We start from the raw sequence: 57,671 nt of genomic DNA, 5'->3' as shown, positions 1-57,671 counted from the left end.
TCGACCAGCAAATGGAAGGATTTTCCTATTTCATGCCGGTATCGAGCGTTGCCGTATATGGCGGAAATGACGGAATATTGTTCGAACAACAGAAAAAGGGACTCACATTGGGAGCTGATGTTGTCATTGCTACTCCCGGACGCCTGATCGCCCATTTAAGCCTTGGATATGTAGATCTTTCCAAGGTTTCTTATTTTATTTTGGATGAAGCAGACCGAATGCTCGACATGGGATTCTACGAAGATATCATGCAAATAGCCAAATATCTGCCGAAGGAACGACAGACTATCATGTTTTCAGCAACAATGCCGGCAAAGATACAGCAATTGGCAAATACGATCTTAAACGATCCGTCAGAAATAAAGCTCGCTGTTTCCAAACCTGCGGAAAAGATTATTCAGGCGGCATACGTCTGCTATGAAAATCAAAAGTTAGGCATCATACGCAGTCTTTTTATGGATGAGGTTCCGGAACGTGTGATTGTCTTTGCTTCTTCCAAAATTAAGGTTAAAGAAGTTGCCAAGGCGTTGAAATCAATGAAGCTGAACGTAGGTGAAATGCATTCGGACTTGGAACAGGCTCAACGGGAAACGGTTATGCACGAGTTTAAAGCCGGACGAATCAATATATTGGTAGCTACGGACATCGTTGCACGTGGTATTGATATTGATGATATCCGCCTGGTTATCAACTTCGACGTGCCTCACGATAGCGAGGACTATGTGCACCGCATCGGCCGTACGGCACGTGCCAACAATGACGGGGTGGCACTTACGTTTATTAACGAAAAGGAACAGAGTAACTTCAAAAGCATTGAGAATTTTCTGGAGAAAGAGATTTATAAGATTCCTATCCCTGAAGGATTGGGAGAGGCTCCGGAATACAAACCGCGTTCGTTCAACAAAAACAGGAACGGGAATTTCTCTAAAAGAAAAGATTTCCGGGGAAAAAGAAACAACGGAGGGAAGAAAAGCAACTACCCTGCGCCCAGACAGAAATAAAATCTGTATTTCCTTGTTTGGATAGAATCTGTATTTCTTATTGGGGAAAACCTGATTTCTATTTGAATAGAATGTAGAGTCCTTATTTGGATGAAGTAATCTCCAAATCGCCTTTAAAGCTCACTTCCATATTTACAACGCTATATATGGAAGTTTCCGGAATGGCTAAAACAGCTTGATAATGAAAACCATTCCGGTTTACTTTCACAAACTTTGTATCTGACAGGATTGATTGCGCCAGGAAATCCGCAGGAACCACTTTGTCGAACATCTGTTTGGTTATATCGCTGGCAAACAGGCTCTTTTTACCTTCGTACACACAGATGTGCATCACATTATCATAGTACACATTATCCATACTAATCCCGTCTTCGGAATAAGTCGTCTTGATGACTCTCATTTTAGATGGGTTAATATATACGTATGCACGATAGCGAGTGCCGTTGTAGGTCACTACACTATCGCGTTTGGTTACTTCCGTATAAGTCGGAACCACAAGTTCCTGACGGACAAAATAGATAGAATCATTGAGGTCTTCAGATTTATGCAGTTTTATTACATTATCCGTAATGGAATGAAACCAAAATATATGTTCTCCCTGCTTATCAATCTTGTAATAAGTGGTATCATTTCCATAAGTGTAAAGAATGTCCCGCATTATTTTAAATGCAATGGGAGTACTTTGTGCGTCTGCATAGTAGATGGTATCTCCTTCCACACGCATCAACGGGCTCTCCGTTTCATCGTCCAGCCAAATTCCCTGCAGTAACTCTTTTGCGCTAAGATCCTCTTTCTCCTGTTGAAGAGAATGGGGACTCTTATTGCCGCTACATGCCGCGAAAAGGATTGCCATTAACGATACAGCCACATTTTTCATCATCTATCTTAGTTTTGTATAAAGATACTCCTATTTTTTTATTTACCAATACAATGGTAAACAAATCCGAGCTCTTCCATCTCTTTTTTATCATATATATTACGTCCGTCCAACACAATCTGCTGGGCCATCGTCTTCTTGATAACGGCCCATGAAGGCAGACGGAATTCTTTCCATTCGGTAACCAGCATCAATACATCAGCATCCAGCACTGCATCGTACATATCACAAGCATAATAGATTTTTTCTCCAATTCTACGCTTGCACTCTTGCACGGCAGCCGGATCGTATGCACGCACCCGACAACCAGCTTCCAGCAATTTATCGATCAGGACTAATGCCGGAGCCTCACGCATGTCATCCGTTTCCGGTTTAAATGCCAGCCCCCACAAAGCAACAGTCTTACCTTGCAAATCACCATTAAACTGTTTCTTTAGCTTCTCAAACAGGACGCTTTTCTGTTGTTCGTTCACTTCTTCCACAGCACTAAGCACCCGCATACTATAACCATTCTGTTCCGCAGTCTTAATCAATGCTTTCACGTCTTTAGGAAAACAGGAACCACCATATCCGATGCCCGGATACAGGAACTTACGTCCAATACGGGTGTCCGAACCTATTCCGCTACGTACCATATTCACATCCGCGCCAACGATTTCGCATAAGTTTGCGATATCATTCATAAAACTGATACGGGTTGCCAACATCGAGTTTGCCGCATATTTAGTCATTTCTGCAGATGGAATATCCATGAAAATCACACGGAAATTATTCAATAAGAATGGCTTGTATAGTTTGGACATCAATTTCTCCGCACGTGCCGACTCCACTCCCACTACCACACGGTCCGGACTCATAAAGTCACTGATCGCATTTCCTTCTTTCAGGAATTCCGGATTAGAAGCCACGTCAAAATCAACTTTCACGCCTCTCTTATCCAATTCTTCCTGAATAACCGCACGAACCTTACTGGCAGTACCCACCGGAACGGTACTTTTGGTAACTACCAGTTTATATTGTTTCATATTGCGACCAATGGTACGGGCCACCTCCAACACGTATTTCAAATCAGCGCTGCCGTCTTCATCCGGAGGGGTGCCAACCGCACTGAATATAACTTCCACGTCGTCCAGACAGCTTTCTAATGAGGTTGTAAACTTCAATCGCTTTGCTTTCATATTACGGAGCACCATCTCTTCCAATCCATTCTCATAAATCGGAATATTCCCCTTTTGCAAAGATTCGATTTTCTCTTTATTTGTGTCTACGCACGTTACATTCACGCCAATTTCGGCAAAGCATGTACCTGATACCAGACCCACATACCCTGTTCCCACGATTGCAATTTTCATACTTAATCTATTGTTTGTTTAGAAATTCATTCAAAATAAGCGGCATCTTTAAAGGCAGTTCCCTCTCTGTCTTTCGCCGATAATACCATTTGCGAATCTGCCAACGGCCAGTCTATCCCCAACGTTTCATCATTATACAAAATAGAAGCTTCCGCCTGCGGAGCATACTTGTTATCTACCTTATACGTAAAAACGGCTTCTTCGCTCAAGACTGCAAAGCCATGAGCAAAACCACGGGGAATGAAAAATTGTCTCTTGTTTTCCTCACTAAGCAACACGCAGACGTGCTTTCCAAACGTAGGCGATGATTTACGCAAATCAACGGCAACGTCCAGCACTTTTCCTTTAAGAACACGAACCAGTTTCGCCTGACTGTATTCTCCTTTCTGATAGTGCAATCCGCGTAACACGCCAAAAGATGATTTCGACTCGTTGTCCTGTATAAAATCTACGGGACCAATATTGGCATCAAACTCTTCTTTCTTATAGGCTTCCATAAAATAGCCCCGTTCATCGGAGAAAACTTTAGGCTCTATCAGCCATACTCCGTCTATTTCCGTCTGTATATAGTTCATTATTGATAGTGATAAATAAAACGATGCAAAAGTAGTGAATTTTTCGAAGTTTTCTGGGATATATTCAATTTATCTCGTAATTTTGCAGACATGATTGAATTGGCACAACATATAGAGACTTTACTACTGGAAAACGATTGCGTCATTGTTCCGGGGTTTGGCGGTTTTGTAGCGCATTACTCGCCTGCAACCCGCATTAAGGAAGAAAATATATTTTTACCTCCTACCCGCACAATCGGCTTTAATCCTCAATTAAAACTGAATGACGGCGTATTGGTGCAATCTTATATGTCAGCGTATGACACGAGTTTTGCTGACGCCAGCCGCATAGTAGAAAAGGAAGTAAACGAATTCATCGGTCTCCTTCATGAAGAAGGAAAAGCCCATTTGGATAATATAGGCGAGATTCACTATAACATTTATGGTAACTATGAGTTTGTTCCTTATGACTATAAGATAACGACTCCTTCATTATACGGTCTCGACTCCTTCGAAATGCATGAACTTTCCGTTCTGCAACAGAAAGAAAAAGTATGGATACCGGCTCATCCGGAGAAGGAAAAGAAGACTTTTGAAATTAGTATCAATCGTGCGTATCTTCGCAATGCTGCAGCAATGATTGCTGCCATCGTATTGTTCTTTGCCTTTTCAACTCCGGTAGAGAATACAGACGTTCAAAAAAACAATTATGCACAATTATTACCCAGTGAGCTTTTTGAGCAAATAGAAAAGCAATCGGTTGTAGTAACTCCTGTGTATGTTAAGAGTGATGCAATGCAACAAGCTAAAAAGCTTTCCGCTACTGCTTCAACTTCTTCTTCAACGAAGACTTCATCCACTAAAAAGAATACAGCGGATAAGACTTCCAAGCCAATCGCAGTTAGAGAAGTGAAAGTGGCCAAACAGGAAACGGCAGCTACTGCCCCTGCGGTTAAATCTCCAGAAAGTGCCAATCATCCTTTCCATATCATAGTGGCAGGAGGAATCAGCCTGAAAGATGCAGAAGCCATAGCAACTCAATTAAAATCAAAAGGGTTTGCTAATGCAAAAGCGCTGAACATGGATGGAAAAGTACGTGTCAGCATCAGTTCATTCGACAACCGTAATGAAGCGACCAAGCAATTACTTGAGCTAAGAAAAAACGAAACTTATAAGAATGCCTGGTTACTGGCTAAATAAAAATCCCTTTTTAAAAGCATGAAACGAGTTCTTTGTCCTAAATGTGAGAATTACCTTTTTTTTGATGAAACCAAGTATAGCGAAGGCCAATCACTGGTATTTGAATGTGAGCATTGCGGCAAGCAATTCAGCATCCGGCTTGGAAAGAGCAAAGTAAAGGCTCTTAGAAAGGAAGAAAATCTGGAAGAAGAAGCTGAATCCCATAAAGAAGAATTCGGATATATCACTGTTATCGAAAATGTATTCGGTTATAAACAGATATTGCCCTTACAAGAAGGTGACAATGTCATAGGCCGCCGTTGTGTGGGAACTTCTATCAATACGCCCATTGAAAGTGGCGATATGAGCATGGATCGACGCCATTGTATCATCAATATCAAACGCAATAAGCAAGGAAAACTTGTTTATACATTACGGGATGCTCCCAGCCTGACAGGTACTTTCCTCATGAATGAAATCCTAGGGGATAAAGATCGTGTACGCATTGAGGATGGCGCTATTGTGACTATCGGAGCTACTACATTTATCTTGCATGCGGCTGAACAAGAATAATCACCTGACAATATAAAAAAACGCCACTGTTCTCTGAACAAGTGGCGTTTTTTTATATCCGGTCTTCTAATTACAGAATACCTTTAACGGTTTCAAGCATTCCTTTTTCCTGGATAGAATCCAAGTTTGCTTTTACAGCTTCTGCCAATCCCGGGATCTTATTCAAATCTTCTCCCCAGATAAAGTCAGCAGCCAGAACACCTTCAGCTACTTTCTTTGTACAACCGGTTGCCCAAAGTTCTTTCAGCAGGTTCATGATTTCAGGAGCATCATTTGGTACAATTTCAGCGCCGTCAGCACGTACACCACCTTTATAATAAGTAATGATAGCGGCCAAACCAAGTACCAGGCCTTTAGGAAGTTCGCCCTTACGTTCGAGATAAGTCTTCAATCCCGGTAAATCACGAGTTTCATATTTTGGGAAAGAATTCAGCATAATGCTTGTCACTGCGTGATCTACGAATGGATTGTTGAAACGTTCCAATACGTCGTTGGCGAATTTCTCCAACTCATCTTTCGGTAAATTCAATGTTTCCATCAATTCATCGAACATTACCTTGTGGATATATTTACCAATAACCTCATGTTCACAAGCTTCACGCACAATATTCACACCAGAAAGATAAGCAACCGGAGAAAGAACTGTGTGCGGGCCATTCAACAGAGTTACCTTACGTTCGTGGTAAGGAGCTTCCGAAGGAACAAACAACACATTCAATCCTGCCTTATCAGCCGGGAACTCTTTAGCAATTTCCTGCGGAGCTTCAATCACCCACAGATGGAAGATTTCAGCCTGAACAACCAAGTTATCATCGTATTGCAGTTTTTCTTTGATAGCAGCAATATCTTTGCGCGGGAATCCCGGAACGATACGGTCTACCAATGTTGCATATACGCCACAAGCTTCTTCAAACCATGTTTTAAACTCATTACCCAGGTTCCACAATTCAATATATTGATAAATAGTTTCTTTCAACTTATGTCCATTCAGGAAAATAAGTTCGCAAGGGAAAATAATCAAACCTTTTGTCTTATCACCATTGAATGTTTTGAAACGATGATACAGCAATTGAGTCAGTTTACCTGGATAAGATGAAGCAGGAGCATCTTCAAGTTTGCAAGACGGATCAAAAGCAATACCAGCCTCTGTAGTGTTTGAAATAACAAAACGCATTTCAGGTTGCTCTGCCAACTTCATGAACTCGTCATTTTGAGAATATGGATTCAATGCACGACTGATTACATCGATCATTGTCAAGCTGTTAACAACTTCGCCTTTATCCAATCCTTGAAGATTAACATGATAAAGATCGTCTTGTGCATTCAGCATATCGACCATACCTTTATCAATGGGCTGAACCACTACTACACTGCTATTGAAGTCGGTTTTCTGGTTCATGTTGTAAATAATCCAATCAACAAATGCACGCAAGAAGTTACCTTCGCCAAATTGGATAATACGCTCCGGACGTTGTGTTTTAGGAGCAGTTTCTTTGTTTAATGCTTTCATGTTAGTTGTAATTTATAAAGTTGATATTATACAAATTCAAAATAAAAATCAATATTCTCCTTAATCAGGATGTCGATAGGCATATACTTTACAGGTTCAACAGACTTCTTAAACACAACATGGTCGCACAGAGCCTTCACCCCGCAATACCCTTGCAATCCCGGACGTTGCCCGATTAAATAATGCACATCACCTGATTTTAGCAACTCTACATTTGCTTTCAGAAGGTCATATCCTATCAGCCCTTTCATGCTACGTCCCGCATGACGGAGATACTCTCCCAACTGATACACCCTGGAATTAAATACAACTCCCAGCGCAGCCTTCGGATGTGCCCGGAAAAACTCATCTAATGTCTGTTGATTGCTTTCCTGATCAGATTTATTGAGTATAACCTCATGGATTACCAGGTTGTTATATTCTTCGGCTATGTAACTCATAAAACCGTCCAAACGACGTTGCATCTGTATTTCAGCCGGATTATCTTTATTATTACTTAAGAACAAGACTAACTCCTGACCTTCTCCCGCCGAATAGTTGCGCATCAATATTTTTGCTGCAATATATCCGCTCTTATAAGAATCCTGCCCAATATACGTCAAGGCTCTCGCTTCTTCCATATTGAAATCAACAAAAGCATAAGCTATCTTATTCTCCTGTAGATAAGCTGTCAGCGCCAGCGTCTCTTCCCGGAAATTCGGAGAAATCAACACTGCGTCTACATTCTTTTCTTTTATAGCAAGGCAGGCTTCCTGATAACTTTTCTCATCTCCATGATAGTAACACAGATAATCTATACCCACATTAAAAGGACGCAACTCTTGCCGGGCACGCTCAATCCCCCCGACTACCGAATGCCAATAGTCATGTTCTATATAATAAGGTATCAGGCAGAGGAAAGAATATTTCTTTTTAGCAGCCAAACCGATAGCAAACACATTGGGTTGATAATGAATCTCATCCAGTACCTTTTGTACTTTAGCTTTGCTTTTGGGAGACACGTCGCCACGATTGTGCAACACCCTATCCACCGTTCCGGCGGAAACACCGGCCATACGGGCTATGTCTTTAATGGTATAGTTCTGGTCCTCCATAGTGCTAAAACTTAAATATTATAAATAATCGCTGCAAATATACGAATTATTTTGTTACTCCAAGTAAATTTTCTATTTTTGTGTTCGATAACGGTTAATAAAACTAAAACGAGATTTACGCCTATTAGCTTTAAAATCAATACGATATAGGTATAAATACAGAAAGTAATAATTTTATATACTTAAAACACAGTAATAATGAAGAACTTCATGGACGAAAACTTCTTGCTGCAAACAGAAACCGCGCAAAAGTTGTATCACGAGCATGCGGCTAAAATGCCGATCATCGACTATCATTGTCATCTCATCCCCCAAATGGTAGCTGACGACTACAAGTTTAAATCACTGACTGAAATCTGGTTGGGCGGTGACCACTACAAATGGCGTGCAATGCGTACAAACGGCGTAGATGAACGTTTCTGCACAGGAAAAGATACCACAGACTGGGAAAAATTCGAAAAATGGGCGGAAACAGTTCCTTATACTTTCCGTAATCCACTGTACCACTGGACTCACCTCGAATTGAAAACTGCATTTGGTATCAATAAAATATTGAATCCGCAAACAGCACGCGAAATTTACGATGAATGTAACGAAAAGCTGTCTCAACCTGAATATTCAGCTCGTGGAATGATGCGTCGCTATCACGTAGAGGTAGTTTGTACTACGGATGATCCTATCGATTCACTGGAATATCACATCAAAACACGTGAAAGCGGATTTGAAATCAAGATGTTGCCAACTTGGCGTCCTGATAAGGCTATGGCTGTAGAAGTCCCTGCTGATTTCCGTAGTTATGTAGAAAAGCTGGCAGAAGTTAGCGATGTTACTATCTCCAATTTCGATGATATGATCGCTGCTTTGCGCAAACGTCACGACTTCTTCGCAGAACAAGGTTGCCGTCTGTCTGACCATGGTATTGAAGAATTCTATGCAGAAGATTATACCGATGCTGAAATCAAGGCTATATTTAATAAGGTATATGGCGGCACAGAATTGACCAAAGAAGAAATTCTGAAATTCAAATCAGCCATGCTTGTTATCTTCGGTGAAATGGACTGGGAAAAAGGATGGACTCAACAGTTCCACTACGGCGCTATCCGCAATAACAACACCAAGATGTTCAAATTACTGGGCGCTGACACCGGTTTCGACTCTATCGGTGAATTCACCACAGCCAAAGCAATGGCTAAATTCCTTGACCGCCTGAATACCAATGGCAAATTGACTAAAACAATCCTTTATAACCTGAACCCATGCGCAAATGAAGTGATTGCAACTATGTTGGGCAACTTCCAAGATGGTTCTATCCCGGGAAAAATTCAGTTTGGTTCGGGATGGTGGTTCCTCGACCAAAAGGATGGTATGGAAAAACAAATGAACGCCTTGTCTGTGCTTGGTCTCCTAAGCCGCTTTGTAGGTATGTTGACAGACTCTCGTTCTTTCCTATCCTACCCGCGTCATGAATATTTCCGCCGTACATTATGTAACTTGGTAGGACGCGACGTAGAGAACGGAGAAATCCCTGCATCTGAAATGGAACGCGTAAACCAAATGATTGAAGATATCAGCTACAACAATGCTAAGAACTTCTTCAAGTTCTAACAGATTAGTAGTTGCACTATAAAAAATACCGCTACTAAAGTCGAATATGCTTTGAGTAGCGGTATTTTTATATTCTGTTCATATTATTCCGGTTTTCGGACTGCCCCATTATTCCTTGATTTTCAGGCGGGCACTTGATATACAAAAAAAGAGGCAACCTTAGTTACCTCTTTTTAGTACACCCTCAGGGACTCGAACCCTGGACCCATTGATTAAGAGTCAATTGCTCTACCAGCTGAGCTAAGAGTGCAACATATTATTTTTATTGCAACCTTGAATTTGTACACCCTCAGGGATTCGAACCCTGGACCCACTGATTAAGAGTCAGTTGCTCTACCAACTGAGCTAAGAGTGCTTAATTCCTCGTTTGCGGTTGCAAAAGTAGGTCTTTTATTTTATTTGACCAAACAATCATGCAGCTTTTTTACTATCTTTTTTTCGTCTTTATTCGAACACATAAAGCTCGGAAGGCGTATTTCGCTTTAAAGCAAGTAGTTGCACATCTTTACCTACAAGAATACCTTTGTTCTTTAATTTCCATTCCACCGTTTTATAAGCTAGCTCCGGATGATTATTGTCTTTACTCAAATGACACAACCAGATATAGCGCAAATGTTCAGTGATATTTTCCGCTAAAAACTCCGCAGTATCAGAGTTACTCATGTGGCCGGTCTTACTTGCAATCCGCTCCTTCAAATATTGAGGATAAGGCCCCATTTTGAGCATTTCCTCATCATAGTTAGCTTCAAGTATCAGATAATGGGCCTTACTGATATAATGGGCAGCTGTAGGAGTAATTTCTCCAAGGTCCGTTAAGAAAGAAAAGACTTTGCCGTCGATTTCAATGCAGTACCCCACATTGTCCGTTCCATCATGCGGCACTTCAAAAGATTCGATATGGAAATCCTCCAAAGTCATCGGCTCTTGCTTTTCCAGGTAACGAACTGACGAACTCAATTTCTCCGTCATACAATAGCTACGATTAATTCCAGCATGAATACGTGCGGTTGTATAAACAGGAATATTCAATTTTTCTCCCAGATTACCCACAGCTTTGATATGGTCAGCATGATCGTGCGTTATAAATACCGCACGAATACTATCCATCAAGATATTATAATCTTTCAGTGTTTTTTTGATAGTACGTATGCCGATTCCGGCATCTATCAGTATTCCATAGGTTTCAGTACCCAGATAATAACAGTTCCCACTACTGCCACTCGCCAGGCTTATAAATTTTACTTTCATGTTTTATCCTCTTTATTAAAATGCAAAATGCCGTCAACTTTTACAGCAAAGTGACGGCAAATATACATAAAAAAGAATAGAATTACCGAGAAGATTCCTTCTTTTTGTCGATGGATTCGGTGATTTTCGCAAATAATAGTAGCGCTACAGCGGCAATCAGGCCAATAGCAGCAAAGTAATACCATATATAATGGGCATTTGCGCTAGCTGCCTCCCATGCCGCCCGTGTCTCGAACAAAGCAGGATCCGGACAGTATTTGGTAAGCAAAATTCCCGCCAGGCCAAAACCAAAGATGGAAGAAAGAAAGGAATGTAAATGACTGAATCCTAAATACATTCCTTCTTCGCCTTTAGGAGCCTGCAAAGAGAAATACTCCAGATAACGCGGCGAAATAAAACATTCGGCAAGTGCCTGTACCACTATACCTGCAATCATCATCAGGGTAATATTGCTCATGCCTGTAATAAGATCATTTCCCAGCAAATTTCCACATGCCATCAGCAACGCCGAAAAAGGAATCAAAAACATTCCCACATTCATCGAAGTAATCGCACTGCGTTTTGCCATCAAACGCGTGATAAAGCTAACGCAACAAACCACCACAAAAGGATTCACATTAGCAATCCAGCCCGGTTTCGCCGTCTCGCCGGCCAATCGGATCACATATTTAGGCATAGTGGCGTAAAGTTGCTGTTGCACCATCCAGAACCCTGTAACAATCAGAATAAGAATCAATAAACGCCAGTTGGTGATGATGCGCATAAATCCTTGCCCAATCTCACGGAGACTTTTTCCTTCACCAGCCGTGTGCGTTGATTTATAAAGGAGAATAACAGCAAGCAAAGCAATAATTGTCATCGCACCGGAGAAATAATTAATATAGATATACGCCTGCTCACCAATAACATTACGCAAAGGATCGATAATTGTTTTACCGGTAAAAGCACCTACATTTACCATCATATAAAAGATGGAATAACCACGCGCACGCGTTGCCTCCGTTGTTTCTTTGGCCACAGATGCAGAAATGATGGACTTAATAAAAGACCCTCCCACCATAAGTACAAACAAGACCGGCACAATAATCCACCGGGTATAGCTATCGGGCAAACCATTAAATTGAGTAGTGACGCCATAACTAACCAAGCCGGCAGCTTCCAGCAAAGTAGGCAATACTCCCAATCCTAAATATCCGACGGATAATAAGGAAAATGCTATAATCATTGACTTCCGGAAACCTATCTTATCAGCATAAGCACCGGAAAAAATAGGAAGCAGATATAACCCGCCGGAAAAAAGCCCGGAAATCATACTTGCTTCAAAATCATTAAAACCTAAAATGGAAGATAGATAAATAGTGAGAACGATGAAAACGGCATAGTATGCCATACGCTCAAACAGTTCGACTGTGTTGCTGACCCAAAATGCTCTCGTAAAGCCTTTAGCAGCACGCTGAGGGGAATTGTTCATGTATTTATTAATTTATTAAAATGTTAATTTGAGACAAAGATACGTTTTTTTGGCTTACTGTCCGTATCTTTGTTCAAAATTAGGTAATTAAAAACTATGATTATAGCTGTTGATTTTGACGGAACGATTGTAGAGCATCGTTATCCACGCATTGGTGAAGAAATTCCATTCGCTGTTGACACATTGAAGTTATTGCAACAAGAAAAGCATCGTTTAATACTATGGAGTGTGCGTGAAGGGGCACTTTTGGACGAAGCTGTCGAATGGTGCAAAGCCAGAGGTTTAGAATTTTATGCCGTTAATAAGGATTATCCTGAAGAGCAAAAAGGCCATCAGGGATTTTCACGAAAGTTGAAAGCTGATATGTTCATTGACGACCGAAACTTAGGCGGTTTGCCGGATTGGGGAGTCATTTATGCAATGATTAAAGAGAAAAAGACGTTTGCAGATGTCTATGGCCAAAACGGAGAAGAGGAAAAAACGCCATCAAAAAAGAAAAAAAGATGGTTGCCTTTCTAATAAATAGATAAATAGCAAGCCGACAGATATACAAAAAATAGATGATGCACTCTTATCCGACATGATTAAGAGTGCATTTCTATATGATGAAATAACTTATCTCCCAACATGGAGCGGCCATTTACTACGATTCTTTGTTTTCCCACTTTTCCCTGAACTCCCATAATTGCTCAATAGTAGGATAAAAAGTCGGATTTTCCCAGTTTCTGGAAATCATAGCAATCAACGATTCCAAATACGATTTACCATCAATAATTGTAGTACATTGATTGACCTGATATCTTTCAGTTGGATAATTCTTTGTTTCGATCATCTTTTTTGCCCAGTTCAATAACTCCTGAACAGCTTCATTGTCATAAGTATGTTGCGCCATATCTTTAGAATTTTCCACAAAGATACAAAGTTTATTTATTCATAAACAAGGAATAACCGAAGAACTGGCAGAGATTCTACAAGTTGTGCTATCAGCAAAGAACAATTTCAAGATTTTTTATGTTTATATAAATAGAGATAAACTTAAAAATAGAACGACTTATGATTTATGATTTCTTATTCCCCACAAAATCGAATACAACAAAAGTGTCTTTGTTGCTATTGGCTGTCCGGATCATCTTCGGCATATTATTAATGAACCATGGTATCCAAAAATGGAGTAGTTTCCAAGAGTTGTCAACTGTATTTCCTGATCCGCTTGGAATAGGAAGTCCCCTGTCTCTCGGATTAGCTATTTTTGGTGAACTTGTGTGTTCAATGGCATTTATTGTAGGCTTCTTGTATCGCTTAGCCATGATCCCGATGATTTTCACGATGATAGTAGCTTTCTTTGTAGTTCACGCAAATGACGTATTTGCTGTTAAAGAACTAGCTTTCATTTATTTAGTGGTATTCATATTGATGTATATTGCCGGTCCGGGTAAATTTTCAATAGACCATATCATAGGAAACGAATTGTCAAGACGAAAATCAAGAGCATACAAAAATTAGAAATAATCCCCCTGATTAATTAAAAAATATTATATTTGCATACTTGTACGAGAGAAATTATCAATATTTTTTATTAATCAAAAATGTTTTAACATGAAAAGAGGGAAACTGACTTTAGTCGCAGTAGTGCTTAGCGGTAGCTTATTATTCAGTTCTTGTGTAGGATCATTCAGTTTATTCAACCGCCTGTCTTCTTGGAATCAATCAGTTGGAAACAAGTTTGTAAACGAACTCGTATTCCTTGCTTTCAACATTGTTCCGGTTTATGGCGTAGCTTACCTGGCTGACGCTTTAGTTATCAATTCTATCGAATTCTGGAGTGGTTCCAACCCGATGGCTAATGTAGGTGACGTAAAGAAAGTAAAAGGAGAAAACGGCAACTACATGGTGAAAACTCTTGAGAATGGATATTCTATTACTAAAGAAGGCGAAACTGCTTCAATGGATTTGATCTACAACAAAGAAGCTAACACATGGAACGTCGTTGCAAACGGTGAAAGCGCTGAATTAGTAAAAATGAACAATGACGGCACTGCTGATTTGTTCTTACCGAATGGCGAAAAGATGAATGTAACGTTGGATGCTCAAGGCATGCTGGCAGCACGCCAAGCTACAATGAGCAATCTTATGTTTGCCGCCCGCTAAAAATTAAAAGAAATACGAAGGAGATGAAACTTCAATAAGTAGTTTCATCTCCTTTTTCAATCCCATCTTCCATCCAGCATCTTTTTATACTATGAATAAACTATATACACTTATCTATTCTGTCCTAATATTCACTTGTCTGTCCTGTCAACAACAAACTCCTCAAACTCAAATAGAACAAACAGCTATAGATTTCTGCGAAGCCTTCTATAATCTCAATTACCCGGCCGCCAAAGCATGGAGTGCACCTTCTTCCCTGTCCTATCTTAGCTTTTTAGCGTCCAATGTCCGACAGACTCACCTTGATCTACTCAAGACACGAGGTGCTGCGAAAGTTTCTGTTATATCCAGTAAGATAGATGCTAATTCAGAGGAAGCAACGGTTGTTTGCCAAATAAAAAATACATTCGTCATTAATCCTGTTGAAGGAAAAATAGAATATATGAGCTCTCTGCAAGATACCCTCCAATTTGTAAGAGAAAATAATAAATGGCTGGTTAGAAAGGATATCCCACAGCAAAATGGAAAGCAAAGTCACGACTAAATTTAGGATGAATAATCGGGAAATGTTCTTTCTTCGTTTCATAGGCGGGATTGACAGCTTTCATACCTCCATCAAAACGAAGGATAAAGAAATCTAAATCCAGGCGAAGCCCTAGTCCATAGGCCACGGCTATTTGCTTATAAAACTTGTCAAACTTGAAAACTCCTCCCGGTTGGTTGGCATAACTCCGGATGGTCCAGATATTACCTGCATCAATAAATGCCGCTCCCTGAAATTTCCAGAATAATTTGCTTCGGTATTCAATGCTGGCATCCAGCTTAATATCTCCCGATTGATCGAGCAAATTTCCATTTCCGGCAAAAGAACCCGGTCCCAAATCGCGAACAGCCCATCCGCGAACACTATTGGCTCCACCGGAGAAGTATTGTTTCTCAAACGGAATCGTTTTTGCATTTCCATAAGGTACAGCTATTCCTACACCGGCATGAAACGCAAAAGAGTTACGATGGTCGATTCTGATATTCTTGGCAAAATCAAACTCTCCTTTCAGATATTGAGCATAAGGAATTCCCAAAATAGCGTATTCACCATTACTATTCTTCCGAATATTGGTAGCCTTAGACAGGGCATACATTATATTTCCCGCCGACTCGAAATTAAAACGGATGGAATATGAATTAGATGCAATCGTATTATTGATAATAGACCCTCCCACGCTATTATAATTATAGCTATATCCCATATTTACAATCAATCGATTCTGATAATTATACTGGAAAATATGGTTCTGCCCTTTATTAATATAATCTTCTTTAAACCTGTCAGAAATACGAGGCAAATATAGAAAAGCAATATTAATCAAATCAATACGGTGTTGTATCTTCTGACGTTGCGTCCACTTGTAGCTCCAGTTGGCAGAAGCCATCGTACGTAGGAATTCCGGGCGCAACTGATAATTATATTGCAAACCAAACTCTGTTGTCGCCCTGATTTTCCGTTTAAAATCAGAGGAAATGAAAGGGAACAGGAAATTAGGGAAGTTGATACTCGTTTCCACCCCGTACTCTGTATAGTTATTATTCGAATAACCTGCCTGAAGTCCGGAAATGACTTCATACGCTCCACGGAATTTTATCATAAAAGTTTCCGATCCGCGAAAAAGATTCCTGTTCTGGAAAGAGACGGAAGCTGCCGCTCCCAAGTCACCGGCAGAATTAGTTCCCTCTACCTCGAAAGCTACTGATTTATGCTTGCTCTTAGTCAGCATCACATAGCAATCGAGCATCGTTGAATCTCCTATTTGAGTCTCAATAAAACGGATATTCGTATATTTCAATGCCGATAAACGTCCAAAACTGGAATAGGTCTGCTGCACATCGCGCTCATTATACAGGTCGCCGGAAGCAAACCGAAGGTTATCCGTAAGAACTTTAGGACGCAAATAGAGTTTATCCTTATAGTAAATCGGATATCCCTTATAATGCACCGAATCATTGATGTCCACACTGCTCATTGCCGAGGACTGCAAAACATCATAATCCGTAATAAAATTAATCTTATTGATCCAATATTGCCGATGTGCTCTTGCCGAATCATTCGCATGAGCTTTATACATCTGCAAATGTTGAGTCAGATCTACATTATAAGTATTACGAACGGTGTCGGCAGTATATCCGATATAATCCTTATTAAATTTATAGTAACCATTCCGAAGTAACTTATTCGTGATACGTTGCCTGTCCGCATCCAATACATTCACATCAAAATACATTCCTTCCTTCAGCAAACTTCTGGCAGAATCCTGTTTGAGAAGCGCAGCTATTTTAGGATCATAAATATCATATTTGATAGATTGAACAACGTATGGCTTGCCTGCCGTTACGTCATAATAGACTTTAATCTTTTTCTTTTTTACTTTGGTCGAACGTTTCACTGTTGCCGCCATATATCCCATATTATGCACAGCCTTAGTGATCTCTTCTTCAGAACGTTGTGCTTCGTCCTCGCTATATATTACGGGAGCATCCCCTATTCTTCTCAAGAACTTATTCCCCCATTTGGTCGAATCACGCCCCGACAGATTATATACATAAAGTTGGGTCTTTATCAGACTGAACCACTTGGCATTAGGATTTTGGCGAACATACATGCGCAAGGAAGAAGGCCGTATATTTTTTTGGTCCGTACGAATTTTGACTTCATCCAGCAAATAAGATCCATCCGGCACAAACTTAGTGGTAGTACACGAAGCAAGTGACAAGACAGCAGCAGAAGCAAGCAAACAAAGAAAATTTCTCCTCATACGGTTTTACATCGATAGCATGAAAAATGCGCCTACAAAGATAAATTATATTTTCCGACGGGGAAAATAATTTAAGAAAAAGACGAAGAAAGTAAGGGTAGATTGGAAATATCTTTATAGCTTTGCAAAAGAATATCAAATCTATGGCATCATTAAGTAAAAACAAAATAAAGTATATCCACTCGCTGGAACTGAAGAAAATACGTAAAGAAGAGCGGGTATTTCTGGCTGAAGGTCCTAAATTGGTAGGTGATTTACTCGGACATTTTCCCTGTCGTTTTTTAGCAGCCACTCCCTCCTGGTTTCAGGAGCATCCGGGTATTGACGCAAGTGAACTGGTAGAAGTTTCACAGGAAGATCTTTCACGGGCCAGTTTATTGAAAACCCCTCAACAGGTACTTGCCATTTTCGAACAACCACAATATGCATTGGATACGGAAACAGTTCGCCAATCGCTTTGCCTTGCATTGGATGATGTACAGGATCCCGGAAATCTGGGTACCATTATCCGTTTGGCCGACTGGTTTGGCATCGAGCATATTATCTGCTCGCAGAATACGGTAGATGTATATAACCCTAAGACTATACAAGCCACTATGGGTGGAATTGCCCGGGTGAAAGTGCATTATACTTCCCTCCCCGATTTTATCCGGTCGCTCGGAGATACTCCTGTGTTCGGTACGTTCCTGGATGGAAAAAACATGTATGAACAACCATTGTCGGCCAATGGCTTGATCGTAATGGGAAATGAAGGGAATGGCATAGGGAAAGAGGTAGCCACATTAATCAACCGAAAATTATATATCCCCAATTACCCGGCAGGCCAAGAGACATCCGAGTCTCTGAATGTAGCCATTGCTACCGCAGTAATCTGTGCCGAGTTCCGTCGACAGGCTGCATGGAAGTAAAATCAAAAGGATAAAATAAATAAGGGAATAAAGCTTCCCCCTTCTTTTCTGCTTCCTGCAGATACTCATTAAAACATTGGGAAGATTGATTCGAAACACTGGGAAGATTGATTTGAAACACTGGGATGTTTTTTAAAATCATCCCAGTGTTTTTTATTTCTTCCATCTGACTTTCAGAAAGTAGCACTATCACTCCCGGCATCCATTCAACCGATTCAATCTCTTCGGTCAATGGGAACACACCTCGGACAACTCCTTCGTCAGTGATCTCCACTACCTGCTGCTTCATATATCCGACGGCAGGTATCAGCAAATAATGAGAAGCAAAGCGTTTCATTACAATCAGTTGTTTGAACGTCTTTGTTGTTGCCTGCGTTGATTCATCTGGCGTTCTTTTCTTTGCTCTATCCGTTCCTTTTGGATATGCTGTTCCACCTGAATCTGCTCCGGCTTCTTCTCACGATGAGTTCCCGTACGACGACGGTTCATCTCTTCCGGTGTCAGACGCTGAATGTCATCTTTATTCTTGTCTATGACCTTATGTAAAGAGTCGGCATTTTCTTTAGTAGCTATCTTCTTCAAAGAATCCGCTTTCAATGCTTCTATCTTATTCAAAGAATCGCGTACAGCAAATGCGAGCGTATCCGTACAATGATAACGAGTCATCATGAAGCGGTCGGCCAATACTGCTCCGCCTTTTTCCTGGCTATCCATCGGATAATAAATGAAACCTTTTATTTCTTTCATCGAACCTAATGTGTCTGCAAACAAACGAATTTGTTGCACACCCGGTTCAGTCACCATTTTCCAATGATTGATCGTATCTTTTTCATAAATCACCTGCATAGCCATAGTGACACCTCTTAAAGAGTCGGCAAGCATCGGCTCCAGGAAACGATACCGCACTTCCCATACCAATGTATCCCGGTCTTTGTAGTTAGAGTCGGTCGGCAAAGTAAATACATATTGATTATCCATCATTTCACCGGTCAAACGTACCATACGCTGCCACGGCCAGACATCGATGCTATCACCCTGCTTAGTCATTTTCGGTTTCTTATCACGCTTGGCTATCAGGTCGCCAACAAGTTCCTGTTCGTCTTTCAAGCGTTTTTTCACCTTATCATAAATTTTCGATAAAATCTCTGTGTTACGGGTATACCAAACCATGGATGAGTCAAATGCAGCTTGTGTAGTCCCGTATTTCTTGAAAACGGCGTCGATATATAATGCTTTCTTATAGTTCTCACTATAAGGCAAATTATCTCCCATAGACTTTGCCACATGATAATCATACAGCAAATTCTCCATCTTCGATTCCGAGATTACATCACTGGGTCTTTTCACTTTACACCCGGCTACCGCAAAAACGAACATGCAGATGAGAAACAGATGAAACCGAAATTTATTTTTCATGATCCGTAGCTTCCTTTTTATCTTTATCCAGCGAATGATAAGACTCATTCAAATATTTACTATAAAAGAGTAACAAGGCAATGATACCGCAACTGATAGCGGCATCCGCAAAATTAAAGATCGGACTAAAGAATATAAAATGCTCTCCACCCACAAACGGCATCCATGTAGGCCAGTTTGTATCTATAATCGGAAAGTAAAACATATCCACCACTTTTCCGTAAAACCAGGTAGAATATCCACCACCTTCGGGCATGAAACTGGCAATCTGCGAATGAGTGCTTTCATTGAAAATAACTCCATAGAACACGCTATCTATGATGTTCCCCAAAGCACCGGTCAGAATAAGAGCCACACAGACGATATAACCTGTTTTGAACCCTTTCTTTATGATTTTATAGAGATACCACCCTATCAATGCTACCGCAACAATGCGGAATGTTGTCAGGAATAACTTGCCGAAGATTTCCATACCGAAAGCCATCCCGTTGTTTTCGGTGAAATAGATATAAAACCAATCGGTCACACGTATACTTTCGTGCCAGTACATGTGAGTTTTAATCCAGACCTTGATGATCTGGTCAATAATCAATACGGAAAAGATAACGAGAAGGGCAATTCTCCCCTTCGTGAATAGTTTCTTCATGTGTTTATTATAAGTTAAACATAACGAGCTACAAGTGCCGTGCGTAAACTTTGCGCAGCTACTTGTAGCTCGTTACCTGTAGCCTACTTGCTATCTGTTATTTTTTACCACTGTTCTTTGCTTCAATGCTTAATGTAGCATGAGGAACAGCACGCAGACGTTCTGCCGGAATCAACTTTCCGGTTTCACGGCAAATGCCGTACGTTTTATTCTCAATACGTACCAAAGCAGCTTGTAATCCTTGGATAAACTTCAGCTGACGTTGTGCCAGTCGGGTCGTTTCTTCCTTGGAGAGCGTATTAGCTCCTTCTTCCAATACTTTATACGTAGGAGATGTATCGTCGGTATCATTACCGTCCAGTCCCATCAAACTTTTCTTCAACTGTTCATAGTCACGTTGTGCTAATTCCAGTTTCTCCATAATAATGGCACGGAATTCCTCGAGTTCCGCATCCGAATATCTAGTCTTTTCTGCCATAACTTTACAATTTTAAAAGGTTAATCAATATAGTATTAGTCTTTTATCACGTTCACAAACAATGAGAAGTCGTCAAACTCCAGCATTGTTCCGTCTTTCACTTCATCTACAAGTTCAAGAGATGTGCCTAAAACCTGGTTACAAATATAAGTATTATATTCATTTACCGCATCATCTGTTTGCGTATTTTTCGAGATTGTTATTTTTATTTTGTCTGTAATCTCGAAGCCGCTTGACTTACGTATATTCTGAATACGGTTCACCAGTTCACGGGCAATACCCTCGCGACGCAGTTCTTCGGTAATGGTCACTTCAAGCGCTACTGTCAGTTTGCCTTCATTGGCAACCAACCATCCCGGAATATCTTCACTAAAGATCTCGACATCTGATGCTTCAATAACAGCTTCCGCACCATCCAGGTTCAATGTATACTTTCCGTTTTTCTCCAATTCACCGATGGCTTCCTGTGACATTTCTGCAACAGCAGCAGCTACTGCTTTCATTTGCTTGCCAAATTTCGGGCCTAGCTTTTTAAAGTCACATTTCACTTTTTTCACCAATACACCGGCTGCACCATCAACGAATCTGACTTCTTTTACGTTCACTTCATTCATAATCAGGTTCTTCACAGCTTCGATATGAGCTTTCTGCTCTTCATCTACCACCGGAACCATGATACACTGTAGCGGTTGGCGTACCTTGATATTCACCTTGCGGCGCAATGCCAACACCATAGATGTAACATCCTGTGCCATTTGCATGCGGGCTTCCAATTCCTTGTCTATCATTTCTTCCTGATATTTCGGGAATTCGGCAAGATGGACAGAAACTACATTGTCGCGTCCTGTTGCTGCAATCAAGTCAGTATACAACCGGTCTGCATAGAACGGAGATACAGGAGCCATCAGTTTGGCAACTGTCTCGAGACAAGTGTACAATGTCTGATAAGCAGACAATTTATCCTGTGTAAATTCACCACCCCAGAAACGTTTACGATTCAGGCGAACATACCAGTTGGACAAATTATCATTCACAAAATCAGAAATCAAACGTCCTGCCTTTGTCGGTTCATATTCATTATAGCATGTATCTACCTCCTTTATTAATGTATTCAATACAGACAAGATCCAGCGGTCGATCTCCGGACGTTCTGCCATCGGTACATCCGCTTCTTTATACTCAAATCCGTCTACATTCGCATAAAGCGCAAAGAATGAATACGTATTATATAAGGTACCGAAGAATTTACGGCGAACCTCTTCCACTCCTTCAACGTCAAATTTCAGGTTATCCCACGGAGAAGAATTGGTAATCATGTACCAACGCAACGGGTCGGAACCATACTTTTCAATCGTAGTAAACGGATCGACAGCGTTATTCAAACGCTTAGACATCTTGTTACCGTTCTTATCGAGTACCAAACCGTTAGAGATAACAGCTTTGTAGGACACGCTGTCAAATACCATGGTAGCGATAGCATGCAAGGTAAAGAACCAACCACGAGTCTGGTCTACTCCTTCTGCGATAAAGTCAGCCGGATATACCTGACGGTTATCCAACAGTTCTTTATTTTCGAACGGATAATGGATCTGCGCGTATGGCATAGCACCCGAATCGAACCATACATCAATCAGGTCTGATTCACGCTTCATCGGTTTGCCGTCTTTCGATACCAATATGACGTCGTCTACATAAGGACGGTGAAGATCAATCTTATCATAATTTTCTTCCGAATATTGCCCCGGCACGAAACCTTTATCCTTGTATGGATTGGATTTCATAAATCCGGCAGCTACCGATTTCTCGATTTCATTATAAAGTTCTTCTACAGATTCGATGCATATCTCATCCGTATTATCTTCTGTACGCCAAATAGGTAATGGAGTACCCCAATAACGAGAACGGCTAAGGTTCCAGTCATTCAGATTTTCCAGCCACTTGCCGAAACGGCCGGTTCCGGTAGATTCCGGTTTCCAGTTGATGGTTTTATTCAATTCCATCATTCGCTCCTTGCAAGCGGTAGAACGGATAAACCAGCTATCCAACGGATAATAAAGTACCGGTTTGTCTGTACGCCAGCAGTGCGGATAGTTGTGGACATGCTTTTCTATCTTGAAAGCCTTGTTGTCTGCTTTCATCATCATGGCAATGACAATATCCAACGATTCAGCAGCCTGCGCAGCTTTCTCATCGTATTTGCCATCCACCATAAATTGAGGATCATAAGCATTTTTCACCCATGCACCCTGATATTCTTTGTATTTATCTACATCAACACATTCTTTTACGAAATTCTCATCCAGCTCATTCAACAGATAGAATTTACCAGTTAAATCCACCATCGGACGAGTTTCGCCTTTCTTATTAATCATGAACAATGACGGGATTCCTGCAGCACGTGCCACATTCGCATCGTCTGCACCAAATGTAGGTGCAATGTGAACAATACCTGTACCATCTTCTGTAGTAACATAATCACCCGGTATTACACGGAAAGCCTTATCACTAGGCTTCCAGTTGCCATCTTCGGATACCTCAACCGGTTTCACCCAAGGGATCAACTGCTCATATTCCATACCGACAAGATCCGTGCCTTTGTATTCGGCAATCACTTTAAACGGTACAAGTTTATCTCCGGCTTTGTAGTCCTCCAATTTCAGATCAGCAGCTTTTGCATTGAAATGTACATTCAATAAAGCTTTTGCCAGAACCACTGTTATAGGTTCTCCGGTATAAGCGTTGTAAGACTGTACAGCCACATAGTCAATCTTCGGTCCCACACAAAGAGCCGTATTTGAAGGCAATGTCCATGGAGTAGTTGTCCAGGCGATAAAATAAGGAGTTCCCCATTCCGTCATTTCCGGTTTAGGATTCTTCATTTTAAATTGGGCAACGGCCGTTGTATCTTTTACATCCCGATAACAGCCCGGTTGATTCAACTCATGTGAGCTCAATCCTGTTCCTGCAGCCGGTGAATACGGTTGGATCGTATATCCTTTATACAACAATCCTTTTTTATGCAGTTGCTTCAATAGCCACCATAATGTCTCAATATAGCGATTATCATACGTGATATAAGGATGCTTCATATCCACCCAATATCCCATCCGATGAGTCAGGTCTTCCCACTCCTTGGTATATTTCATCACGTCTTTCCGACAAGCCGCATTGTAGTCGGCAACAGAGATTTTCTTACCAATATCTTCTTTTGTGATACCTAATGCCTTTTCTACACTTAGTTCCACAGGCAGTCCGTGCGTATCCCATCCGGCTTTACGCTTCACCTGATAACCCTTCATCGTTTTGTAGCGACAGAAAATGTCCTTAATGGTACGAGCCATTACATGGTGAATACCCGGCATACCATTAGCCGAGGGAGGTCCTTCGAAAAACACGAACGAAGGACAGCCATCACGTTCTGTCATACTCTTGGCGAAAACCTGGTTCTCGTCCCATTTCTTCAGCACATCTTTGTTCACCTGCGAAAGGTCAAACTGCGAATATTCAGTAAATCTCTTACCCATAGCTGTCTACGATTTTACTATTTACAATTTACAATTTGAGGGGTATCCCCATTTTTAAGGGTGCAAATTTACAAAAACATTTGTTTAGTTGAGCAAAAAGCTAAGACTTTTAATCGGATTCGTGTGAAGTTAACGATTATAAACCGCCTACAGCCTAAACAAAACAGGTATCTCCTTGTTTTAGTGGGAAACCTAAAAGCACTTAACTTATGAATTACGGTATTAGCATTTTATTCAGGGCAATCCCTTTGGCGATGGCTGTTTTTTGCTTCGGATACGGAGCGTTCATTTATAATTATGGAGATGACGGGAGTCGTGTTGTGGCCGGTCCTGTTGTGTTTTCACTTGGTATGATATGCATTGCGCTGTTTTGCACGGCTGCCACTATCATCCGGCAAATCATACATACTTATAATAAATCGGCCAAATACGTTTTGCCGGTTATAGGCTATTTGGCAGCCATCATTACAATCATTGGAGGTATCTGCATTTTCAGTAATGCCACTTCCACCTCTGCATTTGTTGCTGGACACGTTATCACCGGTGTTGGATTTATAACCACTTGTGTAGCTACCGCCGCCACCTCTTCTACCCGATTCTCTTTAATTCCGGGAAATTCAAAAGCGACAAGTAATGAGGTTCCAGAAGGAGCTTTTTCCCTTAATCAGAGACGGGCATTGGTCATTGTTGCCATCACCGTTTCTCTCATCGCATGGATATGGGCATTTGTATTATTAGGGAACAGTCATTCTCATCCGGCTTATTTTGTCGCGGGGCACGTAATGGTCGGTCTGGCATGTATTTGTACCAGTTTGATTGCGTTGGTAGCTACCATAGCACGTCAGATACGTAATGATTATTCAGAAAAAGAACGGGATAAATGGCCAAAACTAGTTTTATTAATGGGATCTATCTCTTTTGTATGGGGATTATTCGTGATTTTGGCAGATTCCGGAAGCGCAAACGGTACCACCGGATATATTATGCTCGGGTTGGGGCTGGTATGTTACAGCATTTCCAGCAAAGTAATCTTGCTGGCCAAAATATGGAGACAAGAATTCAAATTAGCCAACCGTATTCCTATGATTCCGGTATTAACGGCATTGGCTTGTCTGTTCCTGGCGGCTTTTGTATTCGAGCTTGCTACTACACATGCTGATTATTTTATTCCGGCACGTGTTTTGGTAGGTCTCGGAGCTATTTGCTTTACGCTATTTTCTATCGTTAGTATATTGGAGAGTGGCACGTCTTCCAAATAGAAAAGTATTCTATCAAAAGGGCGTCACTATATGCCCCGGATAGTGACGCTATCCAAGGCATATAGTGACGCTATCCGGACAGCATAGCGTCACTCTTTTTATTTCTTGTATCTCACCTCATACAGGTCATTCCTGCGGTCTTTCAAGTTGCGTACACTACCATAAGTATGCAGCTCGTTCAGCAAATCCAGATCAACATCCGATACCAAAATCATTTCGGTGTTAGGAGTTGCCTCCGCCCTCTTTCCGTCCGTTGGAAAAGCAAAGTCGCATGGAGTAAATACCCCCGATTGTGCATATTGAATATCCATATTGTGCACACGGGGAAGATTTCCGACACTTCCGGCAATGACCACAAAACATTCATTCTCGATGGCACGTGCCTGCGCACAAACACGAACACGAGAATAGGCATTCTGGGTATCTGTCAGGAAAGGAACAAATAATATCTGCATTCCCTGATCTGCCATCAGGCGGGAAAGTTCGGGGAACTCGACATCATAGCAAATCAAAACTCCAATCTTTGCACAGTCCGTGTCAAAAGTATTCAGAAGTTTGCCACCATTAAGTCCCCAGCTTTTTATTTCATCGGGAGTGACGTGTAATTTCTCGTACATTTCGTAGGTTCCATCCCGTCGGCAAAGGAAACCTACATTATAAAGCAATCCGTCCTCTTTTACGTATGGCATACTCCCGGTTATAATGTTAATATTATAGCTAATAGCCAGATTCATAAACCGTTCCCGAATTTCATCCGTATATTTTGCCAATCCGCGAATAGCTTGCGATTCCCCCTTATCATTATACTTCGACATCAAAGGAGCATTGAAATATTCCGGGAAAAGAACAAAATCACTTTTATAATCGGATACTGCGTCCACAAAGAATTCTACTTGTTCGAACAGGTCATCCAACGTTTTATAACTACGCATCTGCCATTGAACTAAGCCTACACGAACCGTAGTTTTGGGACTGATATATTCCTGTGTAGGTGGCTGATAATAGATATTATCCCACTGGAGCAAACAAGCATAATGTTTTGATTCTTCATCATTTGGCAGATAATTAGTCATTACCTTACGAACGTGAAAATCATTCGACAACTGGAAAGTAAGTACCGGATCATAAATCTCGCGTTGACGTACCCGTTCGATATATTCTTTCGGACGCATTTTGTCAGCATATTTATGATAATTCGGGATACGTCCGCCAAACATGATCGCTTTCAGATTCAATGTTTCGCAAAGCTCCTTACGATATTCATACATACGACGTGCGAGACGCAAACCACGATATCCCGGGTGGATGAATACTTCAATGCCATACAGGATATTTCCTTTGGAGCTATGTGTATTGAATGTTTCCTTACCCGTAACCTGTGCATACGTATGGTCGTTCTTTACTTTATCATAATCAACAATAATAGAAAGAGCACAACCAACTATTTTATCGTCAACGACTGTGACTATCTGACCCTCCGGAAAGATTTTAATCAACTTCTGAATCTGCTCACGAGTCCAAAACACATCGCTACCGTCAGAATAAACGCGGGTAAACGATTGGGATAACTGTACATAATCTTCTATTTGCAGATTACGTATCTGCACTTTATTAATTTTTATCGGATGCTGTTCCATAACAATACGTGTTTTTATATAAAGACTATGCAAAGGTACTGTTTATCTTTATACATTGTCATTGCAAAATTAAAAATGCATTATACTTAATTTTAATACATGCTTCAGAAATGGCTACAGTGCTTTAACATCACATAATTTTCATACAGATTCTTGTGCCGTTTAATTTGCGACTTCCGAAAATTATCGTACATTTGCAACGCATAACATTTTATACCCACAGAAGCAGTGAACCTGCTTCAACTCCAGTAGCAGGCATTTTTATGCCTGTTGCTGTCGTAGATACGCGGTTTCGTACCCCCGTGGGGAACGTTAATGCGTCCCCAGCTTCTGTGGAGTGTTATGCAACGGGAAAGGCGGAACCGTTTTTTTATTCCCGCCTATCTTAAAACCGTTGTATCATGCATGAAGAACAAAACAATGCACCTGTAAAAACCGTTCAAAGCAATCGGCAGGAAGCTAATTTTCCTAATCTGGAAGAAAAAGAAAACCTAAAACAGTTTTATTTAACCCAATCACGACGACTATGCCCTACTGTATCAGTCAATCGTTCGGAATTACAACGTTTGGGAGCGTTACACCACAAAATCAAACATTTTATTAAAGCGTTAACCAACCTCGACCGTTCATGGGAAAATGGGATGCCGGAGATGCAAAAGGCTTGCCTGCATTTCTTTACTTTACAAAACTCACCTCGCACAGAGTGTCAAAAGATTTTTGAAGAATGGGCGAAATGGTCGAACTTCCTGATATCAGCTTCTTGCTATCGTGGTTTTGTCAGTCAGATGTTGCAGGATTATCAACGTCAATTACGTGACTTGGAAAAGCTCTTGGGCGGCAAACCTTCCGAAACTTTGGAGAATGTATCTGACCGTTAAGTCATACAGATAGATATTGCATCGAACTGACGCTAAAAGTAGTTCGTTTCTTGACGGTTTTAATTCTTTTCCGTGCAGAAATGAGCTAAATGATAATTTTGCGGAGTGCCCTGAAAGGGCTTAATTATATAGCGTAGGGCAACGCCCTACGTAAAAACGACAATCTGAATTTGCGCCCTGAAAGGGCATAATTGTATACAGTTCCGCCCTTTCAGGGCTTGTGGCTGGTGTGTCTTTTTCGTAGGGCGTTGCCCTACGCTATATAATTAAGCCCTTTCAGGGCATCCCAATAAATATATAATTGTAAGGCTTTCAGCCTAATCGATAAATTCTCATTTAACCGCTAAATTCCCATTTAACCGATAAATTCCCATTTAATTAAGAACCGTGCAGAAATGAATGAAATTTTTTCCTACTATAAAGTTGAAAAACATAAAAACATCTGCCACCTGCAACGAAAAGCGTGTAACACACTAATTAATAAATAGTTGGAACGTTGCAGATACCTGTGGCAGATAGGTTGCAGATAAAGTATCTGCAACACGTTATATAATCAAAGAAAAAGCCTTGATTCCTTTGTGCAAAGCTATGGGATAATTGGGGTGACTCTATGGAGAAATGGTGGTGTCTCTACGGGGAAACGACAGTATCCTTGCGTAGAAACTGTAGTGTCCCGCCTTAGAAACTCTCGTTTCCTACCGTGGAAACTGTAATTTCTAATGCCGGAAACGACAGTTCCCCGCCTGGAAACGGGAAGTTAATATATACAATAAACTTTTGTCCTCCTGGAGAATTGGCTTATGTAAGGTTTATACTGTGTGGCAGATACTTTGATCTGCAACCTATCTGCAACAGTATCTGCAACGCTCCAACTACTTATCAGCTAGTGCATTACACACGTTTGGTTGCAGGTGGCAGATGTTTTCATGTTTTTTCAACTTTATGGTAGTTCCCCAAAGCTTCAAATAAAAACGATTATGACACCATACCATTTGGTACGATGTCATAATCTTAATAGAACCATGCCAAGAAACCGAAGTCATAATGGCATGATGAAGTTACACTAACCTAATTTATTTATTTTTCTTCCAAAGTTTGCTCATATCTTCCAGTGTCTTACCTTTCGTTTCAGGCACCCAACGCCAAACGAAGATAGCAGCAGCCACACAGATTATGCCATATAAACTATATGCAAACATCGGGCTGAAGTCGTACAGTGCCGGGAAAGTAGAAGATACAATGTAATTGAATATCCATTGGAAAGCCACAGCGATTGCCACTGCTTTACCACGAATAGTGTTCGGGAATATTTCCGAGATCAACACCCAGCAAATCGGTCCCCAAGACATCATAAAGAATGCTGCATACACAATCACTGAAAGTACCGGTAGAATACCCTTTATTGCCATGCTATCACACATTGCTACTGCAAAGGCTCCTACAGCCATACCGATAGAACCGATTATCAATAGTGGTTTACGTCCGAAGCGGTCTACAGTGAAGATTGCAACCAATGTAAAGACAATGTTTACAATACCCATAATAACTGTCTGCATCATGCCACCCCCTTCTGCACCTGCATTTTCGAAAATACGAGGAGCATAATAAAGTACCGCATTAATACCGATAGCCTGTTGGAATACAGAAAGCAAAATACCGATTACAATTACTGCCACTCCATAAGTAAAGATTTTCTCTGTCTTTTCATGAGCAGTAGCTTTAATATCATTAAGAATTTCCTGTGCTTTTGTCTTACCATTGATCTTTTCAAGGATCGAATAAGCCTTTTCATCCTGCTGTATCAATACAAGATAACGAGGAGTCTTGGGAACAAAGAACAATAACAAACCGAAGAAAGCGGCAGGGAAAGCTTCCGAACCGAACATGTAACGCCATCCTTCATAAACGGTCCACATATCAGATTCAGCACTAACAGACAGTACACCGGCTGCATCTTTCAAAATAATAGGATTTTGATGATCGCCCATAATCAGGAAATTCACGAAGTATACTACCAACATACCGAAGATGATAGCAAACTGGTTACACGATACAAGCGTTCCACGAATATTAGAAGGAGCAATTTCAGCAATATACATCGGACAGACTGCAGAAGCCAGTCCAACACCGATACCGCCCAAAACACGATACAAATTAAAAGCAATCAGCAAATCCATGTTCGGCTTTCCATATTCGAAAAACAAGACTTCCGGATAATAGGAACCTAATGCTGAAAGGAAAAAGAGTACGGCAGCAAGCCTTAGAGAATTACGACGTCCCAAACGGGAAGCAAATATCCCGGAGATCGCACCACCCAGTACACAGCCAATTAATGCACTGGAAGATGTGATTCCATGCATTACTTTATTGTATTGAAAATCAGAGGCCGAAAGGAAAAAAGCCTCCAAGCCTTTCTCTGCACCGGAAATAACCGCTGTATCGTATCCGAAAAGCAGTCCTCCCAAAATGGCGACAGAGGTTATCGAATATAGGTAGAGTTTACTACCCTCGTTCGTTGTATTAATCATGGTTATAAGTAGATAAAGTAGTGTTGTAGTAGTTGGATTTATATCACCACAGATTTCACAGATTAACACAGATAAAATTCAAAATAAGAGAGAAGAAAATCAATCTGTGACAATCCGTGTAATCTGTGGTGGGGTTAATTAGCAATACATATTCAGAATTGCTTCATAAAGTTCTTGTTTACCGCTAGTCTGTTTCGGTTCACCGTTTGCTTTTGCATAAGCAACTACATCTTCCAAAGTCAACTTGCCATCTTCAAACTCCTTACCTTTACCGCCATCAAATGAAGCGTAACGGTCAGCCAGCATTTTCTTATAGGGAGATTCGTTCAGCAGAGCAGCTGCGCTTTCCAATGCACGAGCCATAGCGTCCATACCTGCGATGTGAGCGATGAAGATATCTTCCAGGTCAGTAGAGTTACGACGAGTTTTAGCGTCGAAGTTTGTTCCACCGTTACCCAAACCGCCGTTGCGGATAATTTGCATCATAGCTTGTGTCAGTTCGTAGTTGTCAATCGGGAATTGGTCTGTATCCCAACCATTCTGATAATCACCACGGTTAGCGTCAATAGAACCCAACATGCCGTTGTCTACTGCTACTGCCAATTCGTGTTCGAAAGTGTGACCAGCCAAAGTTGCGTGGTTTACTTCAATGTTCACTTTGAAATCTTTATCCAAGCCATGAGCTTTCAGGAATCCGATTACTGTTTCTGTATCTACATCATACTGATGTTTTGTCGGTTCCATCGGTTTCGGTTCAATCAGGAAAGTACCTTTGAAACCACGGGCACGAGCATAATCACGAGCGATGGTCAGCATTTTTGCCAGGTGTTCTTTTTCACGTTTCTGATCTGTATTCAGAAGAGACATATAGCCTTCACGGCCACCCCAGAATACATAGTTCTGACCACCCAGTTCGATCGTTGCATCGATTGCATTCTTGATCTGAACAGCAGCACGAGCTACTACGTCAAAATCAGGGTTAGTAGCAGCACCGTTCATATAACGTGCATGGCCAAATACGTTGGCAGTACCCCACAACAGTTTGATGCCTGTTTCAGCTTGTTTCTGTTTTGCGTATGCTACGATTGCTTTCAAGTTAGCTTCGTATTCTTCGATGCTTGCACCTTCAGAAACCAAGTCTACATCGTGGAAACAGTAGTATTCGATACCCATTTTCTGCATGAATTCGAAACCTGCATCCATTTTATCTTTTGCAGCTTGTATAGCGTCAGCATTACTATTCCAAGGGAATTGTTTTGTTCCGCCACCGAATTGGTCGCCACCTTCAGCACACAAAGTATGCCACCATGCCATAGCGAATCTCAACCAATCTTTCATCTTCTTGCCGTTGATAACCTTTTCAGCATCGTAGTAACGGAATGCCATCGGATTCTTACTATCTTTACCTTCGAACTTAATCTTTTCAATTCCCGGGAAAAATTCTTTTGTTGCCATAATTCTTTTATTTTTAAAATGGTTATTATTTAAATTGTTAATTATTTATCTGAAGACAGAACCGGAGCCGGTATGTTACCGGTCATCGACTTTTCAAGACGGTATTTCCATTTTGCATACGCGTCAGCATATTCTTGGCGTTTTGCCACATTAGGCTCAATCACATCCAGTTTGTCAAGCGTAGCAAATGCCTCATTGTTATCCTTGTAGATACCTGCACCGATGCCCGCACCTTTCGCAGCACCTACGGAACCATCCGTATCGTAAAGCTCGATAGTAGCTCCTGTGACTCCCGCCAAAGTATCGCGGAAGATAGAACTCAAGAACATATTAGCGTGTCCGGCATGGATCATCTTCACAGGAATTCCCATTTGCTCCATGATATCAATGCCATATTTAAAAGAGAATACAATACCTTCTTGAGCGGCACGAATAATATGGTGTTTGCCATGTGCATTGAAGTCCAGTCCACGGATGCTGCAACCGATTTCTTTATTATTCAGCATACGTTCGGCACCGTTACCAAAGGGCAGAATACTGATTCCCGCACTGCCGATAGGAGCTTTGGAAGCCAATACATTCATTTCATTATAAGATATTCCTTCGGGAGCAATGTTGCGTTTCACCCATGAATTGAGAATACCTGTTCCGTTGATGCAAAGCAATACTCCCAAACGTGTCTGATCTATGGTATGATTGACATGCGCAAAGGTATTGACGCGTGACTGCGGATCATAGTTCACTTCACCGTTCACGCCATAAACCACTCCCGATGTTCCTGCCGTAGAAGCAATCTCTCCCGGATTAAACACATTCAAAGAAAGGGCATTGTTAGGCTGGTCGCCTGCACGATAGGTAATCGGTGTCCCTTCTTTCAGTCCAAGCTCTTTGGCAGCTATTGCATTTACACGTCCCTGCTCTGCAAAGGTCGGTTTAATATCTGCAATCAAAGAAGAATCAAACCCGTAATAATCCATTAAGAAATCAGCCACCCGGTTGTTCTTGAAATCCCAGAACATACCTTCCGAAAGCCCGGAAACAGTTGTACAGATTTCTCCACTCAACTTCATGGCAATATAATCGCCCGGCAGCATTATCTTATCAATCTGCTCATAGATGGCCGGTTCGTTTTCTTTAATCCACGCCAACTTGGAAGCAGTAAAATTCCCCGGTGAGTTCAACAAATGAGAAAGACATCTCTCCTCCCCGATTGTCTCAAACGCTTTCTGACCGTATGGCACCGCACGAGAGTCACACCAGATGATAGCAGGACGCAATACATGCTGATTCTTATCAACACAAACCAATCCGTGCATCTGATAAGAGATACCGATGGCTTTAATTTCAGCGGCACTCACTCCGGATTCGGTCATAATAGCCTGCGTGGACAACTTTAAGTTTTCCCACCAACTTTCAGGATCTTGTTCCGCCCATCCGGGATTCACTGCAATAATATTCGCTTCTGTTTTCGGAAAAAATGCCGAGGATACACATTTACCAGTCTCCGCATTTACCAAACTCGCTTTTACAGACGAGCTACCTATGTCATAACCTAATAGAAACATAATTTTATTTACGATTAAACGATTTACTATTTACGATTTACGCTCAATGTCCGACAATTAATGCTTTAACATCCAACGCCTAATACTTAATACTTGATACTTGAACAGGGTCTACCTTCTTACCTTATTATATACCTTCTTATCAAATTTATAATAACGGGCAGCACGGTGAGCCACTCCTTGTTGTTTTTCTTCCAAAGGAACTACATATTCCATCATTGCTATTTTTTTATGGAAGTTACGCACGTCCACGGCTTTGTCGTATACTAATTCAAAAAGAGTCCTTAATTGTGCGGCTGTAAATTTACGCGGAAGCAGTTCGAACAACATGGAAGGATTAAATTCTACGAACTGACGAATATAAGTCATTGCCTCCTTTATAATCAGATTATGGTCGAAAGCCAGTGTTTTCACGTCTTTCAAAGCGACCCAGCAAGCCTGGTGATCGTCCAGATTCTTATCCAATGTACGGTCTATCTTCACCATCGACAAATATGCAATGGTAACAATACGCTCCACTTTTGACTGCATAGCTCTTTCCAACCAACGTACATCTTTCGGATTACTCGTTCTGTTTTTAGAACCAAATGCTTTAAACTGCATCAGATTCACATTTTTAAGTCCTGTCAGTTCATACAAAACTCGTTGTGCAGCTTCATCCAGGGCTTCATCCATATAGATAAGACTTCCGGGAAGTTTCATATCATGATATACTTCTCCATTATCCTCACCTGCACGTTTTACAAGCAACACTTTCAGTTGTTCTCCGTCAAAACCAATCACTACACAGTCTACTGATATATGATTGTTTGCTAAAGGTGTATTTTTCTGTAAATTTTGCATATCTATTTCTTTAAGACGATGCAAATATAGAGGCTACAAACCATCAAAACAAAATAAGAACTATGCTATAAAACATTGTTTTTCATATAAATACATATCATACATTCTACAATATGAATAGTTAGTGTTATCTTACGAATTACAATATGTATTTTAGTATTTCCACGGGTGAGTAATTGTATAAAGTACAAAAACTAGATGGACGCTTTATTATCAGTACTTTTCATATCTTTTCCAACAGATGCCAGTAAAGGTACTTATTGTATTTTAAACGATATGTCATTTTGTACCTTATCGTTTTTTATCCTATCTTTGTCGGGTAAATATTAAAAAATCTAAAATGGAACGTCATCCAGTCATTTTATCCATTGCCGGCTCCGATTGTTCGGGAGGCGCAGGTATTCAGGCAGACATAAAAACAATCTCGGCTTTAGGAGGCTATGCAGCATCGGCTATTACTGCCATCACCGTACAAAACACACTGGGGGTACGTGCCGTACAGTCCATTTCTCCGGATATGGTTCGTGGGCAAATAGAAGCCGTGATGGACGACCTGCAACCGGTTGCCATCAAAATAGGAATGATAAATGACATTCAGATCGTTCGTGTAATTTCCGACTGTCTACAAAAATATTCGCCTGCATACGTCGTTTACGATCCGGTAATGGTGTCTACCAGCGGAAGGAAACTTATGACAGATGAAGCGATAGAAGAAATCAAAAAAGAACTTTTACCGCTTGTCACACTAATCACCCCTAATATTGACGAAGCAAAAGTACTTACAGGTAAAAGTATTCACAACATTCAGGATATGCAGACCGCTGCCAAAATGCTGACGGATGATTATCAGACTAATGTCTTACTAAAAGGCGGACATCTGGAAGGAGACAATATGTGCGACCTTTTGCATACGTCCGAATTTATCTACCATATATATGAGGAGAAAAAAATAGAAAGCCATAATCTGCATGGAACGGGATGCACCCTCTCTTCCGCTATTGCCACCTATCTAGCCAAAGGCTACCCCATGCGAGAATCCATCCAGCATGCGAAAACATATATCACTCAAGCCATTATCGCAGGAAAAGAATTGAATATCGGCCATGGCAACGGCCCTTTATGGCATTTTCCGGACACCGTTGCACAAATGTGTACTTTTTGTGCGGTTGTATCATAAAAATACGTAACTTTGCACCCGCAATTAAAAATCAATTAAATAATAAAAATATGAAAGCATTTGTATTTCCCGGTCAAGGCGCTCAATTTGTAGGAATGGGTAAAGACCTGTATGAAAACTCAGCTTTAGCAAAAGAATTGTTTGAAAAAGCAAATGATATCCTCGGATATCGCATTACAGATATCATGTTCGACGGCACAGACGAAGATCTTCGTCAGACAAAGGTTACTCAACCTGCCGTTTTCCTTCACTCTGTTATTTCTGCTCTTTGCATGGGCGACGACTTCAAACCGGAAATGACTGCCGGCCACTCACTTGGTGAGTTCTCTGCATTGGTTGCTGCCGGTGCATTGAGTTTTGAAGATGGATTGAAGCTTGTGTATGCACGTGCAATGGCTATGCAGAAAGCTTGCGAAGCTACTCCTTCCACCATGGCTGCTATTATCGCATTGCCGGATGAAAAAGTAGAAGAAATCTGTGCAGCAGTAAATGCAGAAGGTGAAGTTTGCGTACCGGCCAACTACAACTGTCCGGGACAAATCGTTATCTCCGGCTCTGTACCGGGTATCGAAAAGGCTTGCGAACTGATGAAAGCTGCCGGAGCCAAACGTGCTCTTCCGCTGAAAGTGGGTGGTGCTTTCCATTCTCCATTGATGGATCCTGCTAAAATAGAACTGGAAGCTGCTATCAAAGCTACCGAAATACATACTCCTAAATGTCTGGTATATCAGAATGTGGATGCACTTCCTCACACTGACCCTGCAGAAATCAAAAAGAATCTGGTTGCCCAATTGACTGCTTCCGTACGTTGGACACAATCAGTAAAGAATATGGTTGCTGACGGTGCTACTGATTTTACAGAATGTGGCCCGGGTGCCGTACTTCAAGGATTGATTAAAAAGATTGACGGTACTGTCAATGCTCACGGTATTGCATAAATATCCGTAAGCAGACTTTATCTTTAAGTGATATAGAGCGTGTTGGTAATAGTTGCCAACACGCTTTTTTTTATATGAAAACCATAAATGGAATACAAACGAACATGTTGTAAAACACCCTGATACTTTTCTTTTCCGGCAAACTTTCCGAATCTTTCTTTTGTTTTTATTATAGGAATCATTTACTCAAATTTATGAGCCATGAAAATACATGAATATCAAGCGAAAGAGATTTTCTCCAAGTACGGAATACCTGTCGAGAGGCACACTTTATGCCGTACTGCCGCAGGCGTCCTGGCTGCATACCGGAGGATGGGAACAGAAAGAGTGGTTATAAAAGCACAAGTATTAACCGGAGGCCGGGGAAAAGCCGGAGGAGTGAAACTGGTAAACAATACGGAAGATGCTTATCAGGAAGCCAAGAACATTCTCGGAATGAGCATTAAAGGTCTTCCTGTCAATCAAGTTCTGGTCAGCGAAGCGGTTGATATTGCTGCAGAATATTACGTCAGTTATACCATCGACCGGAATACACGTTCTGTCGTTCTGATGATGAGTGCATCCGGTGGTATGGATATTGAAGAGGTAGCCCGTCAGACACCGGAGAAAATCATCCGATATTCAATCAATCCATTCATTGGCCTTCCCGACTATCTGGCAAGGCGTTTTGCTTTCACTCTCTTCCCCCAAATGGAACAGGCAGGAAAAATGGCTGCCATCCTTCAGGAACTTTATAAAATCTTTGTGGAGAATGACGCATCGTTAGTGGAAGTAAATCCGCTGGCACTTACAAAGAAAGGTACATTAATGGCTATTGACGCAAAGATTGTTTTTGATGACAATGCGCTCTATCGGCATCCGGAGATTCATGCTTTGTTTGATCCGACGGAAGAAGAAAAAGTAGAAGCAGATGCCAAAGATAAAGGATTCAGTTATGTTCACATGGACGGCAATATCGGTTGTATGGTAAATGGCGCCGGACTTGCCATGGCTACTATGGACATGATTAAACTTTACGGCGGTCAGCCTGCTAATTTTCTCGACATCGGTGGCAGCTCCAATCCTGTCAAGGTTATTGAAGCTATGAAACTCTTATTGCAGGATGAGAAAGTAAAAGTGGTCCTGATTAATATTTTCGGTGGGATCACTCGTTGCGATGATGTAGCAATGGGACTTCTTCAGGCATTCGAGCAGATAAACAGCAATGTCCCGGTCATCGTCCGGCTTACAGGCACCAATGAACATATCGGACGGGAACTGTTACGGAATTACAGCCGTTTCCAAATAGCCACAACGATGAAAGAGGCTGCTCTTATGGCTCTGAAAGCATAATACGTACCAAATCACTAAAAAATAAAGCAATTATGAGCATACTAATAGATAAATCCACCCGTTTGATTGTGCAGGGAATCACTGGCAGAGATGGGCTTTTCCATGCCAAGAAGATGAAAGAATATGGAACCAATGTGGTCGGGGGTACTTCTCCGGGTAAAGGAGGAACAGATGTGGACGGAATCCCCGTATTCAACACCATGTATGATGCTGTCGAGCAGACAAAGGCTAATACCTCCATCATTTTCGTTCCGGCACGTTTTGCGGCAGATGCTATCATGGAGGCAGCGGACGCAGGCATCCGTATCATAGTCTGCATTGCAGAAGGAATTCCCACACTGGACGTGATTAAGGCGCATCGGTTTGCCGAACAAAAAGGCGCCATGTTGATCGGGCCTAACTGTCCGGGACTTATCTCTCCGGGAAAAAGCATGGTTGGCATCTTACCGGGACAAGTCTTTTTAGAAGGAAATGTAGGTGTCATCAGCCGTAGCGGAACACTTACTTACGAGATTGTGTATCACTTAACAGCTAATGGAATGGGACAATCTACCGCTATCGGCATCGGGGGCGATCCTGTTGTAGGGCTTCACTTCCGCCAACTGTTGGAAATGTTTCAGAATGATCCGGAAACAGAAGCAATCGTCCTGATTGGAGAGATTGGAGGAAATGCGGAAGAACAAGCAGCTGAATATATCCGTAATAATGTAACTAAACCTGTGGTTGCATTTATTGCCGGCCAATCAGCTCCTCCGGGAAAACAAATGGGCCATGCAGGCGCTATTATTTCGGGAAGTTCCGGTTCGGCAAAAGAGAAAATTGAATCTTTGGAAGCTGCTGGTATCCGGGTGGCACAAGAGCCTTCGGATATACCCAAACTATTGAAAAAGTAACCTCCAAAAGAGAAATAAAAAACAGAAATAGTAATATTACAGATGCAGATTCACTCAAAATAAGTAATTTCATACTTATCATTTTAAGTGAATCTGCATTTATTTTACATACCTTTCTTTATACCTAATTTTATAAGAAGAGCATTCATCGGATAAGCGCAGAAGAAGCCGAAAAGCATAGCCAACTGCATCATAAACCAGAATATCCATGTATCTTTGGGCAATGGCTCATTGATGAACAGCACAAAATAAACAATTGCCATCCAACCGTACATTCCTACCTGCCAGGATAAAAGAGAAAAGAAATCTGCTTTGAAAGCGCGAGTCAGCGCATTCCCCACAGAGATTTTTTCCATTTCCCGAATCGCATAAAACTGAAAATAAACGCCAATAATCAAAGCTAATACAAAATCGAGTACCCAATTCCCAACAAGTTGACTGCCTGCAACAGTTACAGGAACATAATTCGTAAACCACTCTCCTATGATATCTGCCAATGTGCAGCCTGCGCCACAATGAAGAGCCGACAAAGCTACCGATTGCCAATAAGGACGCCTCATCTCTCCCATTGACATATCCATATCCATCCCCTTCATATCAGGCATATTCATATCTTTCATGTCAGACATGCCCATCCCTTTCATCCCGTCATCCTCCATCTTCATCGGACTGCTCCGTCCGAACTTATTATACGCCCATAAAGCTAAATAACTTCCCCACAATGCAGATAATATCCAAACTGCATTCATTATTTTCATTGATTGCGGACGATGTGTCAGGTCTATGGCAATATGTACTGCTATTCCGATACCTGAACAGACTAAGAATACGGCTATTAAATTGAGCATGATTGTATGTTTTAAAAGATTCAGACTACAAAACATACTTTATTTGCGAATAGTTCAGCCCACTACTTTTTAATTTTGCCTGTCGAACTATTCCACACACGAGTTGTTATCATTTCATAATCAAAACAATAAAAATATGAGCAGACGTAAACAATTAGAGCATGAAGTATCTGTTGCTCAAGAAAGAATAAAGAAAGCTGCAAAAGATACACCGAAGAATATCCTGAAATTATGGGAACAAGAGCTGGTAGACCTAGAATTGGAACTCAACAATATGGTGGATGATGAAGAAGATAATAATGAGGATTAACAGAAGAAGGGCGCGCTAGTTTCCTAGTGCGCCCTTCTCTATTACTGTCTATTTATTCAGTATTAGTTCTTTGGCAATGCTTCTTTCACTACCATTGAACGACCTACATATTCTGCACCGTTCAATTGTTTGATAGCGTTGTTAGCTTCTGTATCATCCGGCATTTCGATAAACGCAAAGCCTTTTGATCTTCTAGTTTCACGATCTGTGATTAACTTTACTGAAGCAACTGTTCCATACTCTTCCATTACATTTCTCAAATCCGATTCCTTAACATTATAGCTAAGATTTCCAATGTACAAATTCATAAAATACAAATATAAAAAATTAATAATTCAATAAGAAAGTTTTAGGAAGATCTTAATTAGAAATGGATATGCTCAAATAAATGAGAAGATACACGTAAAAAAATCAAATCGTAATAAACCTCTTTATTGTTGTTGGTACAAAGGAAAGCATTATTTGGAGATAATGCACTATACTCCCTCCTTTTTCTTTTCTCAAAACATCTTTTTTATGAAAATAGGCCAATACTTAACGTTTAAACTCTATTATATCAAACTATCTGCCACCAATTATCTGATTAGCCTTCTATAGTTTCTTTGTTATAAGCTCTTTGAAAAACAAATACTTATAGTTAAATTCTGCATCAGAAAATTAAAGGCTACCTTCTTTGAAACAGAAGATAGCCTTTATTATATACCAATTTACGTTTGCAGATTATCCACAATGGAAATACTTATGTACGAGATCTAACATCTCCATCGGCTTTCCTTCCAAATCCGCACGCAACGTTTTATCTTCGTAACTGCGAAGTCTGCGGATGATACCATCAATCATTGCCGGACTAAAGACATTATATTGTTCAAAGATTGCCCGTTGTTGCTGCAGGCAATCAGCAGAAGCCTCACAGCTATCTGGCAGTTGTGCCAGTGAATTTAGTTTATCTTCATTCTCTTTCTGATGGATATTCACATTCACATACGTCTTTTGAGCGATATCCAGCGCATTTTCAATTTCAAAGCCATGACGGCAGGCAACAGCCAAACCGGCCAACAGTTGATATAAATCCGCCGAACCATCCGGAGAACGCATTTCTACAGTCTGCTTCTGGCTGGTGTCAAAATGGCTTTCGGCTTCCAACGGATTAGCTAATGTACACATATCTGTTTTTGCAGCCCATCCCAATGGCACACGTACTAATACGGAACGGTTACGATCTCCCCAGCAAACATTGGTAGGTGCCTCCTGATGAGGAACAAGACGGAAATAAGAAGTAGGATTGGTATTTCCAAAGGCAGTGATTGAAGGAGCAAGCACCATCATTCCGGCAATTGCTTTACGCGCTGTTTCCGACAAAACGCCGTCTTTCAACATTTGGTTCTTGCCGTCTTTCATGATACGCATGTGTACGTGCAAGCCCGATCCTGCTTTACCAGCTGTTATTTTAGGAGCAAAGGTCACATTATATCCATATCTGTATCCCAGATTACGAATCACCCATTTGGCAATCATCAACTGATCTGCCGCCTGCGATACGGGAACCGGCAAGAACTCAATCTCATTCTGCTCATAAATATAGCCATCCAGCGTAAAATTACCCACTTCGGAGTGTCCATACTTTATTTGCCCGCCTGTCTGTGCGATATAAGACATACATTGAGTGCGGAACTCATTAAATTTAGCGTATGGACCCGATTCGTGATAACCACGTTGGTCGGTTGCCTGAAACATACCTGTATCCGGGGCTATTACATAATATTCCAATTCGCCCATTGCCTGAAATTCCATTCCGGTAACTTCTGTAAAAGTTTTGCTTGCTTTGTAAAGGGTGTGTTCTGGTGCACTTTCGAGGGGTTCGCCGTCTTTATTGAAGAAAGAGCAAAGCATGGACAGCGTCGGAATCTCGGCAAACGGATCAACGAATGCAGTGCAGAAACGGGGAATCACATAAAGGTCACTACTACCTGCTTCTATGAAAGAAAAAAGACTGGAACCGTCTACCCGTTCTCCACAAGTAAGAATAGCTTCCAGATAAGCTTGATTGTTGATGACAAAGTTCAGGGTTTTCAGACGACCGTCTCCCGCCGGATACATGAAATTAACCATGCGGATATCTTTTTGCTGGATAAATGAGATAATGTCGGCTTTGGTAAACTCTGAAGTTGGCTTTTGAAGGAATGCTACCAACTGGTTAGCATTCATTGACAAATCTTGATTCATAATCGGTTGTTTTTCGTTGTTGTATGATTAAAAACGGTTTGTTAAATGCCAAAGATAACGAAAAGATTCTACTCCTTAAAACGTTTTAAATCTTTCCGGCTAAAAATCCATTCCGGAGTATATAGTTTCCCCGCATCCGTTTCCGCCAATTCATACCAGGGGAAAAGGCTGCGACTGACAGGATTTACAAGAATATGAATCTGTTGTGCAGGCATATAGCTCTGCGCCAACAAGAATACTTTCTTTTTGGTAGCCGGATGAACAGCAACATCTACAACAATGACTGCATGTCCGGGTGAGCCTCCTTTAATAAACACATCACCGGGTTGCAAAGAAGTATAAGACACAGCCTGAAGCTCGCGGGATAAAGAAGCCGTTCCGGCATACATAAAGACCATATCGAGATAGTTACGGAAAGTTTTATAGGAATAATCCACTCCTTTGCCCGCAGCATACCATTGCACTTGATTGCCGCTGACTTTTATCCGATTTCCTTCCGCCCATTTCTTGTACCCGGCAGGGAAACCATTGGTGAAGTTGAATTTTATTTCTCCATATCGTTTATGTTTCCACAGATATTCCGCCCGCAAACGCATTACCGCATCGGCACACTGTTGCAAATCACGGTTACCTATCTCCATATCGATTACAGCGTAAGCTGCAGACTGATTCGATTTTTCTTTTCCATTATAAAGCATCACTTTACTACCTTTCGGCATCAAAGGCAAATTACGTAAGTAACCTGTAAACGAATGATCGGCACAAGCCTCCCTGACATATCCCGTTGGAGGAGCGATTCTTGTAGCAACCGTTTCTTGTCCCCACAATTGCAGGGATGTACAAAGTAACCCTATATATATTAGTAAATACTTCATAACGCTTCTCTTTATATTCTGTTCCGGACAAATATAAGTAATTATTGTTTAAAAAGAGGATGAATGTCTATTTTTATTTTAACTTTGTACAAAGACCTACATACATAACTAAAATTGATAAGCTATGGACATCCAAACATTTATTCAGAACTTCAAAGAGGCATTCGGAGAGAATGCCGAATTACCTCTTGTATTTTGGTATTCAGATATACTGGAAGGAACAGCAGAGAAAATTAACGGTTGCTTCTTTAAAGGCATGAAGACTGTCAGAGAAGGTGGTACTATCAGCTTGAATGCAGAAAATATCGGTTGCGGTGGCGGCAAATTCTACACAGGTTTTACAGAAATGCCTGAACGCGTACCGACTTTTGTCTCACTAAAAGAACGATATAAACAGACTCCGGAAATGGTCATTGAATTTATCCGGCAACTCGGAGTTCCGAGGACAGAAAAGAAATACCTTCATTTTGCCCGTATAGACAAAGTGGCAAGTCTGGAACAAATGGAAGGCGTCATGTTTATCGCCAATCCTGATATGCTTTCCGGACTGACTACATGGGCTTACTATGATAACAATGCCGAAGATGGTGTCGTTTCCTTATTCGGTTCCGGTTGCAGTTCCATAGTGACACAAGCCACTCTTGAAAACCGCAAAGGAGGCAAGCGGACATTTATTGGTTTCTTCGATCCGTCGGTGCGTCCGTACTTTGAAGCGGATAAGTTGAGTTATACGATACCTATGTCCAGATTCAGAGAAATGTGTGGGACTATGCGCCAAAGTTGCCTGTTTGATACGCATGCATGGGGAAAGATCCGGGAAAGAATGGGCGCCGAATAAGGCAAAAGTACAAACCAAATAGTTTCAAAATATGTTTCAAGCTTTGAAACTGTTTGTTTCTCGGTGTGAAACGAATGGTTTCAAGCGGTGAAACAAACAGTTTCCCGTAGTGAAACAAAGTGTTTCAAATAGGCTTGAAACTTTTCTGTCCCATTTTTAATATCATAAAGTAAATGCTTAAATTAGTTCGTATTATAAGTTGTTATTCAAAACGCAACGAAGTCTCCTTTTTTCTATTAACTAATTTTAGACAGTTACTTTAGCAAATAGTTCTTTGTCCGGATTAAACCTTTTCTGCGGAAAGAAGTCTAATTTTTTATATATTATCGTTCTATTAAACTTTAAAGTTATCAACGAAAATGGAAACATCTGCTAAACTCTATTCACTGAATTACAGCAATGTAAGGACTTACCTCTTTGCCCTGCTATTTGTGGCAGGCAACATTGCACTTCCACAAATCTGTCATCTTGTACCATACGGTGGTCCTACTTTATTGCCGATCTATTTTTTCACGTTGATCGCAGCTTATAAATATGGCTTTCGTGTGGGATTACTGACAGCAATTCTTTCTCCTGTCATCAATCACCTGTTATTTGCAATGCCATCGGGAGCTGCACTCCCCATTATATTGATAAAATCCGCTTTACTTGCCGGTACTTCCGCCTTGGCTGCACGAACACTGAAATCAGTTTCTTTATGGGCTATTCTCGGTGTCGTTCTCTCCTATCAGATTATAGGAACTGCTTTTGAATGGGCATTCATCGGAAATTTCCATGCAGCAGTGCAAGATTTCCGCATTGGTATTCCCGGTATGTTAATTCAATGGTTTGGTGGCTACGCCCTACTGAAAGCGATTGCAAAACTCTAAAGTAAAAACAAAAATGGACAGAAGGGACTTTTTAAAAACAGTAGCCATAACCGGTGCCGCATTGAGTATTCAGCATTCGGAGGCAATGGAAATATTAACCCAGACTATTAATAATACGAACGGAGGCAATCCGGACTTGGTAGCCGTTATGGGTGGAGAACCGGAAGCTATGTTCCGCCGTGCTATCAGCGAACTGGGCGGTATGAAACAATTCGTAAAACCGGGACAGAAGGTGGTCGTAAAACCTAATATCGGTTGGGATAAAGTGCCGGAACTGGCAGGAAACACCAACCCGCAACTGATTGCTGAAATCGTGAAACAATGCTTTGCTGCCGGAGCTAAAGAAGTGACCGTATTCGATCATACTTGTGACGATTGGCAGAAGTGTTACAAAAACAGCGGCATCGAAGCGGCGGCAAAAGCTGCCGGAGCAAAAGTAATGCCTGCTCATTTGGAGTCTTATTACAAGCCGGTAAACCTACCCAACGGTCAGAAGATGAAGAAAGCAAAGATACATGAAGCCATCCTGAATTGCGATGTATGGATCAATGTTCCCATCCTGAAAAACCACGGGGGTGCCAATCTGACTATCTCAATGAAAAATCACATGGGAATTGTCTGGGATCGTGGATTTTTCCACCAGAATGACTTGCAGCAATGTATTGCCGATATCTGCACACTGCAAAAGAAAGCTGTGCTGAACGTAGTGGACGCTTATCGTATCATGAAAACCAATGGTCCGCGAGGACGTTCTGCCTCGGATGTCGTATTAGCGAAAGGACTGTTCATTTCACCGGATATTGTAGCAGTGGACACGGCTGCCGCCAAATTCTTCAATCAAGTACGTGAGATGCCACTAGATACTGTGGGACACCTCGCTAAAGGAGAAGCACTGAAAATAGGAACCATGAACATTGACAAGCTGAATGTCAAGCGAATTAAGATGTAAAATAACAATGTTAAGAAGGCTACGTATTGGAATATCAGCACTTTTATTTGTGCTGATTTCTTTCTTTTTTCTCGATTTTGCAGAAATATTACCGAACAGTTTTCATCGGCTGGCACATTTGCAGTTTGTTCCAGCTGTCCTTTCACTAAGTATAGGTATCTTATTATTTCTCACCGTGTTAACGCTCTTGTTTGGACGCGTTTATTGTTCTACAATTTGCCCTATGGGTATTTTGCAGGATGTCATTGCACGCATTTCAAAATCAATAGGGAAAAAGAAAAAAAGATATAGTTACAGTCCCGCAAAAAATAAATTGCGTTGGGGCATACTCGGGCTGACAGTAATCGGGTTTCTATGCGGATTTACATTTATTGTAGGCCTGCTCGATCCATACAGTGCGTATGGACGTGTAGTAGTGCATATATTCAAACCTATCTACATGTTGGGGAATAATCTGCTGGAATCTGTCTTTTCCAAGTTCGACAATTATACGTTTTATCAGGTAGATACCTCTGTTTTAAGCATTTCTTCTCTTCTCATTGCTGTTATTACTCTTGCAATTATTTTTGTAATGGCATGGAAACACGGGCGGACATGGTGCAATACGGTTTGTCCCGTAGGAACAGTATTGGGATTATTGAGCCGCTTTTCATTATTTAAGATCCGTATCGATACTGCAAAATGTAATGGATGCGGGCTTTGTGCTACCAAATGCAAAGCCTCCTGCATCAATAGTAAGGAACATGCCATTGATTATAGCCGCTGCGTAGATTGTTTCGACTGCCTAGGAGCATGCAAGCAAAAGGCATTGGTCTACAACCCTTCTTTAAAGAAACAACAAGCAAACGTAGAAGCCCCTGTGCCATCATCACCGGACACGGATTCATCCAAACGCCGCTTTTTGGTTGCCGGTCTTGTTACTGCCGGAGCTGCTCCCAAACTCCTGTCCCAAGCCAAAGAATCTGTTGCAAGATTAGAAGGCAAAAAGGCATACAAAAAGGAGAATCCAATCACTCCTCCGGGCTCTATCAGTCGGGAACACTTTCAACAGCAATGTACATCCTGTCATCTTTGTGTCAGCAAATGCCCCTCTCATGTTCTGCAACCTGCTTTTATGGAGTATGGTTTGGCAGGTATAATGCAGCCGACCGTTAGTTTTGAGAAAGGATTTTGTAATTTTGACTGTACTGTTTGCGGAGACGTTTGTCCCAATGGAGCAATTCTTCCCATAAGTGTAGAGCAAAAACATCTTACACAAATGGGATATGTTGTTTTTATCGAGGAAAATTGCATCGTTTATACTGATGGAACCAGTTGCGGAGCGTGTTCCGAGCACTGTCCTACACAGGCTGTGGCAATGGTACCATATAAAGACGGATTAACGATCCCTCATGTAAACAAAGAAATATGCGTAGGTTGTGGAGGATGCGAATATGTTTGTCCTGCCCGTCCATTCCGCGCTATCTATATCGAAGGAAATCCAGTGCAAAAAGAAGCAAAACCTTTTAAAGAAAACGAAGAACATAAAGTGGAGATAGACGATTTCGGATTCTAATCAGCCCCCAGTGCTGGTGTAAAGATTCCATCCGTATATTTGTGCTCTATTGTGATATATTTAAATGCGGATAACAAAACTTTATACTTACGCAATTAAAGTTCCATGTTATCCGCATTTATTGTGTTCTATGGATAACAAAAAACTACTTATAACGTTCTCTTAAAAAAACTATTCATTATATTCCTCCTACTTTCAATAAATTCACTAAATTCGTGGCGAACTAAAGAAAGCAACTCATGGAGGTATTCACAAATAACAGGAATAGCCGGAAATATCAGATTGGCTATGCACTAAGCGGAGGATTTATTAAAGGATTTGCCCATCTGGGAGTTATGCAAGCTCTTTTAGAGCATGATATTAAACCGGAAATCATCTCCGGAGTAAGCGCAGGAGCACTTGCCGGTGTCTTTTATGCAGATGGCAACGAACCCCACAAAGTTCTTGATTATTTCTCCGGACATAAATTCCAGGATTTAACCAAACTGGTAATTCCTAAAAAAGGATTATTTGACCTTTGTGAATTTATAGACTTTCTCCGAACCAACGTTAAAGCAAAAAACTTGGAAGATTTACAACTTCCTCTGATTATCACAGCAACCGACCTCGATCATGGACGCATGGTTCATTTTCACCGCGGCAGTATTGCTGAACGGGTCGCAGCTTCCTGCTGTATGCCTGTTATGTTCGCACCAGTCAATATAGATGGTACAAACTATGTAGACGGAGGATTGATGATGAATCTTCCTGTCTCTACCCTGCGTAGAGTGTGCGACAAGGTAGTGGCTGTCAACGTAAGCCCCATCATGGCACAGGACTACAAAATGAATATTGTAAGCATTGCTATGCGTTCATTCCATTTTATGTTCCGCGCCAATACTTTTCCAGAAAGGGAAAAGTGTGATTTATTAATCGAACCATACAATTTATACGGATATAGCAATACCGAACTGGAGAAAGCAGAAGAAATCTTCGGACAGGGATATAATACAGCCAATGAAGTGCTTAATCAACTGTTGGAAGAAAAAGGGAAAATATGGAAGTAACCTCCTATCCATCGGAAAAAAGAATGAATACGAATATTAATAATCTACTCTATATGAATGACGAAAATAAAATAATTATCTATCAAGTGTTCACCCGTCTGTTTGGAAATAACAACAACCACTGTGTCTACAATGGCGACATTACCACCAACGGTTGTGGGAAAATGGCTGATTTCACGCTCAAGGCACTTGGTGAAATCAAAAAATTAGGTACTACACATATATGGTATACAGGCATCATCGAACATGCCACTCAAACGGATTATCGCCGTTATAACATCAGTCCGGATCATCCTGCCATTGTGAAAGGAAAAGCTGGCTCTCCCTATGCTATCAAGGATTATTATGATGTAGATCCTGACCTGGCCAACGATGTACAGGGACGTATGAAAGAATTTGAGAACCTGGTACACCGTACACATCGCACAGGTTTGAAAGTGATTATAGATTTTGTACCTAATCACGTAGCACGCCAGTACCATTCGGACGCACAGCCCGACGGCACGACGGAATTGGGGGCTAACGATGACCCCAGTCAATCTTTCAGTCCATACAATAATTTCTATTATATCCCGCAAGCGGAACTTCGTGCCCAGTTCGATATGAAAGACGGCGCAGCAGAGCCTTACCGGGAATTTCCGGCTAAAGCTACCGGTAACAATCGTTTTGATGCTACGCCCAATATCACCGACTGGTATGAAACGGTGAAATTAAACTATGGAGTGGATTATCAGAACGGCGGTACCTGCCATTTCTCCCCAACTCCGGACACTTGGATAAAGATGCTGGACATTCTTCTTTTCTGGGCGTCAAAGAACATTGACGGTTTCCGTTGTGACATGGCAGAAATGGTTCCCGTTGAATTTTGGGAATGGGCTATTCCTCAAGTTAAAGAGGTTTATCCTGAAATACTTTTCATCGCAGAAGTCTATAATCCCAGTGAATATCGTAACTATCTGTTCCGTGGCAAGTTTGATTATCTATATGATAAGGTAGGATTGTATGATACACTGCGGAACGTAGCCTGCGGATATGAATCTGCCACTGCAATCACTCATTGCTGGCAAAGTCTGAATGGAATCGAGAAAAAAATGCTCAACTTCCTGGAGAACCACGATGAGCAACGTATCGCATCTGATTTCTTTGCCGGTAATCCGCGTAAAGGGATTCCCGCACTAATTGTTTCTGCATGTATGAACACCAATCCTATGATGATCTATTTCGGTCAGGAGTTCGGAGAGCTGGGCATGGATAGCGAAGGATTCAGCGGAAGAGACGGACGGACTACCATATTTGATTATTGGAGCGTAGATACTATACGTCGTTGGCGTAACGGAGGAAAGTTTGACGGAAAAATGCTTACTGAAGAACATAAGCACCTCTACTCTATCTATCAAAAAGTACTGACGCTTTGCAACGAAGAGCAGGCAATCAAAAAGGGGGTATTCTTTGACTTGATGTATGCCAATATAAACGGATGGCGTTTCAATGAGCATAAACAATATACTTTTATGCGGAAATACAAAAACGAGATTCTGTTTTTCGTTATTAATTTCGATAGTCAACTGGTAGATGTTGCCATCAACGTGCCTTCACATGCCTTCGATTTTTTGCAGATTCCTCAAATGGAGTCTTATCAGGCTATCGATTTGATGACCGGTACTAAAGAAGAAATCTGCTTATTACCTTATAAACCGACAGATGTTTCGGTCGGAGGTTATAACGGAAAAATTTTAAAGATTACTTTTTAAGCAAAAAGAGTAAGAACCGCATACTCCTTATCCTCCCGGCATTTCACTTATAAATGCCCGGAGGATTATTTTATGTACATCGCTCAAACAAATATTCTCAAAGGCTGTTTAGTTATAACTAATTCTCTAAACTCAAAGCTTATGAAGAAATTTATGATTTGTGCGATCACACTGTTTTTGCTATTATCTACATCTGTTTTTGGAGATACCCCTCCCGGCAATGTACAGGCAACTTTCAAGAAAATGTATCCCAAAGCAAACGGCATTGCCTGGTCACAAGATGACGGATATTATTGCGCCAATTTTGTAATGAACGGATTTACTAAAAATGTGTGGTTTAACGTCCGGGGGCAATGGGTGATGACACAGACTGACCTTGTTAGCCTTGATCGTCTGTCACCGGCAGTCTATAATGCTTTTGTATCCGGGCCATACGCAAGTTGGGTGGTAGATAATGTGACGATGGTAGAGTTTCCCAAATGGCAAGCTATTATTGTAATTAAAGTAGGCCAAGATAACGTTGACATCAAATATCAGTTATTCTATACTCCACAAGGAGTATTACTGAAAACACGCAACGTGAGTGATATGTATGATATTCTCGGACCAAGTACCTTTTTGGTAAACTAGAACTAAATCATTCAATAGCGTAATATACGAGAAAGCCCCTGCAGATATACAATGATAGTTGCAGGGGCTTCTTATTTAAAGATAAAATTATTTCTTCTTTCTAAGCACTACGGCGGTACGGGCAGGAATGTAGAGTTTCAACCACTCTTTCTTTTCTTTACTGTACAGCGGATCGGCAATAGTAAAGTGCACTACAGAATCATCTGCCAAACCGTTTCCTCCAAATGCAACGTCGTCCGTATTCAATATTACTTCATAAGCTCCCGGAGTTACCAGGAATCCATAGTCGGTAAATGACTGTTTCGGATTAAAGTTAAAGACAAATATAAGGTCTTTACGTCCGTATGCCAATACCTGATCGCCATCATTATGCCATATTTCCTGAACAGGTGTTGCCTGGAAGTCTTTCACGCTCTTCAGAACTTTCAGCATATCCTTATCAAAATCACCCATATAATGATAGGTCAGATTCTTGTTGTCTACCAAATCCCATTGGCGACGGGCATATTTACATGACCATCCGTTACCTTCACGCGGGAAGTCAATCCATTCGGGATGCCCGAATTCATTTCCCATGAAGTTCAGATAACCTCCGTTGATGGTTGAAGAGGTCAATAAACGAATCATCTTGTGCAAAGCGATACCTCGGTTGACAACATAATTTTCATCTCCCTTTTGCATATGCCAGTACATATCGGCATCAATCAGACGGAAGATAATTGTCTTGTCTCCCACTAATGCCTGGTCGTGGCTTTCTGCATACGAAATGGTCTTCTCATCCTGACGACGGTTGGTTACTTCCCAGAACATGCTGGAAGGTTTCCAGTCTTCATCAATCTTTTCTTTGATTGTCTTGATCCAATAGTCCGGGATGTTCATGGCCATACGATAATCGAAGCCGTAACCGCCATCTTCTATTTTTGCAGCCAGCCCCGGCATACCGGAAACTTCTTCCGCAATGGTTATCGCTTTCGGATTTACCTGATGAATCACTTCATTAGCCAATGTCAGGTAACAAATCGCATTATCATCCTGATGACCGTTGAAATAATCTCCATAGTTACAGAAGGCTTCACCCAAACCATGACTATAATATAGCATAGAAGTGACTCCGTCAAAACGGAAGCCGTCAAATTTATATTCTTCCAGCCAGTACTTGCAGTTAGACAACAGGAAGTGAATCACTTCGTTCTTGCCATAATCGAAGCATAGAGAATCCCAAGCCGGATGTTCACGACGAACGCCCGGATAGAAATACTGATTCGGATCACCGGCAAAGTTTCCTAATCCTTCTACTTCATTCTTCACTGCATGTGAATGAACAATGTCCATAATCACAGCAATTCCCATCTCATGAGCGGCATCGATCAATGCTTTCAATTCGTCGGGAGTACCAAAACGGGAAGAGGCAGCAAAAAAGCTGGATACATGATAGCCGAAACTTCCATAATAAGGATGTTCCTGAATGGCCATTATCTGGATACAGTTATACCCTTCTTCAGCGATACGGGGAAGTATTTTCTCGCGGAATTCGTTATAAGTGCCCACTTTTTCCTCCCGTTGTGCCATTCCGATATGACATTCATAAATCAACAGTGGATTCGTGTCGGGCTTGAACGTTTTCTTTTTGAATTTATAGGGTTTCTCCGGAGCCCAGACTTGCGCACTGAATATCTTCGTCTGTTCATCCTGCACCACACGAGTAGCCCATGCAGGAATACGCTCGCCTTGTCCGCCTTCCCAGTATACATTCAATTTGTAGAGATCGCCATGATGAATGGCATCCGCCGGCAGGTTAATTTCCCAATTGCCATTCTTTAGTTTTTTCAGCTTATAGGCTGCTTTTTCCTCCCAATTATTAAATGTACCCACCATATAAATATGAGTAGCATTGGGCGCCCATTCACGGAAAGTCCATCCCTTATCGGTGCGATGCAATCCAAAATAAAGATACCCCGATGCAAAATCTGAAAGGGTTTGTTTGCCTTTATTCGTCAATTCAGCTTCCTTGTCTAATACATGCTGATGACGCCCGGTGATAGCACCGGCAAAAGGTTCCAGCCAGGGATCATTTTTTATGAGATTAAGTGTCTTTTCCATATCAGAATTGAATTAGGATTATGCTTTTACTTTTACGATTACTTTTTTCACACCATCCGGAGTGATGCCCGGAGCATGACCGTCTTGCGGGAAGAAGATAGCAAACATTCCCGGTTTTACGGCAACGTATGTTTCTGCCAATCCTTCAAAGAAAGTAATGTCTTTTTCTGCGTTATAAGGTGCATCTGCCGGAACACAATCTTTAGCAGCGGTATACCCCATAATTTCTGTTCCCGACAACGGGATTTGAATATCAATAAATTCGTTATGAGTTTCCAGTTTGGCTTCCTCTTTTGTTTTAGGCTTGGTTTGTGCGATATTCACGAACAGATCTTTCCCTTTCAGTTCTGTCTTACCAATTTCCATGGCTTGGAGGTCACGAGACTTCAAGAAGTCGATGGCTTGTGCAAACAAAGGATTTAAAGACGCATATTTCTCCAGATTTTCTAAAGTATCTACTACCATATAAGTTAAATTTTAAAGTTTATATTCCAGGCATTATTTATTCAAAATCATCAATCGTATAATTTATAAAATCAGCAAACCGCTTGAACTGGCGGAACGCTTTGTCTATCTGTTCCAACATATCCGGCCGGGTAAAGAAGTCATCAGGAACATTATATGAACAAACATACTCTTTACATTTCAAATAATCGACGTACTTGAAGTCTTTCGGGAAACCTTTCGGAGCTGTTTTCAGAAAATCCTCCCCTATCACCGGAAAGTATTTCTTAAACTCCGGATCCTCTACGATCGCAACAAATTCCTCGATATTGTCATAAATAGACTGACGCACTGCTTTCAGGATATTGGGAGGCAGACACAAGCTTCCTCCGGCAAGCATCGAACCATCCGGCTGCAAATGGACATAATATCCACAATGGTCGGATTTCTTTCCTTTGGCATTGATATAACCACCGAAATGTATTTTATAAGGTGTTTTATCCGCAGAGAAGCGGGTATCCCGGTAAATGCGATAAGTACAGTCTTTGGGTTGAATTCCCCGGATAGTTTCATCAAACAGGGAAATACGGGCAATCACTGTTGCCAAAAAGTTGTCGAACTCGGCACGGGCTGTTTCATATTCTGCCTTGTGCTCATTAAACCACTCACGATTATTATTCGCGGAAAGATCTTTTAAAAACTGAAAGATAACGGGTATGTTCATCTTTATCATTTTCTATTATTACTCTACAAACGTACAAATTTTATTTCATATAAACTAAAAAAGGGGGTAAAAGGACATAAAAAAAGCATCGGCCTGGTAAAACCGATGCTTTAACACATTTATCAAAAAAACAGACTCTTCTGTCTCTGACGTACTTTAGCTTTCACAAGTGAAGTACAATCTCTTTAATTAATCTTATATCTAATACTATGAAAAACACATAAATATAACAGTACAAAAGTGACATTTGTTCAGCAATGCTCTGTATATTTCAGTTAATTATCGTTTATAGAATGAAATGTTTCTCATTTATAGGCAACACAATACGTTCCCAGTCAATCATGGCGTTGAATAACATGATATGTGAATAGTCGTTTAAATGTACTTGCGCGATGTCTTTCTCAACAATGAATTGCTTATTCAGAAGTTCCGCCCGCTTCGTTCCCTGGAGTAACGGATGAGCTGGAGTAAACCATGTGTGCCCATCGTAGAGGGCGATATTGGCAATAGAAGTATCTGTCAGATAGCCGTCTTTCACGATTAAAATATCATCTGCCATTCCTCTTTGGGCATACAAAGCGTTCAGTTCTTCCCGATGTGTGCTTTTGTAAGTGTAATTAATGGTATCGGATTCTATCAGATGCAAAGAGGACACTTTCCGCATCTGATAAGGAGCATACGTGACTTCTTCTACTTCTTTTCCATACACAATCCGGCATTTATGAATCCCGTTTAAAACTGGTGGCGATATATACTCACGCAAATCAAGCGGAATAGTATCTTTCCAAAAGACCGCACGGGTTCTATTGAAACGCTCTGTGTGATAATCAAGATTATAAATCTGTCCATCCTCTATCCGGATAGTCTCAATAAATGGGTACATATACTTTTTGTTTCATTTCGTTATACTCACTTTCCGCATCGCTCTGGCAGGTGATTCCACCTCCACTTTTAAAATACATTTTTTCTCCTTCCTGTTCTACAAAACGTATCATAACGGCACTATCCAGATTAATTCCATCCGAATAGCCCATAATTCCTGTATAAAACCCTCTGTCGTAGGTTTCAGCTTCCCGAATAATCTGCATCGTTTTTTTCTTGGGGGCACCGGTAATGGAACCGGCTGGCAAAAGTCGGAAAATAAGTTCTCCCAAATGTTCCGAATAGTTTTCCGGCAATACGCCTTGAATTTCAGAGCTTGTCTGAAGAATCGCCCCCTGATTAGTCTGCAATGTATCGATATACCGATACCGGGAAACGAACACTTGATTGGCAACCATGCTTAAATCATTACGAATCAAGTCTACGATAGTAGCGTGTTCTGCCGCCTCCTTAGGATCGTTCATCAATAATTGGGCAGCAGAAGGAATGGAAGCGTCAATAGTCCCTTTCATCGGGTATGAGCTAATTTTTCCCTGATGAATTCTCACAAATATTTCTGGAGAAAAAACAGTAAAAGTGTCTTTAACCCATAGCTTATAAATCGCTTTAGAATGATAATAAATATCTTTCAGAGTGAGATTGGTATCTACCGGAGTGCGACAAGTCAGATTTGTGAGAAAACTATTTCCAGCCAAGATATTCTGTCGGACAATATTAAACGAGCGTTGATAGGAATAGAAAGATTCTGCAGAAGGCTGCCAATGGATAGAGTTCGCTGGTTTAGCAGAAAAAGAAGGTGTATACTTTTCAGTTGACGTAGCTTGATTGGTAAATCCATTCAAATTATACAAAAGTTCAGTAGAATCAACAGCAGCAACCTCTTCTATATAAGATGCATCCTGCAGATAATTAATAATAAAAACAAAAGGACGATGGTGTTGTCCAAACTGATTCATCCGTTTGATGGCCTGTTCCTTATTATATAAGTGCATAAAATATTTCAGCGTTTAGGAATGGCAAATGTACGCAAAAAGTATAGATTAGAAAAAGATAGCAATAAAAAAGGGTTGCCCGACGTATCATACCGGCAACCCTTTATCATTTATAAGATTGGTCAAATTACTTCATAACAGCTTTCACTTGAGGAAGCATCTTTTTCACATTTTCATTTTCCGGAGAGATCTTAGCAGCCTCTTCCAAATAGTCTAATGCTTCTTTAAATCTTCCATCCGCTTTTGCTTTTTCTGCAGCATATTTGTCTGCATCTGAATTTGCCAAAGGAGCAGCTTTCTTCAGGATATTAGCTCCGTCATTATAACACAAAACTCCTAAACTGTACAATGCATTTGTTTTATACTGTTTGTGATCCAACGGAATTACTTTCTTGAAACAATCTTCTGCTTCTTCTGCTTTTCCAGCTTTCTGTGCTGCAAGTCCTGCTTTTAGATAATGAAGACCATAATTCTTCACCATTGTCTTATTCTTAGGATCGACTTTCAGCCCTTCTTCTAATGTAGCTACATATTCAGCAGTCTTCTTTTGTGCATCTAAAGCCAAAGCTTTACGAGCATACGCATTTCCTATATTAAATTTTTTCTGAATAGCAATATCGAAAAAGGTCACGGCTTCCGCATACTTTTTCACTTCGTCTGCTGCTATACCACAATAGTAAGCTGTTGCAGAATCTTGATTATTAGTCTGTTTCAGATATTCGCTGAACTTCGCATACGCTACTGGATAATTTTTAGCATTAAATGCATCATTTCCTTCTTTTTTCAATTGCTCTGGGGCGGTTTGTGCAAAAACATTAGTCACTACAATACAAAATGCAAATAAAAAAATCAATTTCTTCATAACTTTATGTGTTTTTTAGTTGTTTATCGTCCAAAAGTAGAAGTTATAATAGAAAAACACAACCGTATTTTATTTTTTTGACCTTTTTGAAACCTATATAACTTTCGTTATTCTTCGTAAAAATGACGTTTTCCTATTTATTCATCCCAAACCATATAACTAAACAAAATATTTCTCTTTTATAAATTACTGATTCATAGCCATAAAGAAAAATATGAATAAAAAAGTGCCGGAAAGTTTTTGAATTTTCATAAAAAGCACTACCTTTGCATCCGCAAATAAGGCTGGTTCCGTAGCTCAGCTGGATAGAGCAACGCCCTTCTAAGGCGTGGGTCAAGCGTTCGAATCGCTTCGGAATCACTTAGAGAAATCGCAAACAGCTATTAAAATAGCGTTTGCGATTTTTTCATTTAATAGAATCGTCCACATGTTGCCTACTTGATATTTTTTCACGTACCGGCTACAATCCCATCGGTATTTTCAACAAATACCAGACAATAAACATCAATGTCCAGGCAACCAGGATACCTAATGAATATCTCCAGGTATATTTAAGCAATGAGCCATACGTAATCTGTTTATCATACTGCCGCATATAAGTCAGCACCAAAGGCATATAAAATAAGAAAGGAGTAATGGCATTCGTCGAACTATCTCCGATACGGAAAGCACATTGTGCTACATCCGGAGCAATTCCCATCTGTGCAAACATCGGAATAAAGATAAAAGACATAAAAGCCCATTTGGAGGTAGCAGATACCATAATCAGGTTTATCAATGCCGTAAATAGAATAAACAGGATGAGAGCAGACAAAGGAGCCGGCTCAAACGAAGAGAGCAAATCAGCTCCCATGATGGCTAAACATTTATCCAGATG

Annotated in this window: 53 protein-coding genes and 3 tRNA genes (2 of these 56 running past the window's edge); 24 read left to right on the top strand and 32 right to left on the bottom strand. The window is 40.9% G+C overall.

The annotated features are described in order from the left end of the window. Positions 1-1,001: the 3' portion of a DEAD/DEAH box helicase gene (locus DW173_RS13910; protein WP_008022427.1), read on the top strand. The gene continues 262 nt to the left of window position 1, outside the view; only the last 1,001 of its 1,263 coding nucleotides appear in the window; the start codon falls outside the window, past its left edge; the stop codon is at positions 999-1,001. An 82-nt stretch (positions 1,002-1,083) separates the two neighbouring features. On the opposite strand, the gene DW173_RS13905 is transcribed toward DW173_RS13910, so the two are convergent. The 3 genes from DW173_RS13905 to rfbC are packed head-to-tail and all read right to left on the bottom strand — an operon-like array spanning position 1,084 to position 3,805. Next, positions 1,084-1,881 carry a DUF4738 domain-containing protein gene (locus tag DW173_RS13905; RefSeq protein ID WP_004315345.1) on the bottom strand — a complete coding sequence of 266 codons (798 nt, stop codon included), beginning with the start codon at positions 1,879-1,881 and terminating at the stop codon, positions 1,084-1,086. A gap of 35 nt (positions 1,882-1,916) precedes the next feature. Then, positions 1,917-3,230 (bottom strand): UDP-glucose dehydrogenase family protein, encoded by a 1,314-nt coding sequence (locus DW173_RS13900; RefSeq protein ID WP_004315344.1) that lies wholly within the window; start codon positions 3,228-3,230, stop codon positions 1,917-1,919. Between the two features lie 26 nt (positions 3,231-3,256). Next, a complete protein-coding gene (gene rfbC / locus DW173_RS13895; protein ID WP_004315343.1) occupies positions 3,257-3,805 on the bottom strand; it encodes a dTDP-4-dehydrorhamnose 3,5-epimerase in 549 nt (182 codons plus the stop codon). Between the two features lie 90 nt (positions 3,806-3,895). Here rfbC and DW173_RS13890 point away from each other — a divergent pair, with 90 nt between their 5' ends. Both DW173_RS13890 and DW173_RS13885 read left to right on the top strand, forming a co-directional pair. Then, positions 3,896-4,984, top strand: coding sequence for an SPOR domain-containing protein (locus tag DW173_RS13890; RefSeq protein ID WP_120144584.1), 1,089 nt, complete (start codon positions 3,896-3,898; stop codon positions 4,982-4,984). A gap of 18 nt (positions 4,985-5,002) precedes the next feature. Then, the gene (locus DW173_RS13885) at positions 5,003-5,536 is read left to right on the top strand and encodes an FHA domain-containing protein (RefSeq protein ID WP_008640176.1); all 534 of its coding nucleotides are present in this window, start codon (positions 5,003-5,005) and stop codon (positions 5,534-5,536) included. 70 nt (positions 5,537-5,606) lie between these two features. Here DW173_RS13885 and DW173_RS13880 read toward each other — a convergent pair whose 3' ends face one another. Both DW173_RS13880 and DW173_RS13875 read right to left on the bottom strand, forming a co-directional pair. After that, complete coding sequence (locus DW173_RS13880) at positions 5,607-7,046, bottom strand: tagaturonate reductase (RefSeq protein WP_074704622.1); 1,440 nt, start codon at positions 7,044-7,046, stop codon at positions 5,607-5,609. 26 nt (positions 7,047-7,072) lie between these two features. Then, positions 7,073-8,140, bottom strand: coding sequence for a substrate-binding domain-containing protein (locus tag DW173_RS13875; RefSeq protein WP_120144583.1), 1,068 nt, complete (start codon positions 8,138-8,140; stop codon positions 7,073-7,075). Positions 8,141-8,338: 198 nt separating this feature from the next. Between DW173_RS13875 and uxaC the strand changes: the two genes are divergently transcribed. After that, complete coding sequence (gene uxaC, locus DW173_RS13870; protein WP_004316194.1) at positions 8,339-9,745, top strand: glucuronate isomerase; 1,407 nt, start codon at positions 8,339-8,341, stop codon at positions 9,743-9,745. Positions 9,746-9,922: 177 nt separating this feature from the next. Here uxaC and DW173_RS13865 read toward each other — a convergent pair. The 4 genes from DW173_RS13865 to DW173_RS13850 form a co-directional block, all read right to left on the bottom strand. Then, positions 9,923-9,995, bottom strand: a tRNA-Lys gene (locus DW173_RS13865). Between the two features lie 32 nt (positions 9,996-10,027). Continuing rightward, positions 10,028-10,100, bottom strand: a tRNA-Lys gene (locus DW173_RS13860). Between the two features lie 89 nt (positions 10,101-10,189). Continuing rightward, positions 10,190-10,993, bottom strand: coding sequence for an MBL fold metallo-hydrolase (locus DW173_RS13855; protein ID WP_004316193.1), 804 nt, complete (start codon positions 10,991-10,993; stop codon positions 10,190-10,192). Between the two features lie 82 nt (positions 10,994-11,075). Continuing rightward, positions 11,076-12,464 (bottom strand): peptide MFS transporter, encoded by a 1,389-nt coding sequence (locus DW173_RS13850; RefSeq protein ID WP_117685435.1) that lies wholly within the window; start codon positions 12,462-12,464, stop codon positions 11,076-11,078. Between the two features lie 96 nt (positions 12,465-12,560). On the opposite strand from DW173_RS13850, the gene DW173_RS13845 reads away from it, so the two are divergent. Then, positions 12,561-12,983 (top strand): BT0820 family HAD-type phosphatase, encoded by a 423-nt coding sequence (locus tag DW173_RS13845; protein ID WP_004316432.1) that lies wholly within the window; start codon positions 12,561-12,563, stop codon positions 12,981-12,983. A gap of 124 nt (positions 12,984-13,107) precedes the next feature. Here DW173_RS13845 and DW173_RS13840 read toward each other — a convergent pair whose 3' ends face one another. Next, on the bottom strand, positions 13,108-13,356 hold the full coding sequence (locus DW173_RS13840; protein WP_032811765.1) for a DUF6965 family protein: 249 nt from the start codon (positions 13,354-13,356) through the stop codon (positions 13,108-13,110). A gap of 161 nt (positions 13,357-13,517) precedes the next feature. Between DW173_RS13840 and DW173_RS13835 the strand changes: the two genes are divergently transcribed. The 3 genes from DW173_RS13835 (at position 13,518) to DW173_RS13825 (ending at position 15,156) form a co-directional block, all read left to right on the top strand. After that, a complete protein-coding gene (locus tag DW173_RS13835; RefSeq protein ID WP_004316430.1) occupies positions 13,518-13,967 on the top strand; it encodes a DoxX family protein in 450 nt (149 codons plus the stop codon). A 93-nt stretch (positions 13,968-14,060) separates the two neighbouring features. Further along, on the top strand, positions 14,061-14,612 hold the full coding sequence (locus DW173_RS13830; RefSeq protein ID WP_004316429.1) for a DUF3332 domain-containing protein: 552 nt from the start codon (positions 14,061-14,063) through the stop codon (positions 14,610-14,612). 91 nt (positions 14,613-14,703) lie between these two features. Next, positions 14,704-15,156, top strand: a complete 453-nt coding sequence (locus DW173_RS13825; protein ID WP_120144582.1) for a hypothetical protein — start codon at positions 14,704-14,706, stop codon at positions 15,154-15,156. Here the strand turns inward: DW173_RS13825 and DW173_RS13820 are convergent. Then, positions 15,110-17,419: a BamA/TamA family outer membrane protein gene (locus tag DW173_RS13820; protein WP_008022444.1), complete on the bottom strand. Its 2,310-nt coding sequence runs from the start codon at positions 17,417-17,419 to the stop codon at positions 15,110-15,112. The genes DW173_RS13825 and DW173_RS13820 overlap by 47 nt on opposite strands. A 143-nt stretch (positions 17,420-17,562) precedes the next feature. Between DW173_RS13820 and DW173_RS13815 the strand changes: the two genes are divergently transcribed. Continuing rightward, positions 17,563-18,327, top strand: a complete 765-nt coding sequence (locus tag DW173_RS13815) for a TrmH family RNA methyltransferase (protein WP_120144581.1) — start codon at positions 17,563-17,565, stop codon at positions 18,325-18,327. Here the strand turns inward: DW173_RS13815 and DW173_RS13810 are convergent. The 5 genes from DW173_RS13810 to ileS form a co-directional block, all read right to left on the bottom strand. Further along, the gene (locus tag DW173_RS13810; RefSeq protein ID WP_004303301.1) at positions 18,278-18,664 is read right to left on the bottom strand and encodes a hypothetical protein; all 387 of its coding nucleotides are present in this window, start codon (positions 18,662-18,664) and stop codon (positions 18,278-18,280) included. The genes DW173_RS13815 and DW173_RS13810 overlap by 50 nt on opposite strands. A gap of 5 nt (positions 18,665-18,669) precedes the next feature. Further along, entirely contained in the window at positions 18,670-19,743 is a 1,074-nt protein-coding gene (locus DW173_RS13805) for a DUF4296 domain-containing protein (RefSeq protein WP_120144580.1), read from the bottom strand. Further along, positions 19,733-20,389, bottom strand: coding sequence for a lipoprotein signal peptidase (locus DW173_RS13800; RefSeq protein ID WP_004295884.1), 657 nt, complete (start codon positions 20,387-20,389; stop codon positions 19,733-19,735). The genes DW173_RS13805 and DW173_RS13800 overlap by 11 nt, the downstream gene beginning before the upstream one ends. Before the next feature lie 97 nt (positions 20,390-20,486). After that, complete coding sequence (locus DW173_RS13795; protein WP_004295883.1) at positions 20,487-20,867, bottom strand: TraR/DksA family transcriptional regulator; 381 nt, start codon at positions 20,865-20,867, stop codon at positions 20,487-20,489. Positions 20,868-20,902: 35 nt separating this feature from the next. Then, the gene (gene ileS, locus DW173_RS13790) at positions 20,903-24,391 is read right to left on the bottom strand and encodes an isoleucine--tRNA ligase (RefSeq protein ID WP_120144579.1); all 3,489 of its coding nucleotides are present in this window, start codon (positions 24,389-24,391) and stop codon (positions 20,903-20,905) included. 209 nt (positions 24,392-24,600) lie between these two features. Between ileS and DW173_RS13785 the strand changes: the two genes are divergently transcribed. After that, complete coding sequence (locus DW173_RS13785) at positions 24,601-25,650, top strand: DUF2776 domain-containing protein (protein WP_120144578.1); 1,050 nt, start codon at positions 24,601-24,603, stop codon at positions 25,648-25,650. Between the two features lie 98 nt (positions 25,651-25,748). Here the strand turns inward: DW173_RS13785 and DW173_RS13780 are convergent, their stop codons facing one another. Further along, on the bottom strand, positions 25,749-27,287 hold the full coding sequence (locus DW173_RS13780) for a carbon-nitrogen hydrolase family protein (protein ID WP_004316417.1): 1,539 nt from the start codon (positions 27,285-27,287) through the stop codon (positions 25,749-25,751). Positions 27,288-27,688: 401 nt separating this feature from the next. Here DW173_RS13780 and DW173_RS13775 point away from each other — a divergent pair, with 401 nt between their 5' ends. Next, positions 27,689-28,165: a hypothetical protein gene (locus DW173_RS13775; RefSeq protein WP_118407570.1), complete on the top strand. Its 477-nt coding sequence runs from the start codon at positions 27,689-27,691 to the stop codon at positions 28,163-28,165. Between the two features lie 1,073 nt (positions 28,166-29,238). Here the strand turns inward: DW173_RS13775 and xylE are convergent. The 4 genes from xylE to DW173_RS13755 form a co-directional block, all read right to left on the bottom strand. Further along, entirely contained in the window at positions 29,239-30,693 is a 1,455-nt protein-coding gene (gene xylE / locus DW173_RS13770; protein WP_004295877.1) for a D-xylose transporter XylE, read from the bottom strand. Positions 30,694-30,831: 138 nt separating this feature from the next. Beyond that, positions 30,832-32,148, bottom strand: coding sequence for a xylose isomerase (gene xylA / locus DW173_RS13765; RefSeq protein ID WP_004295876.1), 1,317 nt, complete (start codon positions 32,146-32,148; stop codon positions 30,832-30,834). A 41-nt stretch (positions 32,149-32,189) separates the two neighbouring features. Continuing rightward, complete coding sequence (locus DW173_RS13760; protein WP_004295875.1) at positions 32,190-33,713, bottom strand: xylulokinase; 1,524 nt, start codon at positions 33,711-33,713, stop codon at positions 32,190-32,192. A 111-nt stretch (positions 33,714-33,824) separates the two neighbouring features. Next, entirely contained in the window at positions 33,825-34,556 is a 732-nt protein-coding gene (locus tag DW173_RS13755) for an NUDIX hydrolase (protein ID WP_055235544.1), read from the bottom strand. A 340-nt stretch (positions 34,557-34,896) separates the two neighbouring features. Between DW173_RS13755 and thiD the strand changes: the two genes are divergently transcribed. From thiD to sucD, 4 genes are all read left to right on the top strand, one after another. Beyond that, positions 34,897-35,733: a bifunctional hydroxymethylpyrimidine kinase/phosphomethylpyrimidine kinase gene (gene thiD / locus DW173_RS13750; protein ID WP_008776998.1), complete on the top strand. Its 837-nt coding sequence runs from the start codon at positions 34,897-34,899 to the stop codon at positions 35,731-35,733. 50 nt (positions 35,734-35,783) lie between these two features. Next, the gene (gene fabD, locus DW173_RS13745; RefSeq protein ID WP_120144577.1) at positions 35,784-36,671 is read left to right on the top strand and encodes an ACP S-malonyltransferase; all 888 of its coding nucleotides are present in this window, start codon (positions 35,784-35,786) and stop codon (positions 36,669-36,671) included. A gap of 201 nt (positions 36,672-36,872) precedes the next feature. Further along, positions 36,873-38,003: an ADP-forming succinate--CoA ligase subunit beta gene (gene sucC / locus DW173_RS13735; RefSeq protein ID WP_120144576.1), complete on the top strand. Its 1,131-nt coding sequence runs from the start codon at positions 36,873-36,875 to the stop codon at positions 38,001-38,003. A 32-nt stretch (positions 38,004-38,035) separates the two neighbouring features. Then, positions 38,036-38,896, top strand: a complete 861-nt coding sequence (gene sucD, locus DW173_RS13730) for a succinate--CoA ligase subunit alpha (RefSeq protein ID WP_008022462.1) — start codon at positions 38,036-38,038, stop codon at positions 38,894-38,896. Positions 38,897-39,000: 104 nt separating this feature from the next. On the opposite strand, the gene DW173_RS13725 is transcribed toward sucD, so the two are convergent. Continuing rightward, on the bottom strand, positions 39,001-39,744 hold the full coding sequence (locus DW173_RS13725) for a DUF4396 domain-containing protein (RefSeq protein WP_120144575.1): 744 nt from the start codon (positions 39,742-39,744) through the stop codon (positions 39,001-39,003). 136 nt (positions 39,745-39,880) lie between these two features. Between DW173_RS13725 and DW173_RS23975 the strand changes: the two genes are divergently transcribed. Continuing rightward, positions 39,881-40,054, top strand: coding sequence for a hypothetical protein (locus tag DW173_RS23975; RefSeq protein WP_199722842.1), 174 nt, complete (start codon positions 39,881-39,883; stop codon positions 40,052-40,054). Between the two features lie 62 nt (positions 40,055-40,116). Here the strand turns inward: DW173_RS23975 and DW173_RS13720 are convergent, their stop codons facing one another. The 3 genes from DW173_RS13720 to DW173_RS13710 form a co-directional block, all read right to left on the bottom strand. Then, positions 40,117-40,362, bottom strand: a complete 246-nt coding sequence (locus DW173_RS13720; RefSeq protein ID WP_008640136.1) for an RNA recognition motif domain-containing protein — start codon at positions 40,360-40,362, stop codon at positions 40,117-40,119. A gap of 412 nt (positions 40,363-40,774) precedes the next feature. Then, the gene (locus DW173_RS13715) at positions 40,775-42,277 is read right to left on the bottom strand and encodes a glutamine synthetase family protein (protein WP_008022468.1); all 1,503 of its coding nucleotides are present in this window, start codon (positions 42,275-42,277) and stop codon (positions 40,775-40,777) included. A gap of 68 nt (positions 42,278-42,345) precedes the next feature. Then, positions 42,346-43,152 carry a DUF4846 domain-containing protein gene (locus tag DW173_RS13710; RefSeq protein WP_120144574.1) on the bottom strand — a complete coding sequence of 269 codons (807 nt, stop codon included), beginning with the start codon at positions 43,150-43,152 and terminating at the stop codon, positions 42,346-42,348. A 124-nt stretch (positions 43,153-43,276) separates the two neighbouring features. Here DW173_RS13710 and DW173_RS13705 point away from each other — a divergent pair, with 124 nt between their 5' ends. The 7 genes from DW173_RS13705 (at position 43,277) to DW173_RS13675 (ending at position 50,790) form a co-directional block, all read left to right on the top strand. Beyond that, on the top strand, positions 43,277-43,990 hold the full coding sequence (locus DW173_RS13705; protein ID WP_008022473.1) for a DUF169 domain-containing protein: 714 nt from the start codon (positions 43,277-43,279) through the stop codon (positions 43,988-43,990). Positions 43,991-44,349: 359 nt separating this feature from the next. Further along, the gene (locus DW173_RS13700; RefSeq protein ID WP_049702732.1) at positions 44,350-44,859 is read left to right on the top strand and encodes a hypothetical protein; all 510 of its coding nucleotides are present in this window, start codon (positions 44,350-44,352) and stop codon (positions 44,857-44,859) included. Positions 44,860-44,872: 13 nt separating this feature from the next. Then, on the top strand, positions 44,873-45,808 hold the full coding sequence (locus DW173_RS13695; RefSeq protein ID WP_004316874.1) for a DUF362 domain-containing protein: 936 nt from the start codon (positions 44,873-44,875) through the stop codon (positions 45,806-45,808). Positions 45,809-45,815: 7 nt separating this feature from the next. After that, entirely contained in the window at positions 45,816-47,363 is a 1,548-nt protein-coding gene (locus DW173_RS13690) for a 4Fe-4S binding protein (protein ID WP_120144573.1), read from the top strand. Between the two features lie 239 nt (positions 47,364-47,602). Then, the gene (locus tag DW173_RS13685) at positions 47,603-48,409 is read left to right on the top strand and encodes a patatin-like phospholipase family protein (RefSeq protein ID WP_004316876.1); all 807 of its coding nucleotides are present in this window, start codon (positions 47,603-47,605) and stop codon (positions 48,407-48,409) included. A gap of 53 nt (positions 48,410-48,462) precedes the next feature. Continuing rightward, on the top strand, positions 48,463-50,160 hold the full coding sequence (locus DW173_RS13680) for an alpha-amylase family glycosyl hydrolase (protein WP_120144587.1): 1,698 nt from the start codon (positions 48,463-48,465) through the stop codon (positions 50,158-50,160). A gap of 141 nt (positions 50,161-50,301) precedes the next feature. After that, on the top strand, positions 50,302-50,790 hold the full coding sequence (locus DW173_RS13675) for a PepSY-like domain-containing protein (RefSeq protein WP_008640124.1): 489 nt from the start codon (positions 50,302-50,304) through the stop codon (positions 50,788-50,790). A gap of 87 nt (positions 50,791-50,877) precedes the next feature. Here DW173_RS13675 and DW173_RS13670 read toward each other — a convergent pair whose 3' ends face one another. The 6 genes from DW173_RS13670 to DW173_RS13645 form a co-directional block, all read right to left on the bottom strand. Continuing rightward, entirely contained in the window at positions 50,878-52,890 is a 2,013-nt protein-coding gene (locus DW173_RS13670; RefSeq protein ID WP_004316879.1) for an alpha amylase C-terminal domain-containing protein, read from the bottom strand. Between the two features lie 18 nt (positions 52,891-52,908). After that, the gene (locus tag DW173_RS13665; protein WP_117683878.1) at positions 52,909-53,355 is read right to left on the bottom strand and encodes a YhcH/YjgK/YiaL family protein; all 447 of its coding nucleotides are present in this window, start codon (positions 53,353-53,355) and stop codon (positions 52,909-52,911) included. Positions 53,356-53,392: 37 nt separating this feature from the next. Further along, entirely contained in the window at positions 53,393-54,067 is a 675-nt protein-coding gene (locus DW173_RS13660; RefSeq protein WP_162613551.1) for a DUF2461 domain-containing protein, read from the bottom strand. 277 nt (positions 54,068-54,344) lie between these two features. After that, a complete protein-coding gene (locus tag DW173_RS13655; RefSeq protein ID WP_120144572.1) occupies positions 54,345-54,941 on the bottom strand; it encodes an aminotransferase class IV family protein in 597 nt (198 codons plus the stop codon). Beyond that, entirely contained in the window at positions 54,925-55,932 is a 1,008-nt protein-coding gene (locus tag DW173_RS13650; protein ID WP_120144571.1) for an aminodeoxychorismate synthase component I, read from the bottom strand. Before DW173_RS13650 ends, DW173_RS13655 begins: the two co-directional genes overlap by 17 nt. A gap of 127 nt (positions 55,933-56,059) precedes the next feature. After that, positions 56,060-56,794: a hypothetical protein gene (locus DW173_RS13645; RefSeq protein ID WP_008022494.1), complete on the bottom strand. Its 735-nt coding sequence runs from the start codon at positions 56,792-56,794 to the stop codon at positions 56,060-56,062. Positions 56,795-57,080: 286 nt separating this feature from the next. Between DW173_RS13645 and DW173_RS13640 the strand changes: the two genes are divergently transcribed. Next, positions 57,081-57,154 (top strand) — tRNA-Arg (locus DW173_RS13640). Between the two features lie 100 nt (positions 57,155-57,254). On the opposite strand, the gene DW173_RS13635 is transcribed toward DW173_RS13640, so the two are convergent. Next, positions 57,255-57,671: the 3' portion of an AbgT family transporter gene (locus tag DW173_RS13635; protein WP_008022495.1), read on the bottom strand. The gene runs 1,038 nt beyond the window's last position; only the last 417 of its 1,455 coding nucleotides appear in the window; the start codon falls outside the window, past its right edge — the gene reads right to left on this strand; it ends in the stop codon at positions 57,255-57,257.

Source organism: Bacteroides sp. AM16-13, from assembly GCF_003602705.1.
Taxonomy (GTDB): domain Bacteria; phylum Bacteroidota; class Bacteroidia; order Bacteroidales; family Bacteroidaceae; genus Bacteroides; species Bacteroides xylanisolvens.
Note: the sequence above shows the minus strand (reverse complement) of the source record. Positions and strands in the feature narration are given on the sequence as shown.

Coding starts and splice junctions, on each gene's coding strand:
- DW173_RS13845 (WP_004316432.1), top strand. CDS start 12,561: ATGATTATAGCTGTTGATTTTGACGGAACGATTGTAGAGCATCGTTAT.
- DW173_RS13875 (WP_120144583.1), bottom strand. CDS start 8,140: ATGGAGGACCAGAACTATACCATTAAAGACATAGCCCGTATGGCCGGT.
- DW173_RS13755 (WP_055235544.1), bottom strand. CDS start 34,556: ATGCAAAATTTACAGAAAAATACACCTTTAGCAAACAATCATATATCA.
- DW173_RS13800 (WP_004295884.1), bottom strand. CDS start 20,389: ATGAAGAAACTATTCACGAAGGGGAGAATTGCCCTTCTCGTTATCTTT.
- DW173_RS13820 (WP_008022444.1), bottom strand. CDS start 17,419: ATGAGGAGAAATTTTCTTTGTTTGCTTGCTTCTGCTGCTGTCTTGTCA.
- fabD (WP_120144577.1), top strand. CDS start 35,784: ATGAAAGCATTTGTATTTCCCGGTCAAGGCGCTCAATTTGTAGGAATG.
- DW173_RS13685 (WP_004316876.1), top strand. CDS start 47,603: ATGGAGGTATTCACAAATAACAGGAATAGCCGGAAATATCAGATTGGC.
- DW173_RS13705 (WP_008022473.1), top strand. CDS start 43,277: ATGGACATCCAAACATTTATTCAGAACTTCAAAGAGGCATTCGGAGAG.
- DW173_RS13830 (WP_004316429.1), top strand. CDS start 14,061: ATGAAAAGAGGGAAACTGACTTTAGTCGCAGTAGTGCTTAGCGGTAGC.
- DW173_RS13905 (WP_004315345.1), bottom strand. CDS start 1,881: ATGATGAAAAATGTGGCTGTATCGTTAATGGCAATCCTTTTCGCGGCA.
- DW173_RS13725 (WP_120144575.1), bottom strand. CDS start 39,744: ATGCTCAATTTAATAGCCGTATTCTTAGTCTGTTCAGGTATCGGAATA.
- DW173_RS13775 (WP_118407570.1), top strand. CDS start 27,689: ATGCATGAAGAACAAAACAATGCACCTGTAAAAACCGTTCAAAGCAAT.
- DW173_RS13855 (WP_004316193.1), bottom strand. CDS start 10,993: ATGAAAGTAAAATTTATAAGCCTGGCGAGTGGCAGTAGTGGGAACTGT.
- xylA (WP_004295876.1), bottom strand. CDS start 32,148: ATGGCAACAAAAGAATTTTTCCCGGGAATTGAAAAGATTAAGTTCGAA.
- DW173_RS13835 (WP_004316430.1), top strand. CDS start 13,518: ATGATTTATGATTTCTTATTCCCCACAAAATCGAATACAACAAAAGTG.
- DW173_RS13690 (WP_120144573.1), top strand. CDS start 45,816: ATGTTAAGAAGGCTACGTATTGGAATATCAGCACTTTTATTTGTGCTG.
- DW173_RS13890 (WP_120144584.1), top strand. CDS start 3,896: ATGATTGAATTGGCACAACATATAGAGACTTTACTACTGGAAAACGAT.
- DW173_RS23975 (WP_199722842.1), top strand. CDS start 39,881: ATGAGCAGACGTAAACAATTAGAGCATGAAGTATCTGTTGCTCAAGAA.
- ileS (WP_120144579.1), bottom strand. CDS start 24,391: ATGGGTAAGAGATTTACTGAATATTCGCAGTTTGACCTTTCGCAGGTG.
- sucC (WP_120144576.1), top strand. CDS start 36,873: ATGAAAATACATGAATATCAAGCGAAAGAGATTTTCTCCAAGTACGGA.
- DW173_RS13795 (WP_004295883.1), bottom strand. CDS start 20,867: ATGGCAGAAAAGACTAGATATTCGGATGCGGAACTCGAGGAATTCCGT.
- DW173_RS13785 (WP_120144578.1), top strand. CDS start 24,601: ATGAATTACGGTATTAGCATTTTATTCAGGGCAATCCCTTTGGCGATG.
- sucD (WP_008022462.1), top strand. CDS start 38,036: ATGAGCATACTAATAGATAAATCCACCCGTTTGATTGTGCAGGGAATC.
- DW173_RS13780 (WP_004316417.1), bottom strand. CDS start 27,287: ATGGAACAGCATCCGATAAAAATTAATAAAGTGCAGATACGTAATCTG.
- DW173_RS13710 (WP_120144574.1), bottom strand. CDS start 43,152: ATGAAGTATTTACTAATATATATAGGGTTACTTTGTACATCCCTGCAA.
- DW173_RS13815 (WP_120144581.1), top strand. CDS start 17,563: ATGGCATCATTAAGTAAAAACAAAATAAAGTATATCCACTCGCTGGAA.
- DW173_RS13880 (WP_074704622.1), bottom strand. CDS start 7,046: ATGAAAGCATTAAACAAAGAAACTGCTCCTAAAACACAACGTCCGGAG.
- DW173_RS13840 (WP_032811765.1), bottom strand. CDS start 13,356: ATGGCGCAACATACTTATGACAATGAAGCTGTTCAGGAGTTATTGAAC.
- DW173_RS13760 (WP_004295875.1), bottom strand. CDS start 33,713: ATGTTTCTATTAGGTTATGACATAGGTAGCTCGTCTGTAAAAGCGAGT.
- DW173_RS13700 (WP_049702732.1), top strand. CDS start 44,350: ATGGAAACATCTGCTAAACTCTATTCACTGAATTACAGCAATGTAAGG.
- rfbC (WP_004315343.1), bottom strand. CDS start 3,805: ATGAACTATATACAGACGGAAATAGACGGAGTATGGCTGATAGAGCCT.
- DW173_RS13645 (WP_008022494.1), bottom strand. CDS start 56,794: ATGAAGAAATTGATTTTTTTATTTGCATTTTGTATTGTAGTGACTAAT.
- DW173_RS13900 (WP_004315344.1), bottom strand. CDS start 3,230: ATGAAAATTGCAATCGTGGGAACAGGGTATGTGGGTCTGGTATCAGGT.
- DW173_RS13675 (WP_008640124.1), top strand. CDS start 50,302: ATGAAGAAATTTATGATTTGTGCGATCACACTGTTTTTGCTATTATCT.
- DW173_RS13720 (WP_008640136.1), bottom strand. CDS start 40,362: ATGAATTTGTACATTGGAAATCTTAGCTATAATGTTAAGGAATCGGAT.
- xylE (WP_004295877.1), bottom strand. CDS start 30,693: ATGATTAATACAACGAACGAGGGTAGTAAACTCTACCTATATTCGATA.
- DW173_RS13885 (WP_008640176.1), top strand. CDS start 5,003: ATGAAACGAGTTCTTTGTCCTAAATGTGAGAATTACCTTTTTTTTGAT.
- DW173_RS13670 (WP_004316879.1), bottom strand. CDS start 52,890: ATGGAAAAGACACTTAATCTCATAAAAAATGATCCCTGGCTGGAACCT.
- DW173_RS13650 (WP_120144571.1), bottom strand. CDS start 55,932: ATGCACTTATATAATAAGGAACAGGCCATCAAACGGATGAATCAGTTT.
- thiD (WP_008776998.1), top strand. CDS start 34,897: ATGGAACGTCATCCAGTCATTTTATCCATTGCCGGCTCCGATTGTTCG.
- DW173_RS13655 (WP_120144572.1), bottom strand. CDS start 54,941: ATGTACCCATTTATTGAGACTATCCGGATAGAGGATGGACAGATTTAT.
- DW173_RS13825 (WP_120144582.1), top strand. CDS start 14,704: ATGAATAAACTATATACACTTATCTATTCTGTCCTAATATTCACTTGT.
- DW173_RS13680 (WP_120144587.1), top strand. CDS start 48,463: ATGAATGACGAAAATAAAATAATTATCTATCAAGTGTTCACCCGTCTG.
- DW173_RS13850 (WP_117685435.1), bottom strand. CDS start 12,464: ATGAACAATTCCCCTCAGCGTGCTGCTAAAGGCTTTACGAGAGCATTT.
- uxaC (WP_004316194.1), top strand. CDS start 8,339: ATGAAGAACTTCATGGACGAAAACTTCTTGCTGCAAACAGAAACCGCG.
- DW173_RS13665 (WP_117683878.1), bottom strand. CDS start 53,355: ATGGTAGTAGATACTTTAGAAAATCTGGAGAAATATGCGTCTTTAAAT.
- DW173_RS13810 (WP_004303301.1), bottom strand. CDS start 18,664: ATGAAACGCTTTGCTTCTCATTATTTGCTGATACCTGCCGTCGGATAT.
- DW173_RS13715 (WP_008022468.1), bottom strand. CDS start 42,277: ATGAATCAAGATTTGTCAATGAATGCTAACCAGTTGGTAGCATTCCTT.
- DW173_RS13695 (WP_004316874.1), top strand. CDS start 44,873: ATGGACAGAAGGGACTTTTTAAAAACAGTAGCCATAACCGGTGCCGCA.
- DW173_RS13660 (WP_162613551.1), bottom strand. CDS start 54,067: ATGATAAAGATGAACATACCCGTTATCTTTCAGTTTTTAAAAGATCTT.
- DW173_RS13805 (WP_120144580.1), bottom strand. CDS start 19,743: ATGAAAAATAAATTTCGGTTTCATCTGTTTCTCATCTGCATGTTCGTT.